This is a genomic window from Pseudomonas sp. GNP013, from assembly GCF_054343995.1.
Genome location: NZ_JBTGUT010000001.1, coordinates 914,633 through 972,303, shown reverse-complemented (window position 1 = coordinate 972,303; position 57,671 = coordinate 914,633). Strand labels below are relative to the sequence as shown.

The following is a 57,671-nucleotide window of genomic DNA, read 5'->3' as shown; positions in this document are numbered from 1 at the left end:
GCCTAAGGCAACAGGTCCTCGAGACGGCCGTGCAGGCGTTGCGGCAGGTTTTCCTGGATCTCGATCACGGCCCGCGCAATCGCACTCTGAAAGCCCTGCACACCCGCTGAACCGTGGCTTTTGATCACAATGCCCTGCAAACCCAGAAAGCTTGCACCGTTATGCCGGGCCGGTGCCAGGTCAGCCTGCAAGCGACGCATCAAGGGCAACGCCAGCGCACCGACCATGCGCGACAGCAGGTTCTGCCTGAACAACGCTTCGATCCGCGCGGCAATCATGGTCGCCAGGCCTTCGCTGGACTTGAGCAGTATATTGCCGACAAACCCGTCGCACACCACCACATCGGCTTCGCCCCGGTACAAGCCGTCGCCCTCGACAAAGCCGATGTAATTCAAGCCCCGCGCACCTTGCAACAAGCCAGCGGCAAGCTTGACCTGCTGATTGCCCTTGATGTCTTCGGTGCCGATATTCAGCAGGGCTACCCGCGGCCGGGAAACGCCCAGCGCCTCGGCGGCCACCGAGCCCATTACCGCGAACTGGAACAGGTGCTCGGCACTGCAATCGACGTTGGCCCCCAGGTCCAGCAGTTGGCAATAGCCTTTCTGCGTCGGGATTGCCGCCACCATTGCCGGCCGATCAATCCCCGGCAGCGTCTTCAGCACATGCCGCGACAATGCCATCAACGCCCCCGTGTTGCCGGCGCTGACACAGGCCTGCACCTTGCCATCGCGCAACAACTCAAGGGCCACCCGCATGGAAGAATCGGGCTTGCCGCGCAGGGCCATCGATGGCTTTTCATCCATACCGATGGTTTCGCTGGCCGGCGTAATCGTCAGGCGCGCGCGATCCACCGCCGGATGGCTGGCAATCAATTCTTCAAGTAGGGAGAGTTGACCGACGAGGGTCAGGTGCAGCGAGGGCGTGGCAGACAGGCTGGCAATGCAGGCCTGAACAATGCTGCGGGGACCGAAGTCCCCGCCCATTGCGTCAATCGCGATGACTTGAGCAGACAAGTGATTACTCGTCAGCGCCCTTGTCGATCACTTTACGGCCACGGTATACGCCTTCTGGCGATACGTGGTGACGCAGGTGAACTTCACCGGTGGTTTTTTCTACAGACAGGGTGCTAGCCTCGAGAGCATCGTGGGAACGACGCATGTCACGGGCGGAGCGGGATTTTTTGTTCTGCTGAACAGCCATAATTGATTAACTCCTAAACGTTTGGGTCACGCTTTAACTGCGCCAATACACTGAACGGGTTGGACCGCGTTACCTCGTCCTCGCTCGGTTCGGGCTCGTCATCGAGCCCCTCCGGCTGCTGGCATTCTTCCGGATGATGAGCAGGCACAATGGGCAAGGCGAGCAGAAGCTCTTCCTCGATCAGTGCATGCAGATCCAAAGGATCTTCGCCCAGTTCCAGCACGTCATAACCTTTCGGCAACGACTGGGTATTCGCACCCTCCTTCACCACGGCATAACTGCACTCGCTGTGGATTGGCAGGGTGACCAGCTCAAGACAACGCTGGCAAACCATTTTGACTTCGGTGTCGATAACGCTGTGAATGACCACAGCTTTACGTTCATCTCGTTCAAAAACGAATTTAGCCTGGACCGTACCGACAGTGTCGGAAAGCGGGTCGCAGAGTCTCTCCAAATCGGCCAGCAGTACTTCACCTTGAAGGGAAGTGCCACGATCAGCCAATTTGCGCGGGTCAACGTGAGGTGGAATCGGGTCATTCAACATAGGCGCAGCATTATAGGGATGCACCCGGCCATGTCAAAGGAAATTCAGCCCTGTGCGTCAGCCGGTCACGCCGCTAGAATCGGCCGCTGCCTTGAGGAGACGCCCATGCTGCCTTTATTACTCGCATCCAGCTCGATTTACCGCCGGCAATTGCTCAGCCGCCTGCACCTGCCGTTCACGTGCAGCTCGCCGGATATCGACGAAAGCCATCGCCAGAATGAGTCTACGGTCGAACTGGTCAAGCGCCTGGCCGAAGGCAAGGCTCGCGCCCTGGCCGGCAGCCATCCCGGACACTTGATTATCGGCTCCGATCAGGTTGCCGCGCTGGAAGGCCGGATTATCGGCAAGCCGCACACCTTCGAAAACGCCCGCGAACAGTTACTGGCGGCGAGCGGCAAGCGTGTGAATTTCCTGACCGGGCTGGCACTGCTGAACAGCCAGACCGGGCGCTGCCAGGTGGACTGCGTGACGTTTACCGTGCAGATGCGTGAATTGAATGCCGAACGTATCGAGCGCTACCTGCATACCGAGCAACCTTATGATTGCGCGGGCAGCTTCAAGGCTGAAGGACTGGGTGTGAGCTTGTTCCAGAGTACCGAAGGGCCAGACGCCACGAGCCTGGTGGGCCTGCCGCTGATTCGACTGGTGGACATGTTGCTGGCCGAAGGCGTGCAAATCCCCTGAAGCCACACACAACCAAATGTGGGAGGGGGCTTGCTCCCGATTGCGGCGGGCCAGCTTGTAGATAAACTGGCTGATGCACCGCTATCGGGAGTAAGCCCCCTCACCCCTATGAATCACATCGGCCTTGAGAGATCAGCGCAGCGCCGGCCCCTGGAAGCCCATGTACAAGGCCAGCTTCTCCGCCACGCTGGCACCGAGCTTCTTGGAGAAGCGGTCAAACGGCGATTCCTCTACCGTAAAGTCAACCAACTCCTTCTCGCCGATCACATCCCGTGCCACCGAACTGGCACTGCCCAGGCCGTCGATCAAGCCCAACGGCAGGGCTTGCTCGCCCGACCACACCAGCCCGGAAAACAGCTCTGGATGGTCCTTGTCCTTCAGCCGATCACCACGACCCTGCTTCACACTGGCGATGAACTGGCGATGGGTGGTGTCCAGCACGCTCTGCCAGAACTGGGTTTCATCGGCCTTCTGCGGCTGGAACGGGTCCAGGAACGCCTTGTGCTCACCCGACGTGTAGGTGCGCCGCTCCACACCGAGCTTTTCCATGGTGCCGACAAAACCGTAACCGGCCGCCGTCACACCAATGGAGCCCACCAGGCTGGCCTTGTCGGCATAGATCTGGTCGGCGGCGCTGGCAATATAGTAGGCCCCTGAAGCACCCAGATCGGAAATCACCGCGTACAGCTTGGTCTCCGGGTGCAGGGCACGCAGGCGGCGAATCTCGTCGTAGACATAGCCCGACTGCACCGGGCTACCGCCCGGGCTGTTGATGCGCAGGATCACGCCCTTGACCTTGCTGTCTTCAAACGCTGCACGCAGGCTGCCGACAATATTGTCGGCACTGGCGGGTTCCTTGTCGGCAATCACCCCGCGCACTTCGATCAAGGCAGTGTAGTGGGCGCCACGGGTGGCGCTTTTTTCCATGTCCATCAGCGGGCTGAACAGTGCCAGCATCAGCAACAGGTAAGTGAAGGTCAGCAGTTTGAAGAAAATCCCCCAACGCCGCGCACGCCGCTGCTCCTGGACACTGGCCAGGAGAGTCTTCTCCAGCAGCTTCCAGCTTTTGTCATCACCGCTTTCGGCCTTTTCAGGCGCTTTCCACTCGTCACTCATACGCTTAACCCCGGCAAAAACTTATTGGGCCTGGCCAAGCCAGGCCTGCAATTGCGAAAAATGATCAATGGTCAGCCTGGGCTCGTATTGCTGCAGGGCCTGGGCGGATTGGGCGCCGTAGCTGACCGCCACACTGTCCATGCCGGCGTTGCGCGCCATGATCAGGTCGAAGGAGGCATCGCCCACCATCAAGGCCTGACGCGGCGACACGCCACAATGAGCGAGTATCTGCTCCAGCATCAGCGGATGGGGCTTGCTGGCAGTCTCGTCGGCGGCGCGGGTGATGTCGAAGTAATCTTCCCAGCCATGGGCCTTGAGTACGCGGTCAAGGCCGCGACGCGCCTTGCCGGTGGCAACCGCCAAGTGATAACCCTCGGCGCGAAACGCATCCAGCGACTGCACCACGCCCTCGAACAGCGGCGAAGGCTCGGCTTCCAGCGCGATGTAGTGGTCGGCGTAATGGTTGCGGAACGCGATCAACTCGGCGTCGCCGATCTCGGGGTACAAAGCGCGGATCGCTTCAGGCAGGCCCAGACCGATGATGCCCTTGATCGCAAAATCCGAACACAGCTCAAAGCCCGAGCGGGTCGACGCCATGTGCATCGACTCGACGATCCGGCCAATGGAGTTGGCCAGCGTACCGTCCCAATCAAAAATCAGCAGTTTGTAGTCAAGGTGCGACACTCAGGCGCTCCACGGTCTTGGCCCACATCTCGTCGACCGGCGCCTGCAACTTCAACTCACCGCCATCGGGCAGCGGCACCGTGAGCATGTAGGCGTGCAGGAACAGGCGCTTGCCACCCAGATCGCGAATCTCCTTGGAGAACCCCTCATCGCCATACTTGGTATCGCCGGCAATGCAGTGGCCCGCATGCAGGGTGTGCACGCGAATCTGATGAGTACGTCCGGTGACCGGCTTGGCTTCGACCATGGTCGCAAAATCGCCGAAACGCCGCAGCACCTTGAACAGGGTCAGGGCTTCTTTGCCCTCCTCGTCCACTTCGACCATGCGCTCGCCGGAGCGCAGGTTGCTCTTCTGCAACGGTGCACGCACGCTCTTGATCGAGCTGGCCCAGTTGCCACGCACCAGCGCCATGTAGCGTTTATCCACGCCGTCGCCACGCAGGGCGGTGTGCAGGTGGCGCAGCATGCTGCGCTTTTTGGCGATCATCAGCAGGCCGGACGTGTCCCGGTCCAGGCGATGCACCAGCTCCAGTTCCTTGGCGTCCGGGCGCAACTGACGAAAGGCCTCGATCACGCCGTAATTCAGGCCGCTGCCGCCGTGCACCGCAATGCCGCAGGGCTTGTTGATTACGATCAGTTTGTTATCTTCGAACACGATGGAGGCTTCGAGGCGCTGCAGCAGGCCTTGTGCCAACGGCACCGGCTCGTCACGCTCAGGCACACGTACCGGCGGCACCCGCACGATATCGCCGGCCTGCAGCTTGTATTCGGGCTTGATCCGGCCCTTGTTCACGCGCACTTCGCCTTTACGCAAAATGCGGTAGATCAAGGTCTTGGGCACGCCCTTGAGCCTGGCCAGGAGAAAATTGTCGATGCGTTGGCCGGCATATTCCGGCGAGACCTCAAGCAGCTGGACGCTGGGGGTCGGGGGGGCGGTAGTCGTCATGGCGGCGATGATAACAATTTTTTATGGAATTGAAGCACTTAATCATTGCTGCTATAGTCGCGAACGCCGCCAAAAGCGGCCTGGACAGAGGACTTGCGGCAAACTGCCGGCCCTGACCATCGCAATTCATCAGGACGCGAGGCCGTCCTACGGGGCGTTTGCCACCCTGGAAGGCTCAGGATTGTAACAAGCGCAGGTGACATGAGGCCTGAAGCGAGTGCAGAAAGCAGAGTGAATACTCGCGTTTTGCGCCGATATTTACGGCCAGTTCACAAAGTGCAGTCAGTCTTGTGCCGGACCACGGCGAATGCTTCGGAAACAACGCCTGTTAAGAGCTGGATGTGAGCGCAGTCGCCCACATTGAGTCTTGTTTAGCCATGAGCGTGGACTCCCCATTGGAGCCCACGGTAAATGCCAACCCGCTGCGGATTCTGCGCGCGGCAGCACCCGAATTATCAGGGATACGTGTAGGGTGGAGATGCACAACCGTCGGACCGTGTAGCACTAGGCTTATATTTAGACGCTTCATCTCGTCCACAGTCGCCGGTTGATTCCTCCTCCTGACCTTAGCTTTTGTTGAAGTGGTGCCTTTGTCACCACCGCTAACAAGCAGGACGCGTCCGTCGCGATGCCCGCCCAATTGGCAGGTATTGCTGGACACTGGAGTGGCCAACCACTCTTGACGCACCTGACACCGACCGTGAGAAGTCGTGTGTGCCGAACGCCGTTTCCGGCAGCCCGGAAACCGACGGTACAACATGAAAAGAATGCTGATTAACGCAACTCAACCCGAAGAGTTGCGTGTTGCACTGGTAGATGGCCAGCGCCTCTACGACCTGGACATCGAATCCGGTGCGCGCGAGCAAAAGAAGGCCAACATCTATAAAGGCCGTATTACTCGCATCGAACCCAGCCTTGAGGCTGCCTTTGTCGATTTCGGCTCCGAGCGCCACGGCTTCCTGCCCCTCAAAGAAATCTCCCGCGAATACTTCAAGAAAGCCCCCGAAGGCCGCGTGAACATCAAGGACGTCCTGAGCGAAGGCCAGGAAGTTATCGTTCAGGTCGAGAAAGAAGAACGTGGCAACAAGGGCGCCGCCCTGACCACCTTCATCTCCCTGGCCGGCCGTTACCTCGTGCTGATGCCGAACAACCCGCGTGCCGGCGGCATCTCCCGTCGCATCGAAGGCGAAGAACGCAACGAACTGCGTGAAGCGCTCAACGGCCTCATCGCTCCGGCCGACATGGGCCTGATCGTGCGCACTGCCGGCCTTGGCCGCAGCAGCGAAGAAATGCAGTGGGACCTCGACTACCTGCTGCAACTGTGGACCGCCATCAAAGAAGCTTCGCTGGATCGCTCCGCGCCGTTCCTGATCTACCAGGAAAGCAACGTGATCATCCGCGCCATCCGCGACTACCTGCGCCAGGACATCGGCGAAGTGCTGATCGACAGCGTTGAAGCCCAGGACGAAGCCCTGACCTTCATCCGCCAGGTAATGCCGCAGTACGCCAGCAAGATCAAGCTGTACGAAGACAGCGTGCCGCTGTTCAACCGTTTCCAGATCGAAAGCCAGATCGAGACCGCCTTCCAGCGTGTGGTTGAACTGCCTTCCGGCGGCTCCATCGTGATCGACCCGACCGAAGCCCTGGTGTCCATCGACATCAACTCGGCGCGCGCCACCAAAGGCAGCGACATCGAAGAAACCGCCCTGCAGACCAACCTGGAAGCGGCTGAAGAAATCGCCCGCCAGCTGCGCCTGCGTGACATCGGCGGCCTGATCGTGATCGACTTCATCGACATGACCCCGGCCAAGAACCAGCGCGCCGTGGAAGAAAAAGTCCGCGAGTGCCTGGAAGCCGACCGCGCCCGCGTACAAGTGGGCCGCATCTCGCGCTTCGGCCTGCTGGAGATGTCCCGTCAGCGCCTGCGTCCATCCCTGGGCGAAAGCAGCGGCATCGTCTGCCCGCGCTGCAACGGCACCGGCATCATCCGTGACGTCGAATCGCTGTCCCTGGCGATCCTGCGCCTGATCGAAGAAGAAGCCCTGAAAGACCGCACCGCCGAAGTCCGCGCACAAGTGCCGATCCCGGTGGCCGCGTTCCTGCTCAACGAAAAACGCAACTCGATCACCAAGATCGAACTGCGTACCCGTGCCCGCATCGTCATCCTGCCGAACGATCACCTCGAGACGCCGCACTTCGAAGTGCAACGCCTGCGTGATGACAGCCCGGAAGCCCACAGCGGCCAATCCAGCTACGAAATCGCCGCGGCCGCTGCCGAAGTGGAAGAAGTCCAGCCAGCCGCCGCGACCCGCACCCTGGTTCGCCAGGAAGCCGCCGTCAAGACCGCGCCGGCACGTGCCAATGCGCCGGTTCCGGTTGAAGCCGCCGCACCGGTTGCCGCACCGGCCGCCCTGCCTGAGCCTAGCCTGTTCAAGGGCCTGGTGAAGTCGCTGGTCAGCCTGTTCGCCACCAAGGAAGAGCCGGCTGCGCCGGTTGTGGCTGAAAAGCCTGCTGCCGAGCGCCCTGCGCGCAATGAAGAACGCCGTAACGGCCGCCAGCAGAGCCGTAACCGCAATGGTCGTCGCGACGAAGAGCGCAAGCCTCGCGAAGAACGTGCACCGCGTGAAGAGCGTGCCCCCCGCGAAGCCCGCGAGGACACCCCGACCGTAGCCCGTGAAGAGCGCGCACCACGCGAAGAGCGCGCCCCTCGTACCGCACGTGCACCGCGCGAAGATCGCAAGCCGCGCGGCGAGCGTGAAGAGCGTGTGCGTGAACTGCGCGAGCCACTGGACGCTTCGCCAGCCGTTGCGGCCGTCGCTGCCGCCAGCACCGAAGAACGCCCGGCTCGCCAGCCGCGTGAAGAACGCGCGCCACGTGAAGAGCGCCAACCGCGCCAGCCGCGTGAAGAGCGTCAGCCACGTGCCGAGCAAGCTCAAGACAGCAGCGAAGAAGAAGTGCTGACCGGCGAAGAGCAACTGCAGGAAGATGGCCAGGACAACGCCGAAGGCGATCGTCCACGCCGCCGCTCCCGTGGTCAGCGTCGTCGCAGCAACCGCCGTGAGCGTCAGCGTGATGCCAACGGCAATGTGATCGAAGGCTCGGAAGAGACCGGCGAAAACGCTGAAGGCTCCAATAACGAAGCGACAGGCACCGAAGTAACAGGCAACGAACTGGCCGCCGGCCTGGCCGTTACCGCTGCCGTTGCCAGCTCGGTCATCAGTGCCCCGGCTGAAGCCCAGGCTCACGAGCAGGCTGAACGCGCCACCGCTGCTGTCGAAGAAACCCCTGCTGCAGAAGCGCCTGTCGCCGAAACCGCAGTGGTTGAAGCGCCAGTCGTCGAGGCGACTACCCCGATCGAAACCCCCGAGGTTCCGGAAGTGGAAGTTGCACTGGAGCGTGACGCCCAGCCGCAAACCGAAGTGGTTGCCGTAGAGCCTGCGCCAGTGGTCGAACCTCAGCCCGTGGTTGAAGCAGCTGTTGAGGCGCCGGCTGTCGAAACACCAGTTGTCGAAGAAGCCGCCCCGGCAATGCGTGAAGTTCGTGAAGTTCGTGAAGAACAGACCGCCTTCCAGTGGACTGCCGAACCGGCCGCTGCGGTTGAGGCACCTGCCCCTGTGGTGGAAGAAGCGCCAGCCGCGGTTGCCGAGGTCACCGTCGTCGAGCCTGCCCCGGTGGTTGAGCCGACTCCGGTCGTCGAGCCCGCGCCAGTAGTTGAAGCGCCGGTGGCAGCTGAAGTGGCGGCCCCTGTGGTTGAAGCCGCACCTGCCAGCGCCCTGACTGAAAACGGCCGTGCGCCGAACGACCCACGTGAAGTGCGTCGCCGCCGCAAGGAAGCCGAGGCAGCCGCCGCTGCCCAGGCTTCAAAGGCCCAGGAAGAAGAGCACGAGCCTAAACCTCTCGCCTGATTCCATCAGCCACTAAAAAGCCCCGCCTGAGTGATCAGGCGGGGCTTTTTTTGTCTGTCTGTCCCGTCCTGAATAAGGTTTACACCTTCTGACCTTTCTTCAGGAGGACTCAATGGATACGGGAAAAAGGCGCAGCCAACGCGATTACACGCTAGCTTTTAAATTGTCGGTCGTAGACCAAGTCGAAAAAGGCGAGTTGAGTTATAAAGAGGCTCAACGGCGCTTTGGCATTCAGGGCCGGTCCACGGTACTGGTTTGGCTACGCAAGCATGGCCGACAGGACTGGAGCCAAGGCGCCTCAATCCGAGCGCCGCGGAGCAGGCCGATGACCGACCCCAACCTCCCGCTGACACCCGAGCAGCGGATTAAAGAGCTTGAAGAACAGTTGGCGCTGAGCAATCAAAAGGCCCAGTTCTTTGAAGCTGTCGTGAACGTCTTGAAAAATGATTACGGTGTGTCCATCGTAAAAAAGCGACCCGGCAAGTCCTCTCGCAAGGGCAAATCCAAGACCTGAGCATTACCAGGGCTTGCCTGTTCATGGGAATTTCGCGCCAAGCGTATTACAAACGTAACCGAGCCGTTGATGCGAGAGCTCACCAAGACCAGCAAGTAGTGGACTTTGTTCTGGAAAAGCGGCGTCGCCAGCCGAGGTTAGGCACGCGCAAGCTGCATTATCTGATGAGCACTGAGGCTCAAGTGCAGGTAATTGTTGGTCGAGACCGTCTTTTTTCCATCTTGCGCGAAGCGCGAGAGCTGGTTCCTCGAAAGCGTGCTTATCATAAAACTACGCATAGCCATCATCGGTTCCGCCGCCATCCCAACCTGCTCAAAGCAGGCCCGGAACAAGTTGTCGCTGGCAGGCCCGAGCAGGTTTGGGTTGCAGATATTACCTATCTGCCCACGCGGGAAAGTGTTGTTTACGTCAGCCTGATAACAGACGCGTACTCACGCAAGATCGTGGGTCATCATGTGCATGACAGCTTGCATACGGAGTCGGTGGTCAAAGCATTGCAGAAAGCTGTTAGCCAGCGAAAATCCAAGCAATCGCTGATCCATCACTCGCATCGCGGGGCCCAATACTGCTCCGACCTGTACCAGCAAATGCACGCCAAGCATGGGATCAAGTGCTCAATGACGGACGGCTACGATTGCTATCAGAACGCGATGGCAGAGCGGGTAAACGGGATTTTGAAAACTGAGTTTTTGCTGCACCGGCCCAAAGATTTGGCGGATGCCGTAAAAATGGTGGATGAGTCGGTGCTGATCTACAACGGGGAGCGGCCGCACTTATCCCTGAAATACAAAACGCCCGATGCGGTGCATCAGGCGTTTTGAGACTGAAACAGGTGTAAACCTATTTCAGGACTAGACAGTCCAAAAGCCTTAACCAGCAAACGCTTATCAAATACCAAATAACGTGTTGATTTTTAAAGGTCGAAACTTCAGGCAGCCACATCCCTGTGGCGAGCGGGCTTGCCCCGCGTTGGGGTGCGAAGCGCCCCCCATCAAGCAAAATGCGGTGTACCTGATACGGCTCAGCGCCTGGCTTTGGGGCTGCTGCGCAGCCCAACGCAGGACAAGCCTGCTCGCCACAGGGAATCTGCGCTTGACTGAACGGCATTAGGGCTTGCCCGCTCGCCAAAGAGGTAATGGAGCCTCCCTCATTTTAGTCTGCGTTGAAACTCAGCCCTTGCGGCACATCCACATCCCAGAGTACGCCGGCATCATTCACTGGCACTTGCTTCACGGCAGCCTGAGCAAACAGAGGCTTTGCGCCGCGATCCCCCGTCAGCGCCATTAACGAAGGGCCAAATGCCCGACCGAAAGCAACCGGATGCCCACGCTGCCCGGCATGCACTGGCACATTGATGCTTTGCAGATCATCGATCACACGCTCGATAGTCGCGGGCAGGACAAACGGCATATCCCCCAGCACCACCAACCAACCGTCAGCAGACGCACTGGCCGCAATCGCCGCCGCGATGCTGTCGCCCATCCCCGCCGATTGCAGCAGCAGGACCTCGCAGCCATATGCCCTGGCCAACCGAATGACGTCCGAACGTTCCGGCGACGTCACCAACAGCCGCGAGACGAGCTGCTCAGGCAAGTTCAGCAAAACATGCTCGATCACCGGCCGCGTTACGCCGTCCCGGCCGCTACATTGAGCCAGCAACTTATCCTCGCCCGTTTCGGCGCGAAAGCGACTGCCCTGCCCCGCCGCCAGCACAATCGCGGTCAGCGTCACTCAGCCACCGCCGCCAGCGGCTTTTTCTGCATCGGCGCCACGCCATTCTTGATCGCGACAATTTCCGCCATCAGCGACAGCGCAATTTCCGCCGGGGTGTGGCTGCCGATGTGCAAACCGATCGGCCCATGCAAACGTGCAATGGCCTCATTCGACAGGCCCAGTTCTACGAGGTTTTCCCGGCGCTTCTGGCTGTTGACCCGCGAGCCCAGCGCGCCGATATAGAACGCGCTGGAATTCAACGCGGTCAGCAACGCCATGTCGTCCAACCGAGGGTCATGGGTCAGGCAGACGATGGCCGTGCGTTCGTCGGTCTGGATATTCAGCACCGCTTCGTCCGGCATGCCCGGCACAAAGCGACCGTGCTGCTCTTCCCAGCCGTAGACAAATTCCTCGCGCGGGTCGCAGATCAGCACTTCGAAATCCAGCAGCCGCGCCATTTCCGCCACGTACCGCGACAGTTGCCCGGCGCCGATCAGCAACAACCGCCAGCGCGGACCATAGATGGCCCGCAGACGCTGACCGTCAAAGCTCACCACATCGGTCTTGCTGGCATCGCTGAGGGTCACCTCTCCCGTGGCCAGGTTCAGCTCGCGGGCAACGATCTGGTGATCCTCACAGCGTGCCAGCAGTTGCGCGACCCACTCCCACTCCACCACCCGCTCCTCGGTCAGGCGCAGGGTGCCGCCGCACGGCAGGCCAAAGCGCGCCGCCTCGTCGCGGGTAACGCCATAGGTCACCATCTGCACCGGCGGGCCGTCAGCGGCCAGGCGGCCATCCTGCAGGCGCGCGATCAGGTCATCCTCGATGCAGCCGCCGGAAACCGAGCCAATCACCACGCCATCGCCGCGCAGGGCCAGCATCGCCCCAGGCGGACGCGGCGCACTGCCCCAGGTCTGCACCACGCTGTACAGCACCACGCGATGCCCGGCCTGGCGCCACGCCAATACGCTACGCAGGACGTTCAGATCCACACTGTCCATCTACCCTCCTGTGAGCGTTTGTTGATGAGGTATCGATTGACTCTAAAGCAAAAAATTCCAAAAGGGCGTGCGTACAAACGCAAACGCCCCGAACAGGTCGGGGCGTTTGCGGGTTGCCTTGGCGTCAGTTCACGCCATCAGCGGTTTACTTGACCACCGGAGTCGGGCCTTCGGCCACGCCCAGGTCGTCGACTTCGCGGGTTTCCGAGATACCGGTGCCGCCGGAAGCCAACTCGCTTTGCAGCTTGTCGGTGTCCAGCTCCTTGACCCACTTGGCCACAACGATGGTGGCAACGGCGTTACCCACCAGGTTGGTCAGCGCACGGGCTTCAGACATGAAGCGGTCGATACCCAGGATCAGCGCCAGGCCGGCAACCGGCAGGTGGCCGACAGCCGACAGGGTCGCGGCCAGCACGATAAAGCCGCTACCGGTCACGCCTGCAGCGCCTTTGGAGGACAGCAGCAGCACCAGCAGCAGGGTGATCTGGTGGGTGATGTCCATGTGGGTGTCAGTCGCCTGGGCGATGAACACGGCAGCCATGGTCAGGTAGATGGATGTACCGTCGAGGTTGAACGAGTAGCCGGTCGGGATCACCAGACCCACCACGGATTTCTTCGCGCCCAGACGCTCCATCTTGATCAGCATGCGTGGCAGGGCCGACTCGGAAGAAGACGTGCCCAGCACGATCAGCAGCTCTTCACGGATGTAGCGGATCAGCTTGATCACACTGAAACCGTGGGCGCGGCAGATACCGCCCAGCACCACCAGCACGAACAGCAGGCAGGTGATGTAGAAGCAGATCATCAACTGGCCCAGTTGCACCAGCGAACCCACACCGTAGGCACCGATGGTGAACGCCATGGCGCCCAGGGCACCGAGTGGCGCGAGCTTCATGATCATGTTGATGATATTGAACATCACGTGGGCGAAGCGATCGATGAAGTCCAGCACCGGCTTGCCGTAGGCACCCAGGCGATGCAGGGCAAAACCGAAGATCACCGAGAACATCAGCACTTGCAGGATATCGCCGTTGGCGAACGCGCCGACGATGGTGTTCGGGATCACATTGAGGATAAAGCCGACGATGCTCTGGTCTTTACCGGCGGTGACGTACGCTGCGACTTTGGAGGCATCCAGGGTCGCGACATCGATGTGCATGCCGGCGCCCGGCTGCACGACGTTCACCACGATCAGGCCGATCAGCAGGGCGATGGTGGAAACGACTTCGAAGTACAGCAGCGCGTAGCCGCCGGTTTTTCCCACCGATTTCATGCTTTGCATGCCAGCGATGCCGCTGACAACGGTGCAGAAGATGATCGGGGCAATGACCATTTTGATCAGCTTGATAAAGCCGTCACCCAGTGGCTTGAGGGCCACGCCGGTCTCCGGGTAGAAGTGGCCGAGCAAAATACCGATAACGATTGCGACGATCACCTGGAAATACAGGGATTTGTAGAGTGGCTGACGAGTCGTCATTGCAAAGTTCCTCAATCGTCCCGTGTGGCAAATATCCGCCATTGCCCACGACACTTGAATTGCGAACCCTCCTGCACTGGAGGGATTTGTTGTTTGCGAGGCCTGTAGAAACACACCTGCGCTGTAATCTTGATCGCAAACGCCGTGCCACTTTACGGAAATTTCCGTCAGGCCTTTAGACGCCAGGGATAGCGATGGACGGGCATGGCCGGCCGGGTCAGACAATGTGGCGGATTTCCGCCGGACCGACCTCTATCGTCCTACAATGTGGCGGATATCCGCCTTGGTGAGATAAGTTTGCGGGATGTGGCGCCTGGACGCACGCTCTCGCAGGCAAGCCAGCGCCCACAGTTGCCTGGATTCACCAATCAAAGTGTGGGCGCTGGCTTGCCTGCAACAGGGCGAGTGTAGCCAATGAAGATCAAACAGCCGGGAAATGAATCTTGAACGCCGCGCCACCCAATGGCGAATCGCCCAGGGTCAAGCGTGCGCCGTAGCTTTCAATAATGTCCTTGACCACCGCCAGGCCAATCCCCTGCCCCGGGTGCTGACGGTCCAGCCGTTCGCCGCGCTGCAGAATCCGCGCGCGCTGGTCGGGAGGTACGCCGGGGCCGTCGTCCTCGATGCACAGCTCGGCGCCTTCGAGGTTTTCCAGCAGGCTGATACGCACCTCCCTCACACACAGGCGGTAGGCGTTTTCCAGCAGATTGCCGAGCAGTTCGAGCAAGGCACCCTTCTCGATCGGCACATAGCATTCATCCGGCAAGTCGAAGGACACAGCCACGCGCTTGTCGCGGTACACCTTGTCCAGCGTGTCGCACAGGCTTTGCAGCACCGGCTCAAGCCGCACCTGATGGCGCACCAGGCCGCTTTTGCGCAAGCTGGCGCGCTGCAACTGGTAGCCGATCTGCTGGCTCATGCGCTCGATCTGCGATTGCAGCACCCAGGCCTGATCGCGGTCTGCCGGGCGCAGCGCCATGTCTTCGCTCACGCCCTGCAACACCGCCAGCGGGGTTTTCAGGCTGTGGGCCAGATCGTCGAGGGAATCGCGATAGCGTGCGCGTTGCTCGCGCTCACCGTGCAGCAGGCGGTTGAGAGAGCCGGTCAGGCGCAGCAATTCGCGCGGGTGTTGCTCGCTGAGGCTTTCGCGGGTGCCGCCCTCGATCTGGTCGAGTTCCTGACTCAACCGTCGCAGGGCTTGCAGACCCCAGGTCAGGCCCAGCCACAGCAGGGTGAGCAGCACCAGCAACGCGGCGCCGAAGCCCAGGTAGAGATTTTCGCGCAGGCCTTCGAGGGTCAGCAGGTATTCGCGCACCGGTTGCAGGGCGACAATACTGAACGCGGCGCTCTTGCCACCGAGCAGCTTGACCTCCACGTCGTACACGAAGAATTCCTGGCCGTTGGCCTCGCGAATCCGCGCAAACTCATTGCCGCGCCCGTCATAGCGCGGCTTGTAGTTGATGTTTTCTTCCTGGGTCGCCCGCGAGCGCCACACCAGATGGCCCTCACGGTCGTAGATATAGCCGAGCAGGCGGCTGTCGGTGAGGTTGAAGCGCTCGTCCGGCAACTGCGCTGGCATCAGCAGGCGGTTGTTTTCAACCCGCGCCGCCGAGATCAGGGTCGTCACGTCCGACGCCAGCCGCTGCTCGATGGAATCCTGCAACGCCAGGCTGAACGCGCCCTGCATGGCCGGCAACAAACCCAGCATGAACAGCACGGCGAGGGTGGCGGCCGCCAGCATCAGGCGTACGCGAAGCGAGCGAATCAAAGGCAGCGCTCATTGAACAGGTAGCCCAGGCCACGCACGGTGTCGATCGGCTTGAACCCGGCCGGGCCTTCCAGCTTGCGGCGCAGACGCCCGACCAGCACTTCGATGACGTTCGGGTCGCGCTCGTCGTCGTCAGGGTAGAGCTGTTCCATCAAGCGATCCTTGGCGACCACCTGCTGATGGTGGCGCATCAGGTACTCGAGGATCCGGTATTCGTAGGCGGTCAGCGCCAGCGGCTGTTCATCGAGCGAAGCTTGCTTGCGATTGAGGTCGAGCAGCAAGGGACCTGCGACGATGGTCGACTGGGTGAACCCGCTGGAGCGGCGCAGCAAGGCGTTCATGCGCGCTTCCAGCTCTTCAAACTGGAACGGCTTGACCACATAGTCGTCGGCGCCGGAGGCCAGGCCTTCGACCTTGTCCTGCCAGTTGCCACGGGCAGTGAGGATCAGGATCGGGAACGTCTTGGCGTCGCTGCGCAGTTTACGGATCAGGTCCAGGCCGCCCATGCCGGGCAGGCCCAGGTCGATGATGGCCAGGTCGTGATTGAACTGCCCGGTCTGGTACAGGGCTTCTTCGGCATTGGCCACGGCTTCGACCACGTGCCCGCTGTCGGTCAGGCGGGTCAACAGGTGATGACGCAGCAGCGCCTCATCTTCCACCACCAGCAATTTCATAAGGCTCTCCAAGGCAATTCAACTGTCCGACAGAGGGATATCATAGCGGCCCTGCAAGTCTTGCTGGCGTATTTTAATCCCGTTGCACTGGCCGCTGAGGCGGTAACCCGCCTGCACAGCCCAGAACCCCGACGGCTGGTCCCATGCAGACTACGCACGTGCCCCTGAACTCCCCCTGAACAAGCTCTGAACCTGGCCTGAACCACTGCGGGGTATCCACTGGCGCGCCAACTCGGCAAAATACCGCGCATGACGCCCCTACCCACATGCTGCACCCCACTCGACAGCCACTGGCCCCTGCCCGCGCCCCTGCCCGGCACGGTGTTCTTCAGCACCCGCTTTGATCCGGCGCGGTTGGACAACGGCGATTTTCAGCGTTGCGCAGTGCCGCCGCCAGCGAGCATCCAGCGCTCGGTGGCCAAGCGCCAGGCGGAGTTCCTCGCCGGCCGCGTGTGTGCCCGCGCCGCCCTGCAATGCCTTGATCATTTGGACTACACCCCGGCGATTGGCGACGATCGCGCGCCGGTGTGGCCGGGGCATATCAGCGGCTCCATCACCCACAGCACCGGGCATGCGGCGGCGATTGTCGGCCACAAGGCGCAGTGGCGCGGGCTGGGGATGGATGTGGAGAACATGCTCACGCTGGAGCGGGCGCAGCGTCTGGCCGCAGAGATTCTGACGGCCGATGAGTTGCAGCGCCTGGCCCTGTTGCCGCAGGCACAGATTGCACAGGTGGTGACGCTGACGTTTTCGGTGAAAGAAAGCCTGTTCAAGGCCTTGTATCCGATTGTGCAAAAGCGCTTCTACTTTGAGCATGCCGAGGTGCTGGACTGGTCGGACACAGGTCACGTGCGGCTGCGGTTGCTGACGGACCTTTCCAGTGAGTGGTGCGATGGCAAGGAGCTGGAGGGGCAGTTTGTGGTGAATGACGGGCAATTGTTGAGTCTGGTGGCTGTCAGCGGCTGATACACCGCTATCGGGAGCAAGCCCCCTCCCACAGGGGAACGCATTCCAAACATGGAAGGGGGCTTGCTCCCGATAGCGGTCTCAGGGCTTACCTTGCACCCTCGGCCAGCTCAGGCTGAAACACGCCCCGCCCAGGTTATGGCTCTTGGCGATCAATGCCCGTCCGCCATGCCAGTAAATAATCCGCCGCACGATCGACAGGCCCAGGCCATGCCCACCGGAGGCACGGGTGCGGCTGTCGTCCAGACGCAGGAACGGCGTGAAGATGCGTTCCCAGGCGCTTTGCGGCACGCCCGGTCCGTCGTCCTCAACGTCGATACGGCACTGCGACGCGCCCACCTGATAGCTGATCAACACATGTGCCTGGGCGTGGCGCATGGCATTGCTTACCAGGTTTTGCAGGGCGCGGTGCAGGTAGCGCGGTTCGGCATCGACCCAGGCGTCATCCCCTTGCGCTGATGACAGGCAGTCACCTCGACTGACGGTGACTTCGCGACGCAGTGGCGATAACTCGCCGATGACCTGATCGAGCAGTGCATCGAGGTCGACCCGCTGAAAATTCAGCGCCGGTGCGCCCTGCTCCAGCCGGGCGTAGGTGAGCATTTCGTCGACCAGGCCATCAAGGTCCTGGATATCGCCGTCCATCCCGTCCAGGTATTTGCGTCGCGCTTCGGGCGTGGCCGCGTCGCCAAGCATTTCCAGGCCGAAACGCAGACGTGCCACCGGCGTGCGCAATTCGTGGGACACCGCACGCACCAGCTCGCGCTGAATCGCCAGCAATTGCTGCAGGTGCTCGGCCATGCCATTAAAGGCAGCGGCCAGGCGACCCACCGAATCGGCACCGCGTGCCGGCACACGCACTTGCAGATCACCCTCGGCGATCCGCGTGGCGGCAGCTTCCAGGCCTTTGAGGCGCCGCTCCAGCTGGCGCACCAGGAAATAAACGATCAAGCCGATCAGGGTCAGGCCTGCCAGCGCAATCAGCACCAGCCATTGCACCGGATACGGATTCATTTGATACAGCGGACCGATTTCCAGCACCCAGGGCGTGCCCGCCATGCCGGCAAACACGCGGATCGAGTCACCGCCCTTGCCCAGCGCCATCACCGTATCGCCTTCCGTCACGCGGCGGCGCTGGTCGTCGTCCATATCCGCCTGGTCGAGGGCCAACAGGTGCATATCAAAGCCAAAACCCTTGGCCTCTTTCAGAGCGGCCAGGCGCTGCGGCTGCTCGGCCACGGGGAAACGCACCAATTCGTCGGCCAGCAGGTAAATCGTCGCACGGGCCAGTTGCTCGCTGATCTGCTGCACGTCGCCCGTCAGTAGCAGTTGCTCCCGTTCGCTGACCAGGCGCAGCACCCGTGCGGCATGGGGCCCGGTCTGCTCCACCAGTACCTGGCCGCGCTGCAGGCGACTGCGCTGGCCGAGGTCCAACCGGGCGTCGGCCAGTGGGCGCAGTTGCAGGGGGATGCCCAGCAGACGTTCCCACATGGCCAAGGCCCGTTGACGCTCGATGGTGTTCATGGTTTGCAGGTTGTCGCCCATCAGCGCAAATGTGCCGTGGGCCAGGCGCTCGCGGTACTGGTCGCTGCGCACTTCGTTGAGCAGGTGCAGGGCCAGCACGCCGAGCAGCGCCACCAGGACCAGGGCGGCGCACATGCCGCCGTAGATGCGCAGGAAGATCGAGTTCACAGCGACGTATCCGCAGCGGCTTGGGCGACGAACAGATAGCCTTTGCTGCGGATGGTCTTGATCAGGCGCGGGTGGATCGGGTCGTCGCCGATCTTGGGGCGAATGCGTGAGATGCGCACATCGATGGAGCGGTCCTGGCCGTCATAGCCGATGCCGCGCAGAGCGATGAAGATTTCCTCGCGGGACAGAATGCGCCCGGCGTTCGCCACCAGCAGCCAGAGCAGGTCGAATTCGGCGCTGGTCAGTTCGATAGCGCCAGCGTGCAGCCAGGCTTCGCGCAGCGCACTGTCGACCACCAGCGGGCCGAACTGCAGGCGGCGCTGGTGAGGGGCGCTGGTCGGTTCTGCCGGTTCGCTGCGCCGCAACAATGCCTGGATGCGCGCCAATAAAAGGCGCGGGCGCACCGGCTTGCACACATAGTCGTCGGCGCCCAGGTCCAGGCCCTGTATCTGGTCCATGTCGTCAGTGCGCGCGGTGAGCATCAGGATCACGCCGTCATACCGCGCGCGCACCTTGCGGCAGATACTCAGGCCGTCCTCGCCGGGCAGCATCAGATCGAGGATCACCAGGTCCGGCTGCTCGGCAATGATGCGCGCCGCGGCCAGCGCACCGTTACTTTCCACCGACACCCGCAGGCCGTTGCTCTGCAGGTACTCACGGGTCAGCTCGGCCAATCGCTCGTCGTCCTCGACGATCAACAGGTGCCAGGGTGCTTGCTCCACGGGTGATCCTCGTTGTTATGAAATGCCCTCCGGCGGACACCACCCCCTTCCCACATTTGAATGTGCGCAGACCATAGCGTCTTTGTCATATTTGGGGGGCATAAGTGAGGCCGATTGTAGCCATGGGCCAGCCCTCTGACACAAGACAGGAAGTGCATTCGGTGATCGCCTTTTTTTATGGTAGGGTTCGCGCCCTTCGAAATTGCACGGCCTGCATTGCGAGCTGAATGTTCAACGACAAACGGTCAGATGCAGCAGTAATGCGGCCTACACCGGCACTGAACCTTTCTTACACATTTTACCCACGAGTTATCCACAGGTTACTGCGTTGCTAACCCCTCCAAAACGCATTATCTTGTAGCTCGGCGGCAAGGTAGACCCTACATGTGGGGTTTTCGCCCAATTTGCCCAACCACAGAAGCAGTCCCTGATTCAAGTTTTTTATGGCGTGTGCAGCGTAGAACCAACGATTTTTTTCAGTAGACCAAATCGCTTAAGCGGATGGCAGCTGTTCTCCATCCCGATATGGAAAACGGTACGGGTGTTGCAGGCAAAAGCCTGGCACTCGCAATCAAATATAGAACGTGGAGACAACCCCCCCATGCAAACCGACACAACTCGCGAGAACCCGCAGGGCTCCGTGCCGCAGGCCGCTGATTCGAACCTGGATCTGTCCGCCACCGCACCTGGCCAACTGCGCGTGATCAAGCGTAATGGCACTGTCGTTCCTTACACCGATGACAAGATCACCGTCGCCATCACCAAAGCGTTTCTTGCAGTTGAAGGCGGCAATGCTGCCGCCTCGTCGCGCATCCACGACACCGTTGCCCGCCTGACCGAACAGGTCACCGCGACTTTCAAGCGTCGCATGCCGTCGGGCGGCACCATCCACATCGAAGAAATCCAGGACCAGGTTGAACTGGCCCTGATGCGTGCCGGCGAGCAGAAAGTCGCCCGCGACTACGTGATCTATCGCGATTCGCGCGCCAAGGAGCGTGCCGTGCGCGCCCCGGCCGAAGACGCCGCGGTACAGGCTCACCCGTCGATCCGCATCACCCTGGCCGACGGTTCGTTTGCACCACTGGACCTGGGCCGCCTGAACACCATCATCACCGAGGCCTGCGAAGGCCTGGAAGAAGTCGATGGTGAGCTGATCCAGCGCGAAACCCTGAAAAACCTGTACGACGGCGTGGCCCTGACCGACGTCAACACCGCCCTGGTGATGACCGCCCGTACCCTGGTTGAACGCGAGCCGAACTACTCGTTCGTGACCGCGCGCCTGCTGATGGACACCCTGCGTGCCGAAGGCCTGGGCTTCCTGGGCGTGGCCGACAGCGCCACTCACCATGAGATGGCCGACCTGTACGCCAAGGCCCTGCCGGCCTACATCGCCAAGGGTATCGAATACGAATTGCTGAACCCGATCCTGGCCACCTTCGACCTGGAAAAACTCGGCAAGGCGATCAACCACGAGCGCGACCAGCAGTTCACCTACCTGGGCCTGCAAACCCTGTACGACCGTTACTTCATCCACAAGGACGGTATCCGCTTCGAACTGCCACAGGTGTTCTTCATGCGCGTGGCCATGGGCCTGGCGATTGAAGAGAAGCATAAAGAAGACCGCGCCATCGAGTTCTACAACCTGTTGTCGTCCTTTGACTACATGTCGTCGACCCCGACGCTGTTCAACGCCGGCACCCTGCGTCCACAGCTGTCGAGCTGCTACCTGACCACCGTGCCGGATGACCTGTCGGGCATCTACCACGCGATCCATGACAACGCCATGCTGTCCAAATTCGCTGGCGGCCTGGGCAACGACTGGACTCCGGTGCGCGCACTGGGTTCGTACATCAAGGGCACCAACGGCAAGTCCCAGGGCGTGGTGCCGTTCCTGAAAGTCGTGAACGATACCGCCGTAGCGGTCAACCAGGGTGGCAAGCGCAAAGGCGCGGTGTGTGCCTACCTGGAAACCTGGCACATGGACATTGAAGAGTTCATCGAGCTGCGCAAGAACACCGGTGATGATCGCCGTCGTACCCACGACATGAACACCGCCAACTGGATCCCGGACCTGTTCATGAAGCGCGTCTTCGATGACGGCCAGTGGACCCTGTTCTCGCCGTCCGAAGTGCCGGACCTGCACGACCTGACCGGCAAGGCCTTCGAAGAGCGCTACGAGTACTACGAAGCCCTGTCCCAGTACCCAGGCAAGATCAAGCTGTTCAAGACCATCCAGGCCAAAGACCTGTGGCGCAAGATGCTGTCGATGCTGTTCGAAACCGGCCACCCATGGCTGACCTTCAAGGACCCGTGCAACCTGCGCAGCCCGCAGCAGCACGTGGGCGTGGTCCACAGCTCGAACCTGTGCACCGAGATCACCTTGAACACCAACAAGGACGAGATCGCCGTCTGCAACCTGGGCTCGATCAACCTGCCGAACCACATCGTCAACGGCAAGCTGGACACCGCCAAGCTGGAACGCACCGTCAACACCGCAGTGCGCATGCTCGATAACGTGATCGACATCAACTACTACTCGGTGCCACAGGCGCAGAACTCCAACTTCAAGCACCGTCCGGTCGGTCTGGGCATCATGGGCTTCCAGGACGCGCTGTACCTGCAGCACATTCCTTACGGTTCGGATGCTGCGGTCGAGTTCGCCGACAAGTCCATGGAAGCGGTCAGCTACTACGCGATCCAGGCTTCCTGCGACCTGGCCGACGAGCGCGGCGCCTACGAGACGTTCCAGGGTTCGCTGTGGTCCAAGGGCATCCTGCCGCTGGATTCGCAACAGATCCTGATCGAGCAACGTGGCCAGAAGTACATCGACGTTGACCTGAACGAATCCCTGGACTGGGCGCCGGTACGTGCCCGTGTGCAAAAAGGCATTCGTAACTCCAACATCATGGCCATCGCACCGACCGCAACCATCGCCAATATCACTGGCGTGTCGCAGTCGATCGAACCGACCTACCAGAACCTGTATGTGAAATCGAACCTGTCGGGCGAATTCACCGTGATCAACCCGTACCTGGTGCGCGACCTGAAAGCCCGCGGCCTGTGGGACTCGGTCATGATCAACGACCTGAAGTACTACGACGGTTCGGTGCAGCAGATCGAGCGCATCCCGCAGGAGCTCAAAGAGCTCTACGCGACCGCCTTCGAAGTGGACACCAAGTGGATCGTTGACGCCGCCAGCCGTCGTCAGAAGTGGATCGACCAGGCGCAGTCGCTGAACCTGTACATCGCCGGCGCTTCGGGCAAGAAGCTCGACGTGACCTACCGTATGGCCTGGTACCGTGGCCTGAAAACCACCTACTACCTCCGTGCCCTCGCTGCGACCAGCACCGAGAAGTCGACCATCAACACCGGCAAGCTGAACGCGGTTTCCAGCGGCAACCACGGTGATGATTCGGTGCTGGCTGCTCCAGCCGGTCCGGCGCCAGTGCCAAAGGCTTGCGCCATTGATGAGCCGGATTGCGAAGCTTGCCAATAAGCTGAGCGCGTCACTCGAAGCCCGTCAACCGAAAGGTTGACGGGCTTTTTTCATGCCTCGCCCACTCTACACAAAGGCGTACGCTTCACCGCGCTGCTCCTGTTGTGGGCGCCCACCTCGTCCCCCCCATAACTCCACCTGCCCGCCAATGACCGCCATCGAATGGCCGCCGTAGTTCACGACGCCCAACGAGCCACTGGCGAGCTCATCACGCGACGATTGCCGGTAAAGCCCCTTGAGCCCCAAACGATCCAGGCCTTCGCTGGCATGTTCACCGTCGTTCAGGCTTACCAGGGCATCCAGGTAGCTTCTGCGGGCATTGTGATCATTGCCCTCGCCAAAGCCATTGTTGCCTTCCATCTGCGCCCGTTTGGCACTCGCGGCATACAGAAAGTTGGCGTCGGTCATCATCGCCGGGTCATCGCCCAGGAAGCGGGCCTGCTGGGCGGCCTGCTGCAATTCGCCCTTGCTCAAGTGGAGCTGGAAACCATCTCGCATCTGAACATCCCAACCATCACCAGCCGCTTTCACGTCGCGGAAAATATCGGTGGGCTTCTGACCGAACTTCATCATCGCGCTTTTTATGGCTGAAACCGTTACGCAGTTCCCATCCGGCCCTTGCCTGAACCCGGACCAGATATTGCCAGGCTCTCTGCCCATCCCAGGCTTTTTACCCGGATTGCTTTTGTCGGGTGTGTAATGGGTAAAACGCGCCCCTTGGGTGAAGGGCTTGTTGCTCATGGATTCTACGGAACCGAAATTTTCAGGCCTGACGCGCGGGCCCGAGCCGCCGCCTCCCGGCAACGGCAGTGAAGGCAAGGCCGCATCGTCCTCAGGAAACCATCCGCTCAGTAACTGCTTGAGAAATTGAAGAAACTTGCGATCCGCGTCCTCAATCAATTTTTTGAGGAGGTTCTTGAACGGCTCATCGCCTATCTTCTCGCGCAACGCATTGAGCTTGTCGCGCGTCTCCCTGACCGTCTGGCTTTTGCCGTCCTGCTGTGCATCGAAGAGTTCATTCAGCAACTGCTTGAGCGCCGCCACCTCGGCCACCGGCACCACCGCAGGCGTCTCGCCACGCGCCCCCCCGGGGTAACGCCCGCACGTGCGCCAGCAAACCCTGATACCCCTGAATTCCACATAACCCGCCCCTTTGATTGGTTAGCCTCGTGGGCCCTGGCCCATCAGTGGCAAAGCGGGCATGGCGCGTTCCTCCCGCCGGCATTTCAAGGCATAACCTGATAGTCCGCTGGCGTTTTCCTACGCCCAGAAAAAAGCCCCTCAAAAAGAGGGGCTTTCTGTGGAGCGCTACCCCATCAGGTCATCTGGATGATGGTCTGCATGATGGTGCTCTGGGTGGAGATGGTCTTGGCGTTCGCCTGGTAGTTGCTCTGGGCCTTGATCAGGTCCACCAGCTCGTTGGTCAGGTTGACGTTGGAGTTCTCCAGGGAGTTGGACACGATTGAACCCAGGGTGCCGGATTGCGGGGTGTCGTAGCCCGGCTGGCCCGAGGCGAAGGTTTCTCTCCAGGTGGTGCTGCCCGCCGGCTGCAAACCTTGTTCGTTGTTGAAGCTGGCCAGGGAGAGCTGGCCGATGGCCTTGCTCTGCTGGTTGCTGAAGGTCGCGAACAGCACACCGTTGCCGTCGATCTTCAGACCCGTGATCTGGCCGGTCGCGTAACCGTCGGTGACCGGCGGGTTGCGGTAGCTGGCCGAGTTGTACTGCGTGATCGTGGCCATGTTGACGGCCACACCCGCGGCGTTGGCGGCAGCGCCGTTAGCCTTCCACACGCCATTGGTCACAGTGCCCGGCACCCAGTTGGAGATGGTCAACGTGGTGTTGGACGCCGTGCTCGGCGGGGTCACGATACCGGTGAGCTTGCCGGCGGTATCAAACGACAGCGTCGAGGCCACCGGGGCGACAGCACCGGTGCCCGTCGGCGCGCTGCCATCAGGGTTGCGACCATCGATCAAGGTGTAGGACTTCCACTGGTTGGAGTCCGACTTGACCATGTATTGCACCATGGCGTGGGAATTGCCCTGGGTGTCATACAAGGTGGTGCTGTATTGGGTGGTGAAGGTGCTGGTGTCGCTCGGGTTGAACGGCTTGGCCACCTGGTTGATCACAACCTCCGAGGAGTTCAGGTTACTGGCCGAATCGACTTTGCTGGAGGCTTTGGGCGGCAGGTTCGACAGGTTCAGTTGCAGGTCGGTCAGGCCGCCCTTGATGATCTTGCCGTTGTCATCCGCGGCATAACCTTGCAGGCGCGAGGTGCCGGTGTTGTTGGTGATGTAGCCGTCCTTGTCGGCACGGAAGGCGCCACTGCGGGTGTATTGCAAGGCACCGTCGCTGCCCTTCTGGATGAAGAAGCCGCCGCCCTGGATCGCCATGTCCAGGATGCCACCGCTGCCGTTCACGTCACCCTGGGTGAACTGCTGGGATACCGCCGCCAGGTTCACGCCGTTGCCGATGCTGTTCTGGCCGGTGCCCAGTTTGGACGCCGCGTAGATGTCGGCGAACTCCGCACGGGACGACTTGAAGCCCGTGGTCGCAACGTTGGCGATGTTGTTGCCGGTCACGTCCAGTTGTTTGTTGGCCGCATAGAGGCCGCTAAGGCCGATGTTAAAAGACATGTATTTCTCCTTGCACCGTAGTTAGCGGGCTCTATAAACCGATGGTCTGGATTTGCGACTGCTTGATACTGCTTCCGCCTGCCAGGTTGAGCAGCATTTCGCCGCCGGTCTGGCTCAGGGTCACGCTGGTCACCGTTGCCGGCAGCGAGGTGGCCAGGGCGACGGAATCACCCGCGTCATTCTTGGTGGTGGCCGTGAACGTGTAAGTCCCCGCAGCCGCAACCTCACCCTTGTCGTTCTTGCCGTCCCAGATAAAGCTCTGGGAACCGGCGCTTTGGGCGCCCATGTCGAGGGTGCGCACGGTGTTGCCGTCCTTGTCGGTGATCTTGACCGCGACATTGCCCACCGACGCCAGCACATTCACGGAGCCGGTCATGCTCTTGCTGGTGTCGACCAGCGTCTTGTCGGTCTGGGTGATCACCGAACGGCCCACCAGCGAAGACGCTTGCAGCGCCTGCGACGAGGTCACGTTGGTGGAAATCGCCTTGACCGAGTCGTTCAGGTTGTTGATGCCTTCAAGGCTGCTGAACTGTGCCAGTTGGGCCACAAACGCACCGTTGTCCTGCGGCGACAAGGGGTCCTGGTTTTTCAACTGGGTTACCAGCAGTTTCAGGAAAGCATCCTTGCCCATTGCCTGGCTGCCCGTCGCGCCTGCGGCGGCGTCAGTGAGGCTGGTGTTGTCCTGGGCGGTCTTGACCTTGGAATTGAAAAGGTCCTGGACTGCCGAGTTGTTTGACGTATCAACGATGGCCATTAGTTGGCGCCCCTTATCACTGACCCAGGGTCAGGACCTTCTGCATCATGGTTTTGGCGGTGTTCATCATTTCCGCGTTGGTCTGGAACGAGCGACTGGCCGAGATCATGTCCGCCATTTCCTCGACCACGTTGACGTTGGGGTAGTAGACATAACCCTTTTCGTTCGCAGCAGGATGGTTGGGCTCGTAACGCGCCTCGAGGTTGCTCTGGTCCTCGACCACACCCAGCACTTGCACGCCGGAGCCTGCATTGCCCTGATCCTGGAACAACGAATCGCTGCCGCCGCTCTGCCCACCCTGGAACATGGTGGCGAACACCGGGTGGCGAGCGCGGTAGGTCTGGTCAATGCTCGAAGACACGGTCTCGGCGTTGGCGATGTTACTGGCCACGGTGTTGAGGCGCGTGGTCTGGGCGCTCATGCCGCTACCGGCAATATTGAAAACACTGGACAGGGACATGGCTTACTCTCCACGCAGGGCTGACATCAGCCCTTTGAATTTGCTGTTGAGCAGGGTGAAGCTGGCCTGGAAGTTCACCGAGTTCTCGGCGTAGTTCGACTGTTCCAACTGAGCATCGACGGTGTTCTGGTCGATCGACGGCTGCATCGGCGTGCGATACAGCAACGACTCATCACCACTGCTCAGGCCTTGCGCTTCAATATGACGGCTGTTGGTCATGTTCAAAGCGAAGGTGCCGTTCTGGGTCTTGTCCTGCTGTGCGGCGAGCACGGCGGAGAAGTCCAGGTCCCGAGCCTTGTAGTTCGGGGTATCGGCGTTGGCAATGTTGTTGGCCAGGACTTCGGCACGCTTTGCGCGAAAGCCCAGGGCTTGTTCGTGAATACCGAGCGCTTTATCGAAGCTGATGCTCATGGCGGAAACCTTTAGGCTGACCTGCTGTTCGTAACAAGGTCATAGCAAGGCGCATGCCAATGTGCGCAAGGCCCGTAATTCAAGGGTTTGCGGGAACAGGTCTGGTAGCAATGCCAGAAAAGCGGCAACCGGCTTCCGCGTGGCGCCAGTAAAGCGGCAACGGTGCTTGCCGCTTTTACGCAGGGACGGCCACCCGTCAATACCCTCACTGAGTGGGCAAGAAGACACCACCGTTGGTCTTGACTGTCATTTCTGACAGTTGCGGTATCTGTCGCCTGGAGGCCTTATTCGGCGACCCCCTTAATGTGTGCCGCAGAGGTTTGAAATGTTGATTATCCCGCTGCCAAGATTCAACGAACAAAACTCAGCACCCACCCCTGCGGAGCTGAACACCCAACTTATTACCGGTCACTCCGCTGGACTGACTGCCGATTTCCCGGTTGAAAAGGACGACAGGGTCTTTCTGACCCTGAGCAGTACTGTGCGTGGTGGCGAGTTCAACCAGAGCTTTCAGATTGCCCAAAGCGCGCCCAAACTCGAATTTCTGATCCCTAAAAGTTTTGTAGAAGTCAGCGCAGGCACCCTCGTGCATCTGCTGCTGTCCATCAACCGCGCAAGGCTGCTCTCCGCTGCGCCAACCGCGCGAGTATTTATCAATCCCCTGCCCATCATCGTGCCGCCTCCTGCCACCGTATGGGATTTCAGCGATAACACGCTTCAAGGCTGGGTACCCCAGGGGCCCTACGTGGGCGGATTACTGCACGTTATTAACAGCAGCGTGGTGGTGGACCTGCTCATCAGCCAGCCGGTCAGCGCTCACATCATCACGCGTGCAGTACCGGTGACTGCGGGGCGCACTTACGATTTCAGCTTCGAGGTCATTGGCGGCTCTGCTGTCAGCGATGGCTCGGCCTTGTGCATGACGATGAACGGCAGCCGGATTGGCGCTGACGTAAAAAACATTACCCAGGCCCAACCACAGACCGGAACCGGGTCATTCACCGCCACCGCGACGACCAGCGTGCGGCTGGGCATTTTCAACCAGACGGTGCCCAGGGGGGCTCATCGCCTGTCCCTGAGCAATATCCGCATGACGCTCAGGCCCTGAGTACGGTTGGCTGAAGGGTCTCGTTTGCTGCGCGCATAAAAAACGGGAGGCCTTTGCAGAGCCTCCCGTTTTTTCAAGTGAACATCACTTGGCCTGGTAAATAATCCCGGGACTGCATTGCACCATCTGGTAATGATCCGGCAGACCGTTGAGTGCCTCCGAAGCACCGAGGAACAGATAGCCGCCGCGCTTGAGGGTGCCGTGGATGCGCAACAGAATGTCTTTCTTTACCTCGGCCGAGAAGTAGATCAGCACGTTGCGGCAAAACACCATGTCGAACTTGCCCAGGCTGGCGTAGCTGTCGAGCAGGTTGAACGAGCGAAACTCCACTCGGCTCTTGATCGGCGCCTTGACCGCCCAGCGTCCCGCGCCCTTGGGGTCGAAGAAACGCTGCAGCCGCTCCGGCGACAGGCCCCGGCCCAGGGCCAGACTGTCGTACTCACCGGTCTTGCAGTTGTTGAGCATGGTGCCGGACAGGTCGGTGGCGACGATCTGCGCACCGGCTTTCAACTGGCCGATATTGGTTCTTTCGAACTCATCGATGGCCATCGAGATCGAGTAGGGCTCCTGCCCCGACGAGCAGGCGGCCGACCAGATACGCAGACGCTGACCCGGGCTGGCCTTGATGGCTTCCGGCAGTACTTTGTTCTTGAGTACCTCGAACGGGTAGGTGTCGCGAAACCACAGGGTTTCGTTGGTGGTCATGGCATCGACCACCATTTCCTTGAGCCCGCTGCGCGGTTGGCCCTGGATGCGCTGCACCAACTCGCCCAGCGACTTGATACCCTGCAGCTCCATCAACTTGTTGAGGCGGCTGGATACCAGATATTGCTTGTTTTCACCGAGCAATATGCCACAGGCCTTTTCCAGGAAGACCCGGAACTGTTCGAAATCCAAATTACCCGTAGACAAAGATACCGCCTCTTAAATCGTGTGACCGCCAGGGGAAATCCCCTAGCCGTGATCTGCTGCCTTGATCCGGTCGACTACCCGGGATGCGAGGTCATCAGGGCGGAATTTGGCGAGGAAGTCATCGGCACCGACTTTCTTGACCATGGCCTGATTGAAAACACCCGACAACGAAGTATGCAGGATGATATGCAGTTTTTGCATGCGTGGATCGTTGCGTATCTCGGCCGTCAGGGTATAGCCGTCCATTTCCGGCATCTCGATGTCGGAAATCATCATCAGAAACTCTTCTTCCGGCTTCTTGCCCTCGTCCACCAGCTTGCGCAGGTAGTCCAGGGCCTGGCGACCATCATTGAGGGCCACCACTTCCACGCCGACAGTCTGCAGGCAACGGGTCACCTGCTTGCGCGCCACGGAAGAGTCATCCACGGTCAGCACGCGCAACGAAATCGCCTTGTGCGCCGTGTCGGCATCCACCACGCCCACCGAGATGGTTTCCGAGGTCGGTGCCACTTCGGCGAGGATCTTCTCCACGTCGATGATTTCCACCAACTGGTTATCGACCCGCGTCACTGCCGTGAGGTAGTGATCGCGACCGGTGCCCTTGGGCGGCGGATGGATCTCCTCCCAGTTCATGTTGACGATGCGCTCCACCGAGCGCACCAGGAAACCCTGGGTCTTGGTGTTGTACTCGGTGATGATCACGAACGGGTTCTGGCGGTCCTGCAACCCGGCGGCGCTGGTGGCCAATGCCAGGTCAAGAATCGGAATGGTCGCGCCCCGGATGTTGGCCACGCCACACACCACCGGGCTGGACTTGGGCATGATCGTCAGCTTGGGGCACTGCAGCACTTCTCGCACTTTAAACACGTTGATGCCATACAGCTGCTTGCCGTCCAGACGAAACAGCAGCAACTCGAGGCGATTCTGCCCTACCAGCTGTGTGCGCTGGTTTACTGAATCCATTACACCTGCCATGCCCAGACTCCTACGCTAAAACCTTTGGGGGTGCGACGCGCACTCCACTCTAAACGGCACGAGCTTTGCTATTTATTGGTCATGGACCTTAAAACGACAGTTTCCCGACGCCTTCCAACGTACCGCAGATTGCTTTGCGTCACGCTGGCATTGCTTGCCTTGGGCTCAGGCGCAGCGGCTCGCGCCGACAACGTCACCCTGCCTGATCTCCTTATCGGCGTCACTCAGGGCTTTCTTGAGTTCACTGTAGAAGATTATCTGGCGAGCACACAGACGCCCGGCCGTTATGAGATCGAAGTCAAGCAGCTCGACCCGCGTCTGCGTATGCCGATGTGCGACAAGGAATTGACAGCCAGCCTGGAAAGTCCGGCCCAGCCAATCGGGCGTGTAACGGTAAAAGTACGTTGCGAAGGCGCGTCGCCCTGGACCGTGTTTGTGCCGGCGCAGGTCAAATTGTTCCGCGAAGTGGTAGTCGTGGCGCGGCCGCTGAAACGCACCGGCATTATTGGTTTCGAGGATGTGGTGATGCGTGAACGCGACATCAGTCAGATCAGCCAGGGCTATCTGACCTCGGTCGACCAGGCCATCGGGCAGAAACTTACCCGACCGGTGGTCACCGACCAGGTGATAACCCTGGTGCATCTGGAGCAGGCCGAGGTCATCCGCAAGGGCGATCAGGTAGTGATCTCCGCCAGCAGCGGCGGGCTGAACGTAAGAATGCCGGGGGAAGCGCTGTCCAACGGCGGTATGAGTGAACAGATTCGGGTGAAGAACCTCAACTCCAACCGTGTGATCAAGGCGCGCGTAACGGCGCCCGGGCAAGTGGAGGTGGCTTTATAGAACACTGGTACAGGACGCCGGGTTTTCCTACACTGTGGGCCAGACGCCTGCGCGCGCAGTTTTATTGTCAATCGAGCCTAAAGTTTGTTTGGGTATGGCCGAAAACATGGCAAGCGTCCAAATACCCAGAGGTTTTTTATCATGGTCATCGATTTCAGCCGTTTAAATAACTCCCCGGCGTTGCCAGGTACTACGCGCACCAGCGGCACCAAGGAAAGCGCAGAAGCCAAGGCCCAGCCAGCGCCTGCCGCGAAGACGGAACAGGCCAGCGCCAGCCAGAGCGGGGAATCCGTACACTTGAGCAATGAGGCTCAGCAGTTGCAGAAGGTCACTGACTCGCTGCGCGACCAACCGGTTGTCAACAAGGCCCGCGTGGCCGAATTGAAACAGGCGATCGCCGATGGCAGCTATAAAGTCGACAGCAACCGCGTAGCCAGCAAGCTGCTTAATTTCGAAGCCGAGCGCTAGGCACTGGCCTGCGCCGGGCTTTTGGACGCTTAAACCCCAAGGCCTGCCATGCACCACGACGAAACCTTGCTTGAACTGATCATCGATGATCTGGCGCCGACGCAACAATTGCTCGAGCTGCTCAAAGAAGAATCCCTGGCCCTCTACGGTCGGGACATGCCCTTGCTCGAAGAAATCCTGGCGCGCAAACAATCGTTGATTGTCCTGCTCGAACAGCACGGCAAGAAGCGCAGCCAGATTCTCACCAGCCTCGGCCTGCCGGCCGACCACGACGGTCTCGCCCAGTTGGCCAGCCATTCCTCGGTCGGTGATCAACTGCTGGAGCAGAGCAAAGTGCTCAATCAATTGCTCACCCAGTGCCAGGAAGCCAACCTCCTCAACGGCCAGTCGATCCAGCTGCAGCAAGCTACGACCGCCAACCAGTTGCGCATACTTCATGGCGGTGAGCCACCTGCGCTGTACAACGCTCAGGGTTCCACCTCCCGCCTGGTCAAACCCAGTACCCGTAGCCAAGCCTGACGCTGGTTTGCAGCGCGGCCTATCCAAGGCGCGCCACATACTGGCAAAATGCCGGTTCTTGCGAGTAGTCGTATATTGTCTGGAGATGGAAGAACCGTGTTCAACGCCCTTAATGCGGAAGATGCCCCGCAGCCACCCAAGGTGCTCACCACGCCTCTGGAAATCGCCAGCACGTTGCGGATGCTGCAAGAAAGTCATGACCCGCTGATCATCACCTTCCACGAACGCAGCCAGCGCTTCCAGAGCTACCTGGTGGACGTGGACCGCGACGGCAAAATTCTGGTCATGGACGAAATGATCCCGCGTGACGGCGAGCGCCACCTTGAAAGCGGCGAACCCTTTCGCATCGAGGGCTTCCACGATGGCGTGCGTGTCGCTTGGGAAAGCAAGGGCACCCTCACAATCAGCGAGAAAGACGGCCACCGTATCTATACTGGCAGCATGCCGGACGAGGTGGTTTATCATCAGCGCCGCAACGCCTTCCGCGCCGCGCTGAAGCTGGCGCAACTGGTGAACATCGAGCTGGGTGGCGAAAGGCTCAAATTTCCGGTCAACGGAAAACTGCTGGATATCTCCGCTACCGGCTGCAAACTGCGCTTTGAAGGCGACATCTCCGAGCGTTTGCAACTGGGCCAGGTGTACGACCGGTTTATCGCCGCCCTGCCCTTTGGCAGCATGACTACCTCCGTCGAGTTGCGTCACCTGCATTTCGAAGATCGTATCAATACCACCTTCGCCGGCGTGCGCTTTCATAACATGAGCGGGCTGGTGCAGCGTCAGGTCGAACGGTTTGTGTACCAGCTGCAACGTGAAGCACGTCGGTTCGACAAGGACGACGATTTCTGACAAGCGAATCACGACAAAAAACGGGCAGATCCTGATGGGATCTGCCCGTTTTTGTTTTCAGGGGCGCGCCCTGCTCAGGTCATGAGGGTGTTCGTCCGGGTCCACTGGTTCCGCGGGTTCCTCAGCGCCTGGCTCGTCAACCGGTGACGGCGACTCGGGCTCAGGCTCAGTATCTGCAACCGGCGTCTGCATCTGTTCCTGCACCACCGCCTCGTCCACGCGCGGATCCAGCGCAGCCACCAGTGGCGAGCTGGACATGCTGTCGGGCATCGCTACGTGGTGCAGCGGCGCATCGTCCACCTGATGCAGGTTGGTCACCGCCTTCGGCCGGATACGCCATACGAGGACCAGGGCACACAGGCTGAAAAACGCATACAGCATGTGGCTGCCAAACATCTTCATGACCACACCGGCCAACAGCGGCCCGATGCTGGCACCGACGCCGTAGGTCACCAGTAGCATGGCCGTCAGCGACACACGACGATCACCCTCGACATGATCATTGGAAAACGCCACGGCCAGCGGATACAGGCAGAACTGCACCAGCGAACAGAAAAAGCCAGCAACGAACAACACTTCCAGAGGCACCCTGGTCATGATCGCCAGCGGCAATGCCGCCACCGCCAGGCACAAGGCGAAACAGCGGATCAGCAGCGCGCGGTCATAGCGATCCGACAACCAGCCCAACGGCCACTGCACCAACAACCCGGCGAAAATGCACGAGCCCATGAACAGGCCGACCTGTTCGGTGGTCAGCCCCTGCTGAGATGCATATAGCGGCGCCAAGCCGTAGAACGAACCGACGATCAACCCGGCCCCCAGCACTGTGCTCAGTGACTGTGGCACGCGCTTTATAAAGAAGCGCGGCTCCATCGGTGCCGGGTGCAGGGGTGCCGGGTGAATGCGGCGCGTCATGGCCACCGGCACCAGGCACAGGGCAAAGCACAAAGCCACCAGCATCAGCAGTTCCAGACCGAGCGCGGGATGCATCACTAGAATCAACTGACCCAGTACCAGCCCCAGGTAGGACGCGATCATATAACCACTGAACACCAAGCCACGCTGTTTGGCCTCGGCCTGTTCATTGAGCCAACTCTCGATGACCATGTATTGGCACATCATGCCCAGGCCCACAATGACCCGCAGCACGATCCAGGCCGGCAACCAGTTGATCAGGCCATGGCCCAGCACAGCCGCACCGACGATGCCGGCACAGGTGGCGTAGGCACGAATATGCCCGACGCGCGCAATCAGGCGGTGCCCGATCTTGCCACCCAGCACCAGGCCGAAATAGTTGGCCGCCATCAAGGCGCCCACCCACAGGCTGTCGACATGGTCGGCCGCGAGGCGCAGTGCCAGGTAAGTACTGAGCAGGCCTGAGCCGATCAGCATCATCAAAGAGGCGAAATAAAGGGCTCGAAAAGATTTCCAGATTTGGCGCATCGGCGTTCCGAGCGGCTCCTTGCAGTAGGGTCAGGGCTAGCGGAATGATAGTCCCGCATCGCCGAATCCGGACAGGCGATACGCGCTGTTTGCGGAGATTAATGTGTTCAACATGATTAACTACAGCTCAGACGCCGCGCGAGCGCATGGAAGGTACACCTTTAAGAGAAATACAGGATGCCCCTGCTGTGAACCCGGATCAGTGCCAAGGTTCGACTGGATCCGCGCCGAGCGCGCACAAAAAAGCCCCGCCAGCCAAATGAGCTGCGCGGGGCTTTGAATCTGGTGTCCCAGGGCCGGTTCGAACGGCCAACCTTCCCCTTAGGAGGGGCATATCAAGCCCAGCCATCACTGGGCAACCCCAGCTTTTATTTGGCATCAGCGTCCGGTTGTGTCCGTAAAAACGACCCCGTATAGTTCTTTTTGCACCCACCACGCACCCATGGAAGCAAATTGAAAGAGAAGCTAACAACCAAACTGCTGGGATCGCTGCAGGTCACTGGCAATGAATACGAAGTTCACGATACCACGGTCGGCGGTCTATTCGTGCGCGTTACCGCCGCCGGCGCAAAGTCTTACGTCGTCTCCTGGGCCCGTGGCCGCAAGAAGACTTTAGGCCGTGTAGGCATTCTCACGCTTGATCAAGCGCGCACAGAAGCCACTCAGTACCTCGCAGAAGCCCGATCACATGGAGAGCCTCTGGCTGTCACTCAAGGCAGACGGGGCGCCACCCTACCCTCCTTGCGCGACTTCATTGAAGACACATATATGCCGTGGTTCAAGACTCACCACAAAGGCCACGAGAAGACACAACACACCCTCAGCAATAACTTTGAAGCAATCATGTCCCAACGCCTGCACGCGATCACCGGGCGAGATCTGGAGCAAATCCGCACCGCCTGTATGCAAGCCGGCAACAAAGCATCGACGGTGAATCGAAAAATGGGCTCGATCAGTGGTGTTTTCAGTCGTGCCGTTGAGTGGGAGTACATCGACACACATCCCCTGGCAAAGCTGAAACAGCTCAAAGTCGACTCAAAGGGGGTAGTTCGCTACCTGGCTGTTGACGAGACAAAGCGCCTACGCGGCGCCCTGGACGCTAGACAGGATGAGATTAGGGCTGAGCGCGAGAGTGCAAACAATTGGCGCACGGACCGCCACAGAGAGCTGCTGCCAAGCCTACTGCAACTGACCTTCACCGATCACCTGAAGCCAATGGTGTTGGTATCGTTGAATACCGGCATGAGGCGCGGAGAGCTGTTCGACCTGAAATGGTCAGCGGTGAATTTCGACACCAAGACAATCACAGTCATTGGGGCCACCACCAAGACAAGCGATACGCGCCACATCCCGATGAACAAAGAGACTATTGGTGTGCTGGAAGCCTGGAAGAAGCAGGTGAAAAAATCGTCATATGTGTTCCCTGGCCAGGACGGCGGTCGCTTTGAAGACGTGAAAAGCGCTTGGCTCAAGTTACTTGAGCGGGCGCAGATCGAAGGGTTCCGCTGGCACGATATGCGTCACGACTTCGCTTCACGCCTCGTGATGGCCGGCGTACCGCTCAACACGGTAAGGGATCTGCTGGGGCACGCCGATATTAAGATGACACTACGATATGCCCATCTGGCGCCGGAAACAAAAGCCGCTGCGGTTGAACTCATTTAGCCAGAGAGTGAGCTCGCATACTTTTGTAATCGGCATAGCCCGGCTGAAGTGGCTTGTTGTTCGAGAGGAACCTCACGTATTCCTCAACAATCGGCCATTCCCTCTCCACTAACGCAAGGTTCACGCGAGGTTGCATTCGCGGTTCAAAGCCAAACGTATCTGTGGAACCGTTTAGATCCCCAAAAACATCGAATTCCCCGTCGAAATACTTATCGCCGTTGATAAACATAGCGACCATCGACAGCTCCTCGCCAGCAAAATCAGGCCCCAGAGTTCCAGCGCGTAATTTGTAAAGCGTTTCATTCTCCGACCAGATCGCCGCGAATGCGACCATGAAACTGACTTTCTCCATTTTTTTTTGCGGAGTTTTAAACGGATTAGGAATGACTCTGTCATTCATCCCATTCTCAAGGCATGACTCTAGGATCTTTACGATTTTCTCGTTTCGCGAGACTGCCAGCAACTCCAGCGCTGCTTTGAGGTAAGGGTCGACCCTAGCTGATAAAACCGCCTTCTTTGAACGATTAGCCATTTTCCCTCCTCGGAACGTCCACAATATTTTTGCTTGCAGATCGTGTTACTTACAAATAGGATGTTTACGTCCGGACTAGTATCGTACAGTCCGCTCCACCGATCAAGGACAGGCAAGCTAATGAACAATCCCGAACACATTTCCCCCCTTGCAGTTAGCGTTGAAGACGCAGCCCGCGTGGTTGGCTATTCAAGATCAGGCGTTTATGAGCTCATCGCTGCGGGCGACCTTAAAGCTTTCAAACTCGGACGGCGGCGTCTGATTCTGATGACCGAGCTCAAGGCGTGGATTGAACGCGCAGCAAAGGAAGGATCAAGGTGAGCGCGTCGTTATTCGAGGGAGCAAATCTGCAAACAACTCTCTCGCGTAGCGTAGCTCTATACCTGTCCCTCGAAGAAAAGGGTGTCGAGTCAGTGTTCGTACCACTGACTCGACTGTCACACAGCAAATCTGAGCAGACTGCAATGCAACCTTCTAAGCATATCACCATAAATCTGGTAGACCATATGGGGGTAATTCTTGATCAACGCAGAATGTCGAACACGACACGAGTAGTTGACCTTGAAGTCCTTCGTTGCTGTGGCGCCTATAAAATTCAAGTGCCGCTCAACCCCCTCAACAAGCAAGATTATAAATACGCCGAATGGGTGGACTCAAACGCCCTAACGACCAGATATGAAAATCTGAGAGTCTTTGGGGGTGCCCAATGAGCATGCTCCCAGGCTTTGCACTACCCGAGGATCTGCTCTGCGTCAGCCAAGACGCCGAAGCCGGTCTGCCTATCGACGCCATCACCTGTGCGCTCGACCGTGCCGATTCAGTTCTCATGCTGTTGGAAGATCACTTAGACGGCGATAAACCACTGCTGTCCAACCGCGTGTTGTCGTCTGTTATTTGGGACGTGCGCGGCACCTTGGGTTTGATCAAAACACTCACCATGTACGGTGATGCCTCTTCTGTGCCGATGGGCCAGAACGGCGGTGCGCTATGACCCACTCCAGCACTCGTGGACGCTCCGAGTTTTCTCCTGCCAACGGTAACGGCCAAAACCTGTTTCGGGTGAATGCCGGTATCCCGCTGGAAGACGCACTTGAAGCCGTCTCCCAAATTCTGCATCACGCCAATCAACTGATTCTTGACGCCGCCATCAGCGATGCGGGTGAGCGCTTTAGTTGGCCTGCGTTCTACCTCGGCGAGATGGCCAAGGCACTGATCGACGACGTGAACGAGGCATTGCTTGAGTCGAGGATCGCACCGTGACTCAGCGCACCGGCAACACCTCAAAACGTCCGAGCTTTGCCGACGTAAAAAGCACTGCCCTGAAGAACATAGACCGTGTGCTTGCTCACTGGCTGCCAAACGGCAAACGCGTCGACGGAGGCAAGGAATACACCGCACCAAACCCGACGCGCACGGACAAACGCGCAGGCTCACTCAAGGTCAATTTGAGCAAAGGCACCTGGGCAGATTTTGCCACCGGCGATAAGGGCGGTGACCTGATCGACCTTGTGCGTTACATCGACGGCGGCACGGACGTTGAGGCCTGTAAAAAACTGGCAGATCTGCTCAGCGTTTCCGCAGGATCTGCAATCACCAAAAGCCTACCGGCCAAGAGCGCTGCGCCGGAGTGGGTTGCGATTCGACCGATCCCGGCCGAGGCCATGAACAAGTGCCCAACCAAACACCGGCAGCATGGTGTTCCGTCCAAAGTGTGGATCTACCGCGATGCGCAGGGCCAACCGGTGATGGCACTGTATCGCTTCGACCTGGGCCTCGAGGATAACGGTAAGCCGCGAAAGGTCTTTGCGCCTTTGACCTGGTGCAAGCGCTCCGATGGGCAAACCACACAATGGCGCTGGCAAGGATTGCCCGAGCCTCGGCCACTGCTTCGTCTGGATGAGCTGACAGAGCACGCCGATGCGCCGGTCGTGCTGTGTGAAGGCGAGAAAGCGGCTGACGCCGCCGCCGAACTGATGCCCGACTACGTAGCCACCTGCTGGCCAAACGGCTCGAACTCCTGGCACAAGGCCGATCTGACGCCGCTCAAGGGGCGTACCGTAGTGCTGTGGCCGGATAACGACGCCAGCGGCAATAACTGCATGGAGGCCATCGAGCTCAGGTTGATTGAGCTGGGCGCCGCTTCAGTGCAACGAATCTCGCTCGACGTGTTCAATCGCAAGCCCAGCAGCAAAGGCGGCAGGCCGACGCTCATCAAGGGTGGAAAATGGGCGGACGGTGACGATGCAGCGGATGCGCTAGCCAAAGGTTGGACCCCAGGCCACGTCGCCGAGCTGGTGCGCAACGGCGAGTTTTTCGGCAGTGCTGCTGAGCCCACTGGGTCTCAAGAACAGAAGGCCAAGACGCCCGCTAAACGCCCTGCGAAATCGAAAAATGATCTGTTGCCGGGCGGCTTTCGCCTGACGCCTGAAGGAGTGTTTTATTCCGGCGATGATGGTGAGGCACGCCCCGTGTGTTCGCCTCTCGAAATCATCGCTCGCACTCGCGACGACAAGGGCCACAACTGGGGCTTGTTGGTTGAGTTCGATGACCCGGACGGCGCTAAAAAACGTTGGAACATTCCAGCCCGAACCATGACCGGCGACTTCGGCAAGGACGTTCTCGGTCCACTGGTAGACATGGGCCTACGCCTTGCCGGAAGCCGATCAGGGCGCAATGCCCGCAACGACCTACAAAGCTACCTCGGCGGCTTCGACAGCGCCCAGCGCGCACGTTTGGTGACGCGCCTGGGCTGGCACGACAATGCGTTTCTATTGCCCGAACAGCAAATTGGCTCACACGCCGAACACCTGCATTTTTATGAAGCCGGTGCGCAGTTGCCACCCATTAGCGAGGCAGGCTCTCTGGAGCAATGGCAGCAGCAAATCGGTGCGCTGTGCGTTGGCAACCACCGCTTGGCGTTTGTCGTCTCTGTGGCCTTCGCAGGGCCTTTGTTGAGCCTGCTCGGTCATGAGTCAGGCGGCTTCCATCTCTACGGCGACAGTTCCGGGGGCAAGACCACCCACCTGCAAGTTGCTGCTTCGGTTTATGGCGGGCCGCGCTTGGTGCGTTCGTGGCGCTCGACCGATAACGCCTTGGAGTCCATTGCTGCTGCACACTCAGACGGCCTCCTGGTGCTGGATGAAATCGGCATGTGCGACCCGCGCATTATTGGCGAGACGGTTTACATGCTCGGCAACGGCACCGGTAAGGCCCGGGCGAATGATCGAGGGCAAGCAGGCCGACAGGTGCAGGAGTGGCGTTTGCTGTTTCTCTCGACGGGCGAGAAGACGTTGGCGCAGCACATGGCGGATGCCAACAAGGAGCTGAAAGCCGGCATGGAGGTGCGCATGCTGGCCGTGCCAGCGGATGCCAGCAAAGGGCTAGGCATGTTCGATGTGCTGAACGGTTTTGAAGACGCCGCCGCCCTCTCCGATGCGCTCAAGGCCCGTGTAGCCAAATACTACGGCACGCCCCTCACAGCCTTCCTAAACGCACTGTGTGCGCCAGGGGAAATGTTCAGATGGTCGGTGATTGTGCGGCGCACGGTGGAACAGTTCATCACCCAAAACTTGCCCGCCTCGGCGAGTGGGCAAGCCCAACGAGCCGCCCTTCGCTTCGGTCTCGCAGCAGCGGCGGGAGAGTTGGCCACGGCCTTCGGCGTCACCGGCTGGCCCGACGGTACAGCGACGACCGCAGCACGGGTATGTCTTCATGCATGGCTGACCGAACGCGGCGGCGCCGGGAACTTGGAGGGCGACGCGATCTCGGCGCGCTTGCGTCAGGTTATAGAGCGCTTTGGCGAAAGCCGCTTCACCCGCTGGGAATCTACCGCTGCAAAGATCGATGAGCACGGGCCGCGCACGATTGATCGGTTGGGCTTTCGCAAGACCCTGGAACACGGCATGGGCGACGCCCTGCACACCACCAACACCTATTACGTTTTGCCTGAAGCCTGGCGTGCCGAAATCTTCAGAGGCATGAACATAAGCGCTGTGAATAAGGAGCTGCTGCAACGGGGAATGCTCGAACCGGGAAGCGATGGCAAGCCGTACAGCTTGATTCGTCTACCTGGGTTAGGGCCTCAGCGCTGCTATGTGGTGAAGACAGTTCCAGGAAAGGACGAACGCGAGGCAAAAGCCGCCTAGCTGTAAGCCTACTGATCGAGGTAGCGCCGGCTCACTCCCGGCCTCGCCAGCCGCTCAACAACCATGCCTATCAAACGTAGTGCCCAGAGATAATACAGATGAACACTATCCAAGAACTGAAAGACCGCCGCGACACACTGACCCTCGAAATGGAGAGCATTCAGCGCGACTTGGCACCGTTCGAAGAAGCGCTGGAAAGCCCGGAGGTCATCCAGCAGGGCCGTCAACGAGCCGTGCAGGATGAAATCAACGATCACAAAAGACGCATCGACTCGCGAAATCTGGAGATCCGCAACCTGAATCAAAAGATTCATCGCCTTGAGACATTGGCAAACCGTGAGAGCTTGGCTGCGGGCTATCTCAGCGATATGGCGAACTGGAAAGCAGACGAGATGGAACTCAACGAGAAGCGCAGCAGCATCGAGACCCGATTGCAGCAAGTCCGCCAGAGCGCACATGAAGACATGGCAAAGGCTCGACAAGCTGAAACGGATGCAGCCACCGCCTATGCGCAGGCTGTAGCCTGGGGCGATGTGGAAGGTGAGAAAGCTGCTAATGCTGAAGCTCAAAAAGCAGCAAAAAATCTCACGGCTGCGGTTGAGCATAACCGCCGCCAACAGTTACTGATTACCGCCCTGGAGCAGGAGCTGGTGACGATTGATCAGCACATCACGGAGGCACAAAAAGAACGCGCCAAGATCGAGAACAAAGCGGCTCACCTGGCGAATACTGTGCTGGAAGAACAATGGAACGAGGCAGCGAAAGCACTGCTAGAGACCGGCGGCAAGCTGTGGGCTGCACGGCAACTGATTAGTCGAGACCCGATTGCACTGATGAAGCTGGATATCCCTGAACAGGGCGAGCACTTCGGAAGCTGGACCTGGCGAGAACTCGTGGATCGCTCACATCAGCACAGCCTGCTTAACCTCCTGGCGGCGTAACCTAAAACCTCCCCGAAGCAACCAGCAAAGGCGGTTGCTTCGGGCCCACCACCGGTCTAACCATGGATAAACCACCACAGAACAATGCTCAGATGCCTGAATACCTAAAGGCACGCAAGCTTCACTTGAGAGGGATAATTGCCGTCATAGCTGGCATGAAAAAACTCAACGCAAGAGCAAACAAAGACACCAAGGTTGAAACGCTCACGATTGATGCAATCAAGGCAGAGCTTGATTTCATTGACCTTCAGCTCAAAAGAAAGGCTGGCTAAAGTAGAGGTGGAAGCACCGAAAGCTTCCACTTCACTGAATTACGACATCACAGAATGAGTTCAACACGGTACGCTTCAAGCCAATAACGGGCCGTCGAATAAGGAATGCCCCCCGGCTAAAGACAGTCGCTCAAGATTAAGAATATACCCTCCCTCTTGATTAACCGATTTTTGCTAAGTAGCAATCCATCTCGGTTGTGAGTCGAAGGACCGCTAGACTGAGTACTGCTAGAAATCTCCGGCCCGTCCAACATAGCATGCAAAAGAACAATGTCGATTGCATGCTGCCACTCACGGCCGCTCAGCAGCCTTCAACCAATCGACTACACCATTGACACCGAGTGAAAGTAACGTGTCCTGTACTCCCACAACGCGTTGCAGCATCATGCCACAGTCAGATTCCTCTCGTTCCTCTGCTTCGGCAAAGAGCCGAGTCATAAGTTGGGTAAGACTATTTTGGTGATCAAATAAATGTCTTTTTGCATGACGGACATAAGCCAAATATCGTTCGGCTGCACTCAGAGCTTGCTCTGGATCGATTTGAACTATGGCGTTAAGCCACTCATGAATTCCAAACATACGATGATGTCTATTCTCGCCATCTTCATCATTTTCAAACACAGAAAAACAGCTATCAATTAGCTCTATCGGAATAGAAACCGCATCGGCTTTGTCGTCAAAAATGTGAGCCATTTCCTCAGCAACGCCTAGAGCAAGGGGGCCGCCTGTGTTCAGGCCTGATTTTATACCGGCAAGACACTGCTCTCGGTTCTGTCGGATATTCTCATCATTAGTCCAGACGGTTGCTGCACCACGCCAAGCGTTTGAATCCCCCAAAGCGTTCAAGTCTACTAAGAGTTCAGCAAAACTGACGCGCTGAATCATGGCAGATAGAGCCGAAATACGCCCCCATGTTTCGAGGCCTTTACCGTACCCATTGCTGCGAAGACTTCCTAGCAGCGGCCCTACCACTTCGAAATGATTATAATAGGAATAATAAAGACATGGCTCAGCGACTTGCCAAAGCTCTTCTTTATCTTGCATAGCAAGATGAAACAACTCCCACCCCAGATCGAAACAATTACTTTGGAAATACGGCAGACGACGTAAAATCAAGGCTCGAATAGCAGGATGTTCGTCACTAGCAAAAAGACGCAAAGCTGGCACTAGCGATTCAGGAAATTCAATGCCTCGCTTTAGAAAATTATTAGCTAAGATCATCAAGGCATCAGAAATGTCTCCCTTTGCCATGTTGATTCCTAGATCTATTAAATCTACACCATCGCCCTCGATTGGATCAGTCTCATGAAGCCCCACAAAGCCGTTGGCTAAAGATATGAGTCGTGATGCCTCCTTCGCATCCTGAATGACGTTTGCACAAGCTTCAAGTGCTTTGGCAGCTGTGCGCTGGTGGTGCCATTCAGCTGGATGACGCTCCAGCTCATCATAAATCTGGGATACCAAAAGGGTGGCCTGAGGATCTTCGACCGATCGCCAAGAATCGCTTGCGCGTAAGTTCCCATAACTGTAAGCCAGATATCTAGCGACCCCATCCATAATATCATCACGAAAACTTTCTGGAATCACTGACCAATTGTTAGACAAAAACCCCAAGAACCGAGAGGGGCTGCGAGATGAAGCCTCTTGCAATTGCGAGCCAACCTGACGCTCACCGCCGGTAAGAAAATCAGCCCCATGCCAATTTGAATAACCGTTATAGTGCGCTAGTAACCTTAGTACCCCGGTATCGCTTACTTCTAAAAAAACTTCGAATGGAAATGGTGCGCTTACTATACCGCCAGACGAACGGATTTTTGGCTGGCGCACCAGTCCGCCTGCTTTTTCCTCATATGAATCTAAAACCGCTTGGATTTCTGGTGATCGGAGGTAGCAAGGAATAGGTAGGATAAACTCTGCCTGAGCTCTCAATACCCACAATTTCGAATCCTCGCCAACTTCTTCGTTCCAAACGGTTAAAATATTCCGCATCACTGCATCTTGAACCGATACGGCAAAAAAATTAAATGCTGCTTGTATCAATGAACCTAGCTCATAAGACAATTCAAACTCTAAAATTTTTCTATCACACAACATATCAGCTATCAGTTCAATGTTGGCCGCTGGCGAGGCTGTGCAGGCGAGTACACCGAAATATAACAACGCTCCTTCGTGATTAAAGCAAAGACGCCTGCGATTTTTTTGCCACCAAGCTGAGTTGTTCTTTGCTTGATGCAAAATAGCCCTCTCAACTGCACAAAGTAGAACATTCATGCTGCTAGTATGATTCGCATCTCTTTGGCTATGCAAATCTTCATATGAGGTCTCGTTTAGAAAACAACTTCTATAGCCTATACGAGTATTACCATAGCGTAAGCTGCGAGCACTGCTCCACTGTTCGATTGAATCTATTGCCAAATCCAGCAAGGCAATAGATTTCATCATACGTTTTTCGATGAACTTTTCGTTCTGCCCCCCTCCAAACTCATGCTTTTGGCAACGCAACTTATTACTAAGCCTAAATTTAAGTAAATCCTCGTCTTTGATTTCTCCTGCGACATACCGCCAGAGCAAGGCATCTTCAGCTACTCCAGCGTCAACACATTTAGCAACGACCCGGCCAAGAAAACTATGCTCAGATAGCGGCATATCGATAAGCTGCTCCAACAAGGGAGCAACCAAGGCCATATTTTCCGATTTAATTTCAGAAAGATGGATTCCAATTCGCTCAGCAATTTCACTCTTATCAATCCAACCTAGCGAGAGAGCATCCATCCAGAATGACAGCACACCCACACAATCTTCATTGCTCCATTGCGCAATACGATAAGCATGCCCCATTAGTCCGTCAGAATCCTGAGTAAACTTTAAAGCAGGAATCAAGTGCTTTAGCCAGTACCGATGCCATTCAATTGAATTCGCCAAGCCATAGATCACCTGAAAGATATCGCGATTTTTTTCGCGCAAATCACGAAGCAATGGCCAGTCTTCTTCCTGCGGGACCTGTTCGGCGAATGATTCCGCTACTAAACGTCTAATATGGAAGGCCGCACTACCCGTCAAGACGGACCTTAGCTGGCTTCTAAACTCACGGCGTTCGCCTATTGCCAACTGCGCGACAAAACTTCGAATACTAGGACGGACAAAGGGAACAGGCGGCAAACTATGTATGAATTTATTTAAAGTTATGCCAGTTCGCACAACCCCACTTATAACCAATACATCCAAGAGTGTCTGATGCCCGAATGTCAGCTTTCCATCCTGAGTCTCCCGCAGAACATTTAAACTGCAAAGTTTTCGCTGAATATCCTGAGATGCCGAAAACCGCTGATGTGGAATCGTCAAACTTCTTAACTTCAGCATTTCTGAGGCTGTGGCTTCAATTGCTCTTATTGCAACGTCCCCTAGAGAGTTGTCAGCTCGAACAATTTTATCGAGGTAACGTTGGGCAAGTGCCTGGCTAGTCACAACATTGAAACTACCGCCTCTTTGGGCCAGCTCGACAAACAATGCAAGCTCACGTGGATTTTTTATCAGTATGCGTGTTGCATCGTCAATGACTTCAGTAGCAATCCCCAGTGAATGAAGCAAAGGCGCAACGTCCGCATCCCAGTCCATTGGTTTGCACTTCAACTCACAATCCCATTGTCGCTCTGCAATTCTCCGATCGTACTGCCTATCGAAATCACGGCAAGCTGTAACGACAGAAATATTAGGAATCAACAGCAGCCGGTCTATTTGCGCAAGGAAATATTGAAGAACGCGATGATCCCGAGCGATGGATAGCACATCCAAAGAATCAATTACCACAATCACCTGGGCGTTTTCAGCCAACCGAGCTGCCTTTTCTACCCAGTGTACAGATAGGCCTTGAGCTAGACGATCTTCTGATGTGGCCAAGTCGGCGAACTCACGGGACTGGATAAAGAGTGACACAATGCCGGAATCAGTTTCTGCCCGTTTTTCCAGTGTTTCTTGTAACTCAAGCATCACGCAGGTTTTACCCGATCCCGGAAGGCCCGTGAGCAAAATTGATCTTTTTTTATCACTAATTGATACGAGTAGCTCGTCCAGAATGGTATTGGAGAAACGTTGCCCCGCTATATCTCGTCGCCACGACCTGCCAATAGCAGATGTATTGGTAAAGGAAAGACGCACCTCAGCAAGATCCATTGGAGGAACTATCGTCGCCCCTGCCTTTTTAAGAATGGTTTTGAGATCACTTTTAGTTAATCGATGCTGCGCAGCTGCGGTTACACCATCGCTACCTGTTCTCGCACCTAGTTGATCGAGACTAGCCCAAAGCGCTGTAAATGCAGAGTCAGTATTGCTCACCAAATTGCGTAACCGCTCGCGAAGCAGCTCTTCCATACGACTTAGCTCATCGCTGGCGACAAAATTAGTTCGGCTCAGAAATTCATATACGGAGATACTGGAGGATAGTTTTTGTAGCAAATCAGAAAAACTTTTATCTACTATTTTGTGCTCCTGACTTAAACTCGCCAAGTAACTTTCTTCGTTATGCTGGGTGGTACTATGCTCCCTTAGTTTTGCGAGAGATCCAAAATTGCTTCTTGAGTAGAAACGAACATTTACATTTGAATCATCTTCCAACAAACTGGCGGCTTTTTCCAACTCATCCGCAAGGTCGCTTATTGACCAAGCCTTAAAATCAGTCTGATTTTTTTTACACTGACAAGCAATCAACGTACCGTCAGCCTTGCCTACCACTATGTCATCTACTGAATAATTTATCGAATCTATTTCGAGCCATTGATAGTCCTCATCGGACATTACTGTCAATGCCCAATCAAATGCCACCAACGTCTGGTAAATGTCACCCCGATTGGAACGAATGCCGGCGATGCTCATATATTTCTCCTATCGGAGGACATCACCCCCGCAATTTAGTACCGATAACTTTATACAACAACTGACTGTCAGCTATTTAGTCAAAATCCAAACCCATCAATCAACAGCTTCAAACGCCGGAAAAGTGAAGGGTTTAGTATAGGCCTACCAATTGTCTGAGACCAACAACAGGATGTGGATACTGATCATTGATCGTGTAACAGCCATCTTGCTACGCCGCGAATTTCGCCTAATGTCCCTGATCCACTTCTAACCTATTAATCCATCAAGTCGCATACTTATGGCACGCAATTGAGCGGAGGAAAAAACGAAACTGTAAACAGGAGAATACGAAGCAGTTAGCGGAGTGCCCATGCCTGCCTAGGGTTTCTAACACGAGCAACAGCTTCCGGCCCCGCAGGAGTTTCCATAATTAAGGACCTGGTTAGGATCGAAGCGCTCACCACGAGACGGCTACAGATGTAACACAGATTTCCCATGTAACACACTCAATGGTCGCTTCTCATAGAAGTGTTACTAAAATAAAACCATTATATATCAATGACTTAACTTAAATCTCAAAACGCGTAACACTTGTAACACGCTTTTTAGGAGACAATCCCCTAGCCCCTCGTATGGCTCCCCTACAGCGACGAAAACAGGTCGCGTCGGTAACTTGAAAATGTGACGGGGCCCCTGGGCATTTCAGAAAGACACGGGGCATAGAACCCGCGGGATCGTGCTAGCGGCAGTCTTTCCTACGTCGGTTGACAGGTTGACGTGGTTGACATCGATCAACATGGTTGACGCCATGCAGGCGTTCATTATCTGCAACAAATACGGCCACCATTACCAAAGCTGTAACGATCGCCCTTTTTCTTCAAGATCCTTTCAATTTCAACGATTGAAATTTCAGTAACTTTCAACGCCACCCACTAACTCGATCCCGCGGGTTTCATGCCCCGTGTCGCTAGGATGTCGTCAGGGTCCCCGGCGACTTTTCGGTGCCCCATTCGAAACGTCGCACTCCGGACCACGTCTTACATGGACTCAGCGCATCAAGCGTGCCCAGTTCCTGAGGGCAGGACATCGCACATACCCAAACGCTTAGCGACAAAGCGCCGTACAGGCCGATAGCAACATCGGTGCCTAATCGGTTCCGGCTAACACAGTCAGGTATTCAATGCTGCAACCAAGAGGGAGGTTACTCTCGCTGTAGGAACCTCTGTAAGAGGGGCAAGGGGACGAGACTTGCAAGTCGTGTTACTGGTGATACAAACGTTACAAAATTCATAACTATTTGAATATAAAGAGATTTTTATTCGTTACACGATCTCTGCCGTGATGTAGAAGTGGGTGTTACAGAACCTCAGGTGTTACACCCGAGTATGCCTATCCACATACAGGATTATTTTTCCTTATCCGTGCTTTTCGCCTGATAAGTAACAGCCACAGTGCAACAGTATTTCGTAGAATGCCCTAACTGATACAGGCAATCTTAATGTTCATCCGCGCATACCTCCGAGCATCCACCGAAGAGCAAGACGCCGGCCGCGCCAAGACCGCGCTCGATCAATTCGACAGCACCATAATAAGGTCATTGCGAGCGTGTAACTGGAGAACGCTAGCGGCGCCGGCTCTGACCGGACGGAGTTGCTCCGCCTGCTGAAAGACGTGCATAAGGGCAACGTACTGCTAGTGGAGTCCATAGTCCAGCTATCCCGTCTCCCGGAGGACTGGCAAAAGCTCAAGGCCGGTGTCGACTCCAAGGCCCTGCGCATAGTCGCACTTGACCTTTCGTCGGGCCACCAAGGAATGGATATCAAGGACCACGAGCTCACCGGCCGTATGATGGGAGCGATCAACTCCATGCTAGTGGAGATGATGGCGGCCATTGCCCGCAAAGATTACGAGCAACGCAGGGAGCGCCAGCCCCAAGGAATCGAGAAAGCCAGGGCGCCCGGCAAGTATCAGGGCCGGCCAGTAAACGCAGACCTGCACAGACAAGTGCGTGAGTTGCTAGCGGTCGGCTTGGGCATCCGCGCCACCGCTCGGCACGCAGACTGTTCGACCACCACAGTTATCCGGATCAGGGGAGATGGCTAGCTACTTTTTGTCTCGCCGGGCGGAACGACTGGCGTAGCAGAATTAACGGCAGGCGTTTGTTTAGGAGATCTCGCCTTACTCAGTGAGTCGCTGGCAAAGGACGTCAGTTGAGCAGCAAAATTCGGAACGGCCCTCATGGCGTCTTTCATTACGTCAGATGAAAGCACCTCATGCCAAGGACTACCGAAACTATCCGTCTCCACCAACCGCAACGGCTGCTCGTCTAGCCTAGAAAGCGCAGATCCAAGCAATTGTCGCTCAAGCTCAGGGTCGATTCTCGAGGCTTCACGGCGGTAGCCTTCATACGCTCGCGAGATTGACGCCTTGAACGCGTAATCTTCTGAAAGCCGGAAGCGCTGACCAATTTGCTTTGTCGACAACCATGCAAACCAGATAGGACCGCCTACCGAGAGGATTGCTAGAACCAGATTAATCGCAATTGTAAAACCCTGCGTATTCGACTCGCCAACAACATCAGCTAGTCTTTTCAACTGAATAGAGCCGAAAAGACTCCCGGCTAATAGGGACGCGACTAGACCTACGATCCAGCCAATTGAAGAGCTATCCAGCTTTTGGGAACGCTCAGAAAACGCTGCGGCAAGACCTGTACTCGTAGCTGATGCGTAGGCAGTTTCGCACCGTTCAAGCACATCTCTAGCTGTTTCTGAATACTTCTGCAGCTCCGCATGAAGCTGCTCGGCCCCCTGCCGTGCGGTTGAAATATGATCGCGATCAATATCAGAAGCCCTAAGGATTGAATCAACCTTACTACGCGCTTCTTTCAATGAGTGCACGTCGGTGGGCAGTTCCTCCGCCGCTGTATGGGCTGACTCAATGCGGCTCACCATTTGATCGAGGTGCTGAGATCGATCCGTTAACTCAATGATCTTTGCTTCCATCGAACGAGCCTGGCGCGTTGATGCCTGGATCGACCGATCAATGTCCTGCTGTTGAGTGCTTTCTAGGGCTGCCTCAAGGGCAACCTCTAAAGCGTCTAACGTGCAGTAGTAAACCCAAGTGCCAGCTCCTGCGTTGTTCCAGATTTGAGGAATTGTTGAGGTTCGGACGAATTTGAGACGCAGGACATAGTGGGCCAGCAGATCCTCATTGGCCTTAACCACTTCGCCACCTCGCTCAGTAATCTTGTCGATGACTGCTAAAGCGCGAAGTTGGAGCTCAGGAACAGTAATCGCGGGGAACGCCCAGTTCTGATGAGCAAGGCTAAACGCTTCATTGCTCGGAATGGAGCCCTTAAGCGTGTCGCGTATCAGCTCGAGTTCGTCGACTAAATCCTCAAAAATCTTGTGCATCTTTCCTCCTTGTTCTAGACGCAAAAAAACCCCGCACTATTGATAGGGCGGGGTCCATATTCTGTTTCTGCACCCATCCTGCACCCACGAGATCAATGACGGATACTAAAAATAGGCTGCAGACGTTGAATTATATGGTGTCCCAGGGCCGGTTCGAACGGCCAACCTTCCCCTTAGGAGGGGGATGCTCTATCCAATTGAGCTACTGGGACAAATGACAGTCGCCCGGCCAAAGGCATGGCGACGGACGGCGAGCATGTTAACGGCCAAGGTCCGTTTTGTCATGTCGTCCGTTGGCTTTTTACGTGTAGGTCATTCCTCGCCCGGCAGATCGCTACTTGGCCCAGTAAAACCGGGACTTGCAGGGCATCGTGCAAAATGCACTCCCCCAAAATGCCAGCATTGCAAATTGCAATCAGAAAGCCCTGCTGTTCAATCCCAACCCATTGATTTTATTGAAAATAAACATTGGCACGGCATCTGCAATATCTTCTATAAGACAAGTCCTACACGGACAACCCATCACCAACCTGGCAGAGCAATCGGCGGAGAACATGAACATGAACAGTGCGCTTCTGTTAGCCCTCAATACCGTGGCACTCGCCGCTTTGGTGATGTTTCATTTCCAGTCCACCACAGGTGATGACGTTGCGCAGCTTCGCCAGCCCGTTCCACACCACCTGCAGCAGCGTCCGCAATTGGCGGTGATGACTGCAAATGCGCAAACGCCTGTGCGCGTCACACAGAATGCACAGTCAGCTCCCGCCGCTGAACACTGGGTTTTCTAAGGAAGCTGTCATGTCCAAATCCTCCTGGTTGTTTCTCTGCCTAACCCTGATCAGCGCCGCTTTTGGCCTTCAGGCCTCTGCGCAAGAGGGGCAAATCACAGCCTTTATCGCCAGTGCGGTGTTCGCTGTATTGTTGGTTCTCACGCTGATCGTAGGTCGCCGTATCAAGTTCGATCCTGTGCTGCGCTGAAAGCTGCTGTTGCGCCACCTCCCCCGCCTTCTCCTACCTTACGTCGTATAGACCTAGTAAATTGGCAGAATGCCACTAGTCTTAGCACTAGGGGCGAACAGCCATATTGCTTTACGATGTGCGCCCTCCAGACATTCGCTGCGGTGGTTGCCGTGTTGATCCGCGTTTAACGCACGTCACGCAAAAAATATTCAAACCAGTCCGCAAAAATGCAAATCAGTGCTGGCATAAAGCCTTTAGGCAGTTCAATATTTGTCACAGAATTGACGCCAAGGAAATGTCGAATCTGAGGCATGATGCGACCTCTTTGCAATTCGGGTTGAACTTTGGTCGTGAGTCTTGTCTTAACACTCATCCTTGCGGCCAATTCCAAAAACCGCTCCCCTGAACTAACCGGTTAAATATATGCGCCCATTGAAACAGGCAATTTATTCCAGCCGTACGGCTGACAAATTCGTCGTACGTCTGCCAGACGGTATGCGGGAACGCATTGCCGAGGTGGCTCGCAATCATCACCGCAGCATGAACTCTGAAATCATCGCGCGCCTGGAGCAGAGCCTTATTCAGGAAGGTGCGTTGGGCGAAGAGCTGAGCATGCGTCTGGACAGTCCGGAGTTGTCACTGCACGAACGCGAGCTGCTGCAGCGCTTTCGTCAGCTTTCCCACCGCCAGCAGAATGCCCTCGTTTCGCTTATCGCGCACGACGTTGAGGCGGCCGCAGAAGCCAATTGATTCAAGATTGCAAAATTGAAAGCCGAAGCCAGCTGAATGCTGGCTTTTTTTTGCCTGAAATTTGAGGGGCCACTCTTCATCAGGAGCGAGCTTGCTCGCTCCCACAGAGCACCTTACAACAGGAATATGGTCGCCAAGCCGAGGAAGATGAAGAAACCTCCGCTGTCCGTCATGGCTGTGATCATGACACTCGCCCCCATTGCGGGGTCGCGACCAAGGCGTGCCAGGGTCATCGGAATCAACACGCCCATGAACGCAGCCAACAGCAGGTTGAGCGTCATGGCGGCAGTCATCACCACGCCGAGCGACCAGCTGCCATACAGCAAGTAGGCCACCACACCGATCACCCCACCCCACACCAGACCGTTGATAAGCCCGACGGCCAGCTCCTTGCGCAGCAAGCGGGAAGAGTTGGCGGTACTCACCTGATCCAGCGCCATCGCGCGCACGATCATGGTGATGGTCTGGTTACCGGAGTTACCGCCGATGCCCGCCACAATCGGCATCAACGCCGCCAGTGCCACGAGCTTTTCAATGGAGCCTTCAAACAGCCCGATGACTCGCGAGGCGATGAACGCGGTAATCAGGTTAACCGCCAGCCATGCCCAGCGGTTATGCAGCGAGCGCCAGACCGAGGCAAAAATATCTTCCTCCTCACGCAAACCCGCCATGTTGAGGACTTCGGTTTCACTCTCTTCACGAATCAGATCGACGATTTCGTCGATGGTCAAACGGCCAATCAGCTTGCCGTTCTTGTCAACCACCGGCGCCGAGATCAAGTCATAACGCTCAAAGGCCTGGGCCGCGTCATACGCGTCCTCGTCCGGGTGAAAGCTCACGGTATCGCTGGCCATCAAGTCCGCAACTTTCTTCTCCGGATCGTTCACCAGCAGGCGCTTGATCGGCAGCACGCCCTTGAGGATGCCTTCATAGTCGACGACGAACAGCTTGTCGGTATGACCTGGCAGCTCCTTCAGACGGCGCAGGTAGCGCAAAACCACCTCGAGGCTGACGTCTTCGCGAATGGTGACCATCTCGAAGTCCATCAGGGCGCCGACCTGATCCTCGTCGTACGACAGCGCTGAACGCACGCGCTCACGCTGCTGGGTGTCCAGCGCCTCCATCAGCTCATGGACAACATCACGCGGCAATTCAGGCGCAAGGTCAGCCAGTTCGTCGGCGTCCATTTCCTTGGCGGCGGCCAGCAGCTCGTGATCGTCCATGTCGGCGATCAGGGTTTCACGTACGGAGTCGGATACTTCGAGCAGGATGTCGCCGTCGCGGTCAGCCTTGACCAACTGCCAGAGCGTCAGTCGATCATCCAGCGGCAAGGCTTCAAGAATATAGGCGACGTCGGCGGAGTGCAGGTCATCGAGCTTGCGCTGCAGCTCGACGAGGTTTTGCCGATGGACCAGATTTTCAACGCGGTCGTGATTCGGGCCTTCCTGGCGATGCGTGAGGTCTTCGACCACGCGCTGGCGCTGCAGCAGCTCGATGACTTGAGCCAGGCGATCCTGCAGGCTGTCTTGTGTTTTCTTAACTTCTACTTCGGTCATAGGCGAACTCCACTCCCAGCAGCGGGGCACGCCGGAAGGATCAATCAGTCAATTCATGATTGGTAAAGCGGGGTACTGAGTTACTACTGGGTAAGTCCATGGAGGTATTCCACAAGCCCCGGCGGGGCTGACGGGCGCAATGATACACCGCTCGGTGGCTTTTAATCTTAAAAAACTGGAGAGAACAAGCGCTTGCGAGGCAAAGTTGAGCCTGAGCTGCACCCGGGAACTGCGACGTCGCAACCCGGGCGGAAAACACATCAGGGTGATGGATCAGGAGAAATCCTGCACAAACGCCAGACGGCAAAAAGCCCGCACTTGGCGGGCTTTTTGTTTGTATGGTGCACTCGACAGGATTCGAACCTGTGACCGCTCGGTTCGTAGCCGAGTACTCTATCCAGCTGAGCTACGAGTGCAGATTGTGTTTTTAGACCAGATCACAACTGGTTGAAGCCGAGTCACCGCATTGCTGCAGTTGACTCTTAAATGGTGCACTCGACAGGATTCGAACCTGTGACCGCTCGGTTCGTAGCCGAGTACTCTATCCAGCTGAGCTACGAGTGCATTTGTTGCCGCGCATTATAGGCCGTTCAATCTCTATGTAAAGCGATTTTTTCGAGTAATTTCAACAACTTACCGATAAATCCAGACTGCAACGTACTAAGCAAATAATGGCGGAGAACGGGGGATTCGAACCCCCGACACCCTTTTGAGGTGTACTCCCTTAGCAGGGGAGCGCCTTCGGCCACTCGGCCAGCTCTCCGCAACACGGGGCGTATATTAACCACGTTCATCCCCGTTTGCAAACACAAAAAGCGATAAAAATTAATGGCTTGGTTCTTCGTCGTTTTCCTCGTCCTCGTCCTGCTGCTGACGTCCCTGCTGCTCTTTCTCCTTTTCCTTTTCCTTACTGATCCGCTGGAAGATTTCCTCCCGGTGGACCGCTACCTCTTTCGGAGCGTTAACCCCGATACGCACTTGATTGCCTTTGACGCCGAGCACGGTCACGGTGATTTCGCCATCACCGATAATCAGGCTTTCTGCGCAACGACGAGTCAGAATCAACATAACCTTTCACCTCACGCACTTCAGTTCTGGAACAACAGTCTGCAAAAAAAACGCTCAGCCTACGCTGCAGGAGCGGGTAGACCTTGCATCTGAGTATTGTCGAGCCGACGCAAAAGACCACGCGCCCCACAAAAAAGGAAAGGCGCGGTATACCGCGCCCTTCCGGCACTGCCTTACTCGCCCTGTCGGGCCGGCGCATCGAGCTCAAAAGCGGTGTGCAACGCGCGCACCGCAAGCTCCAGGTACTTCTCTTCAATCACCACCGAGACTTTGATTTCCGAGGTGGAGATCATCTGGATATTGATGCTTTCCTTGGCCAGGGCCTCGAACATGCGGCTGGCAACACCGGCATGGGAACGCATGCCCACCCCCACGATCGACACCTTGGCAATTTTGGTATCGCCAACCACTTCACGGGCGCCAATCCCGCTCGCGGTGTTCTGCAGGATACGCTCGGCCGCATCGTACTCGTTGCGGTGCACGGTGAAGGTGAAATCGGTGGTGTTATCGTGCGAAACATTCTGCACGATCATGTCGACTTCAATATTTGCGCCACTGATCGGACCGAGGATCTTGAACGCCACGCCCGGAGTATCCGGCACGCCACGGATCGTCAGCTTGGCTTCATCGCGGTTGAAAGCGATGCCGGAAATGATCGGCTGTTCCATGGATTCCTCTTCATCAATAGTAATGAGGGTGCCCGGACCCTCCTTGAAGCTGTGCAATACGCGCAGCGGAACGTTGTACTTGCCGGCAAACTCCACCGCACGAATCTGCAACACCTTGGAACCGAGACTGGCCATCTCCAGCATCTCTTCGAAGGTGATCTTGTCCAGGCGCTGAGCCACGGACACGACACGCGGATCGGTGGTGTAGACGCCGTCCACATCGGTGTAGATCTGGCATTCATCCGCCTTGAGAGCCGCTGCCAGCGCAACGCCCGTGGTGTCCGAACCGCCACGTCCGAGGGTGGTGATGTTGCCGTGCTCATCCACACCCTGGAACCCTGCTACCACTACCACGCGACCGGCTTTCAGATCAGTACGAATTTTCTGATCATCAATCTGCAGGATGCGCGCCTTGGTATGCGCGCTGTCGGTCAGGATGCGCACCTGGCTGCCCGTGTAGGACACCGCCGGCACGCCGCGCCTGTTCAGCGCCATGGCCAGCAAGCCAATGGTCACCTGCTCGCCGGTGGACACGATCACATCCAGCTCACGCGGCAACGGTTGCTGATCGCCACTGATGGCCTTGGCCAGTTCGATCAGGCGATTGGTTTCACCGCTCATGGCCGACAGCACCACCACCAGATCATCGCCGGCGTCGCGGAACTTCTTAACCTTGTCGGCGACCTGCTCGATTCTTTCGACAGAGCCGACCGAGGTGCCTCCAAATTTCTGTACGATCAAAGCCATTTCTAAGCCGCCTCAGCCCGTAAAGGGGCGCCTGATTTCCAATTCAACCAGCACTCAACCGCCCGCGACCGGGTCGCGGGCCGTTTAACAGCGCCTTAAATACCTGCTTCGACAAATGGCACGGTCAGGGCGAGGGCCGCATCCAGGGCACCGGCGTCCACACCACCGCCTTGCGCCATGTCCGGGCGACCACCGCCCTTCCCGCCCACTGCCGCAGCGGCCTGTTTCATCAAATCACCGGCTTTGAGTTGGCCAGTCAGGTCCTTGGTTACACCCGCAACCAGCACGACCTTATCCTCATGCACACCGCCGAGCAGGATCACTGCGCGGCCGAGCTTGTTCTTCAACTGATCGACCAGGGCCAGCAACGCCTTGCCGTCCTGACCGTCCAGACGTGCCGCCAGTACTTTCACACCTTTGACCTCCACTGCAGCGGCCGACAGATCGTCACCCGCTGCACTGGCCGCCTTGGCCTGCAACTGTTCCAGCTGCTTCTCCAGCGCACGGTTGCGCTCGAGCACGGCGGACAGTTTGTCGATCAGGTTGTCTCGGCTGCCCTTGACCAGGCTGGCCGCTTCCTTGAGTTGTTCTTCGGCCGCATTCAGGTAGGCCAGAGCCGCAGCACCGGTGACCGCCTCGATACGCCGCACACCAGACGCCACACCGCCTTCGCTGACAATTTTCAGCAGCGCGATGTCGCCGGTGCGGTTGGCGTGGATACCGCCACACAGCTCCACCGAGAATGCGCCGCCCATGCTCAGCACGCGCACGCTGTCGCCATACTTCTCGCCGAACAGCGCCATCGCGCCCTTGGCCTTGGCGGTGTCGATATCGGTTTCTTCGGTCTCGACCGGGGTGTTGCGACGAATCTCGGCGTTGACGATGTCTTCAAGGGCCTTGATCTGCGCAGGCTTGATCGCTTCAAAGTGGCTGAAGTCGAAGCGCAGGCGCTGGCTGTCGACCAGCGAACCCTTCTGCTGGACATGCTCGCCCAGCACCTGGCGCAAGGCCGCGTGCAGCAAGTGGGTGGCCGAGTGGTTCAGCGCGGTGGCATGGCGCACGTCCGCATCCACCTGGGTGTCGACCGGCGCACCGACCGTCAGATTGCCCAGCACCAGCACACCGTGATGCAGGAACGCACCGCCGGTCTTGGTGGTGTCACGCACATCAAAACGCCCGGACGTGGAGCTGAGGAAACCACAGTCACCGATCTGGCCACCGGATTCGGCGTAGAACGGCGTCTGGTCAAGCACCACGACGGCTTCTTCGCCTTCGCTCAACACGTCGACGGATTTGCCGTCCTTATAGATCGCAACGATTTTGGCCGCGCCGGCGGTCGCCTTGTAGCCGATGAATTCGGTCGGCACGTCGACCTTGACCAGGGTGTTGTAATCCAGGCCAAAAGAGCTGGCGGACCGGGCGCGCACGCGCTGGGCCTCCATCTCACGCTCAAAGCCGGCCTCATCGATGGTCAGCTCGCGCTCACGGGCGATGTCGGCGGTCAGGTCCATCGGGAAGCCGTAGGTGTCGTACAGTTTGAACACCACGTCGCCCGGCACGACCGTGCCTTTAAGCTCGGCCAGATCCTGTTCGAGAATTTTCAGGCCGTGTTCCAGGGTCTTGGAGAACTGC

Annotated in this window: 48 protein-coding genes, 4 tRNA genes and 1 pseudogene (1 of these 53 cut by a window edge); 21 read left to right on the top strand and 32 right to left on the bottom strand. The window is 57.7% G+C overall.

Annotated elements, in window-relative coordinates:
• Nucleotides 1–2 precede the first annotated feature (2 nt).
• Genes plsX through ACXX81_RS04470 form a run of 3 tightly spaced genes read right to left on the bottom strand, consistent with a single transcriptional unit; the run spans nucleotide 3 to nucleotide 1,744 of the window.
• A complete protein-coding gene (gene plsX / locus ACXX81_RS04480; RefSeq protein WP_209983949.1) occupies nucleotides 3–1,013 on the bottom strand; it encodes a phosphate acyltransferase PlsX in 1,011 nt (336 codons plus the stop codon).
• Between the two features lie 4 nt (nucleotides 1,014–1,017).
• Nucleotides 1,018–1,200, bottom strand: a complete 183-nt coding sequence (gene rpmF / locus ACXX81_RS04475) for a 50S ribosomal protein L32 (RefSeq protein WP_003179396.1) — start codon at nucleotides 1,198–1,200, stop codon at nucleotides 1,018–1,020.
• 13 nt (nucleotides 1,201–1,213) lie between these two features.
• Nucleotides 1,214–1,744 (bottom strand): YceD family protein, encoded by a 531-nt coding sequence (locus ACXX81_RS04470; protein ID WP_003233480.1) that lies wholly within the window; start codon nucleotides 1,742–1,744, stop codon nucleotides 1,214–1,216.
• Between the two features lie 105 nt (nucleotides 1,745–1,849).
• Between ACXX81_RS04470 and ACXX81_RS04465 the strand changes: the two genes are divergently transcribed.
• On the top strand, nucleotides 1,850–2,428 hold the full coding sequence (locus tag ACXX81_RS04465) for a Maf family protein (protein WP_458571276.1): 579 nt from the start codon (nucleotides 1,850–1,852) through the stop codon (nucleotides 2,426–2,428).
• A 132-nt stretch (nucleotides 2,429–2,560) separates the two neighbouring features.
• Here ACXX81_RS04465 and ACXX81_RS04460 read toward each other — a convergent pair whose 3' ends face one another.
• The 3 genes from ACXX81_RS04460 to rluC are packed head-to-tail and all read right to left on the bottom strand — an operon-like array spanning nucleotide 2,561 to nucleotide 5,174.
• Nucleotides 2,561–3,544, bottom strand: a complete 984-nt coding sequence (locus tag ACXX81_RS04460) for a S49 family peptidase (protein WP_209983953.1) — start codon at nucleotides 3,542–3,544, stop codon at nucleotides 2,561–2,563.
• A gap of 21 nt (nucleotides 3,545–3,565) precedes the next feature.
• The gene (locus ACXX81_RS04455) at nucleotides 3,566–4,228 is read right to left on the bottom strand and encodes an HAD-IA family hydrolase (RefSeq protein WP_322214286.1); all 663 of its coding nucleotides are present in this window, start codon (nucleotides 4,226–4,228) and stop codon (nucleotides 3,566–3,568) included.
• Nucleotides 4,215–5,174 (bottom strand): 23S rRNA pseudouridine(955/2504/2580) synthase RluC, encoded by a 960-nt coding sequence (rluC, locus tag ACXX81_RS04450; RefSeq protein WP_003233485.1) that lies wholly within the window; start codon nucleotides 5,172–5,174, stop codon nucleotides 4,215–4,217. The genes ACXX81_RS04455 and rluC overlap by 14 nt, the downstream gene beginning before the upstream one ends.
• A 758-nt stretch (nucleotides 5,175–5,932) precedes the next feature.
• Here rluC and rne point away from each other — a divergent pair.
• Together rne and ACXX81_RS04440 are read left to right on the top strand one after the other, a co-directional pair.
• The gene (gene rne / locus ACXX81_RS04445; protein ID WP_458571275.1) at nucleotides 5,933–9,079 is read left to right on the top strand and encodes a ribonuclease E; all 3,147 of its coding nucleotides are present in this window, start codon (nucleotides 5,933–5,935) and stop codon (nucleotides 9,077–9,079) included.
• A gap of 112 nt (nucleotides 9,080–9,191) precedes the next feature.
• Nucleotides 9,192–10,414, top strand: a protein-coding gene (locus ACXX81_RS04440) for an IS3 family transposase (protein ID WP_458571274.1) whose coding sequence is annotated in 2 segments (ribosomal slippage) — nucleotides 9,192–9,543 and nucleotides 9,543–10,414 — 1,224 coding nt in all. Because the reading frame shifts where the segments join, the coding sequence is not laid out codon by codon here.
• Between the two features lie 331 nt (nucleotides 10,415–10,745).
• Here the strand turns inward: ACXX81_RS04440 and ACXX81_RS04435 are convergent.
• The 5 genes from ACXX81_RS04435 to ACXX81_RS04415 form a co-directional block, all read right to left on the bottom strand.
• Nucleotides 10,746–11,324, bottom strand: coding sequence for a nucleotidyltransferase family protein (locus tag ACXX81_RS04435; RefSeq protein ID WP_209983961.1), 579 nt, complete (start codon nucleotides 11,322–11,324; stop codon nucleotides 10,746–10,748).
• On the bottom strand, nucleotides 11,321–12,307 hold the full coding sequence (locus tag ACXX81_RS04430) for an XdhC family protein (protein WP_458571273.1): 987 nt from the start codon (nucleotides 12,305–12,307) through the stop codon (nucleotides 11,321–11,323). Before ACXX81_RS04430 ends, ACXX81_RS04435 begins: the two co-directional genes overlap by 4 nt.
• Nucleotides 12,308–12,452: 145 nt before the next feature.
• Nucleotides 12,453–13,784, bottom strand: coding sequence for a dicarboxylate/amino acid:cation symporter (locus tag ACXX81_RS04425; protein WP_209983965.1), 1,332 nt, complete (start codon nucleotides 13,782–13,784; stop codon nucleotides 12,453–12,455).
• A gap of 421 nt (nucleotides 13,785–14,205) precedes the next feature.
• A complete protein-coding gene (locus tag ACXX81_RS04420; RefSeq protein ID WP_209983967.1) occupies nucleotides 14,206–15,552 on the bottom strand; it encodes an ATP-binding protein in 1,347 nt (448 codons plus the stop codon).
• Nucleotides 15,549–16,226 (bottom strand): response regulator, encoded by a 678-nt coding sequence (locus ACXX81_RS04415; protein WP_003233491.1) that lies wholly within the window; start codon nucleotides 16,224–16,226, stop codon nucleotides 15,549–15,551. The genes ACXX81_RS04420 and ACXX81_RS04415 overlap by 4 nt, the downstream gene beginning before the upstream one ends.
• A 249-nt stretch (nucleotides 16,227–16,475) precedes the next feature.
• Here ACXX81_RS04415 and ACXX81_RS04410 point away from each other — a divergent pair, with 249 nt between their 5' ends.
• Entirely contained in the window at nucleotides 16,476–17,192 is a 717-nt protein-coding gene (locus tag ACXX81_RS04410) for a 4'-phosphopantetheinyl transferase family protein (RefSeq protein WP_231423781.1), read from the top strand.
• A gap of 81 nt (nucleotides 17,193–17,273) precedes the next feature.
• Here ACXX81_RS04410 and ACXX81_RS04405 read toward each other — a convergent pair whose 3' ends face one another.
• Nucleotides 17,274–18,884 (bottom strand): ATP-binding protein, encoded by a 1,611-nt coding sequence (locus ACXX81_RS04405; protein ID WP_322214292.1) that lies wholly within the window; start codon nucleotides 18,882–18,884, stop codon nucleotides 17,274–17,276.
• On the bottom strand, nucleotides 18,881–19,606 hold the full coding sequence (locus tag ACXX81_RS04400) for a response regulator (protein WP_231423783.1): 726 nt from the start codon (nucleotides 19,604–19,606) through the stop codon (nucleotides 18,881–18,883). Before ACXX81_RS04400 ends, ACXX81_RS04405 begins: the two co-directional genes overlap by 4 nt.
• A 601-nt stretch (nucleotides 19,607–20,207) precedes the next feature.
• On the opposite strand from ACXX81_RS04400, the gene ACXX81_RS04395 reads away from it, so the two are divergent.
• The gene (locus tag ACXX81_RS04395) at nucleotides 20,208–23,102 is read left to right on the top strand and encodes a ribonucleoside-diphosphate reductase subunit alpha (protein ID WP_209983977.1); all 2,895 of its coding nucleotides are present in this window, start codon (nucleotides 20,208–20,210) and stop codon (nucleotides 23,100–23,102) included.
• A 66-nt stretch (nucleotides 23,103–23,168) separates the two neighbouring features.
• Here ACXX81_RS04395 and ACXX81_RS04390 read toward each other — a convergent pair whose 3' ends face one another.
• The 5 genes from ACXX81_RS04390 to flgB form a co-directional block, all read right to left on the bottom strand.
• Nucleotides 23,169–24,155 (bottom strand): hypothetical protein, encoded by a 987-nt coding sequence (locus tag ACXX81_RS04390; protein ID WP_458571272.1) that lies wholly within the window; start codon nucleotides 24,153–24,155, stop codon nucleotides 23,169–23,171.
• A gap of 263 nt (nucleotides 24,156–24,418) precedes the next feature.
• Nucleotides 24,419–25,735 carry a flagellar hook protein FlgE gene (gene flgE, locus ACXX81_RS04385; protein ID WP_458571271.1) on the bottom strand — a complete coding sequence of 439 codons (1,317 nt, stop codon included), beginning with the start codon at nucleotides 25,733–25,735 and terminating at the stop codon, nucleotides 24,419–24,421.
• A gap of 31 nt (nucleotides 25,736–25,766) precedes the next feature.
• Entirely contained in the window at nucleotides 25,767–26,489 is a 723-nt protein-coding gene (locus tag ACXX81_RS04380; protein WP_209983982.1) for a flagellar hook assembly protein FlgD, read from the bottom strand.
• 16 nt (nucleotides 26,490–26,505) lie between these two features.
• Nucleotides 26,506–26,949, bottom strand: coding sequence for a flagellar basal body rod protein FlgC (gene flgC, locus ACXX81_RS04375; RefSeq protein ID WP_003233500.1), 444 nt, complete (start codon nucleotides 26,947–26,949; stop codon nucleotides 26,506–26,508).
• A gap of 3 nt (nucleotides 26,950–26,952) precedes the next feature.
• Nucleotides 26,953–27,360: a flagellar basal body rod protein FlgB gene (gene flgB, locus ACXX81_RS04370; RefSeq protein WP_003233501.1), complete on the bottom strand. Its 408-nt coding sequence runs from the start codon at nucleotides 27,358–27,360 to the stop codon at nucleotides 26,953–26,955.
• Nucleotides 27,361–27,685: 325 nt separating this feature from the next.
• On the opposite strand from flgB, the gene ACXX81_RS04365 reads away from it, so the two are divergent.
• A complete protein-coding gene (locus ACXX81_RS04365; protein ID WP_458571270.1) occupies nucleotides 27,686–28,468 on the top strand; it encodes a hypothetical protein in 783 nt (260 codons plus the stop codon).
• An 84-nt stretch (nucleotides 28,469–28,552) separates the two neighbouring features.
• On the opposite strand, the gene cheR is transcribed toward ACXX81_RS04365, so the two are convergent.
• The gene (gene cheR, locus ACXX81_RS04360; RefSeq protein ID WP_209983985.1) at nucleotides 28,553–29,380 is read right to left on the bottom strand and encodes a protein-glutamate O-methyltransferase CheR; all 828 of its coding nucleotides are present in this window, start codon (nucleotides 29,378–29,380) and stop codon (nucleotides 28,553–28,555) included.
• A 42-nt stretch (nucleotides 29,381–29,422) separates the two neighbouring features.
• Nucleotides 29,423–30,355: a chemotaxis protein CheV gene (locus ACXX81_RS04355; protein ID WP_057010069.1), complete on the bottom strand. Its 933-nt coding sequence runs from the start codon at nucleotides 30,353–30,355 to the stop codon at nucleotides 29,423–29,425.
• An 81-nt stretch (nucleotides 30,356–30,436) separates the two neighbouring features.
• On the opposite strand from ACXX81_RS04355, the gene flgA reads away from it, so the two are divergent.
• The 4 genes from flgA (at nucleotide 30,437) to ACXX81_RS04335 (ending at nucleotide 33,028) form a co-directional block, all read left to right on the top strand.
• Nucleotides 30,437–31,195, top strand: a complete 759-nt coding sequence (flgA, locus tag ACXX81_RS04350) for a flagellar basal body P-ring formation chaperone FlgA (RefSeq protein WP_209983988.1) — start codon at nucleotides 30,437–30,439, stop codon at nucleotides 31,193–31,195.
• A 141-nt stretch (nucleotides 31,196–31,336) separates the two neighbouring features.
• Nucleotides 31,337–31,663 carry a flagellar biosynthesis anti-sigma factor FlgM gene (gene flgM, locus ACXX81_RS04345; RefSeq protein WP_003233506.1) on the top strand — a complete coding sequence of 109 codons (327 nt, stop codon included), beginning with the start codon at nucleotides 31,337–31,339 and terminating at the stop codon, nucleotides 31,661–31,663.
• A 48-nt stretch (nucleotides 31,664–31,711) separates the two neighbouring features.
• Nucleotides 31,712–32,182 (top strand): flagella synthesis protein FlgN, encoded by a 471-nt coding sequence (locus ACXX81_RS04340; protein ID WP_458571269.1) that lies wholly within the window; start codon nucleotides 31,712–31,714, stop codon nucleotides 32,180–32,182.
• A gap of 96 nt (nucleotides 32,183–32,278) precedes the next feature.
• Nucleotides 32,279–33,028, top strand: a complete 750-nt coding sequence (locus tag ACXX81_RS04335; RefSeq protein WP_209983992.1) for a flagellar brake protein — start codon at nucleotides 32,279–32,281, stop codon at nucleotides 33,026–33,028.
• Between the two features lie 57 nt (nucleotides 33,029–33,085).
• Here ACXX81_RS04335 and ACXX81_RS04330 read toward each other — a convergent pair whose 3' ends face one another.
• Complete coding sequence (locus tag ACXX81_RS04330) at nucleotides 33,086–34,471, bottom strand: MFS transporter (RefSeq protein ID WP_322214295.1); 1,386 nt, start codon at nucleotides 34,469–34,471, stop codon at nucleotides 33,086–33,088.
• A gap of 453 nt (nucleotides 34,472–34,924) precedes the next feature.
• Between ACXX81_RS04330 and ACXX81_RS04325 the strand changes: the two genes are divergently transcribed.
• Nucleotides 34,925–36,136, top strand: a complete 1,212-nt coding sequence (locus tag ACXX81_RS04325; protein ID WP_458571268.1) for a site-specific integrase — start codon at nucleotides 34,925–34,927, stop codon at nucleotides 36,134–36,136.
• Here the strand turns inward: ACXX81_RS04325 and ACXX81_RS04320 are convergent.
• Entirely contained in the window at nucleotides 36,129–36,668 is a 540-nt protein-coding gene (locus ACXX81_RS04320) for a hypothetical protein (protein ID WP_458571267.1), read from the bottom strand. The two genes, ACXX81_RS04325 and ACXX81_RS04320, sit on opposite strands and share 8 nt — an antisense overlap.
• Nucleotides 36,669–36,788: 120 nt before the next feature.
• On the opposite strand from ACXX81_RS04320, the gene ACXX81_RS04315 reads away from it, so the two are divergent.
• The 6 genes from ACXX81_RS04315 (at nucleotide 36,789) to ACXX81_RS04290 (ending at nucleotide 42,026) form a co-directional block, all read left to right on the top strand.
• On the top strand, nucleotides 36,789–36,989 hold the full coding sequence (locus ACXX81_RS04315; RefSeq protein WP_048363505.1) for a helix-turn-helix domain-containing protein: 201 nt from the start codon (nucleotides 36,789–36,791) through the stop codon (nucleotides 36,987–36,989).
• 385 nt (nucleotides 36,990–37,374) lie between these two features.
• Complete coding sequence (locus ACXX81_RS04310) at nucleotides 37,375–37,659, top strand: hypothetical protein (RefSeq protein WP_458571266.1); 285 nt, start codon at nucleotides 37,375–37,377, stop codon at nucleotides 37,657–37,659.
• Nucleotides 37,656–37,928: a DUF3077 domain-containing protein gene (locus ACXX81_RS04305; RefSeq protein WP_003187533.1), complete on the top strand. Its 273-nt coding sequence runs from the start codon at nucleotides 37,656–37,658 to the stop codon at nucleotides 37,926–37,928. The genes ACXX81_RS04310 and ACXX81_RS04305 overlap by 4 nt, the downstream gene beginning before the upstream one ends.
• Entirely contained in the window at nucleotides 37,925–40,813 is a 2,889-nt protein-coding gene (locus tag ACXX81_RS04300; RefSeq protein ID WP_458571265.1) for a DUF927 domain-containing protein, read from the top strand. Before ACXX81_RS04305 ends, ACXX81_RS04300 begins: the two co-directional genes overlap by 4 nt.
• A 98-nt stretch (nucleotides 40,814–40,911) precedes the next feature.
• Nucleotides 40,912–41,754, top strand: a complete 843-nt coding sequence (locus ACXX81_RS04295) for a coiled-coil domain-containing protein (RefSeq protein ID WP_458571264.1) — start codon at nucleotides 40,912–40,914, stop codon at nucleotides 41,752–41,754.
• Between the two features lie 62 nt (nucleotides 41,755–41,816).
• Nucleotides 41,817–42,026 (top strand): hypothetical protein, encoded by a 210-nt coding sequence (locus tag ACXX81_RS04290; protein ID WP_458571263.1) that lies wholly within the window; start codon nucleotides 41,817–41,819, stop codon nucleotides 42,024–42,026.
• 291 nt (nucleotides 42,027–42,317) lie between these two features.
• Here the strand turns inward: ACXX81_RS04290 and ACXX81_RS04285 are convergent, their stop codons facing one another.
• Entirely contained in the window at nucleotides 42,318–46,895 is a 4,578-nt protein-coding gene (locus tag ACXX81_RS04285) for an AAA family ATPase (RefSeq protein ID WP_458571262.1), read from the bottom strand.
• Nucleotides 46,896–48,375: 1,480 nt separating this feature from the next.
• Here ACXX81_RS04285 and ACXX81_RS04280 point away from each other — a divergent pair.
• Nucleotides 48,376–48,980: pseudogene (locus ACXX81_RS04280) on the top strand (recombinase family protein).
• Here ACXX81_RS04280 and ACXX81_RS04275 read toward each other — a convergent pair.
• Both ACXX81_RS04275 and ACXX81_RS04270 read right to left on the bottom strand, forming a co-directional pair.
• Nucleotides 48,977–50,290 carry a hypothetical protein gene (locus ACXX81_RS04275; RefSeq protein ID WP_458571261.1) on the bottom strand — a complete coding sequence of 438 codons (1,314 nt, stop codon included), beginning with the start codon at nucleotides 50,288–50,290 and terminating at the stop codon, nucleotides 48,977–48,979. The pseudogene ACXX81_RS04280 and the gene ACXX81_RS04275 sit on opposite strands and share 4 nt — an antisense overlap.
• Before the next feature lie 135 nt (nucleotides 50,291–50,425).
• Nucleotides 50,426–50,502, bottom strand: a tRNA-Arg gene (locus ACXX81_RS04270).
• 348 nt (nucleotides 50,503–50,850) lie between these two features.
• Here ACXX81_RS04270 and ACXX81_RS04265 point away from each other — a divergent pair.
• The 3 genes from ACXX81_RS04265 (at nucleotide 50,851) to ACXX81_RS04255 (ending at nucleotide 52,000) form a co-directional block, all read left to right on the top strand.
• On the top strand, nucleotides 50,851–51,078 hold the full coding sequence (locus ACXX81_RS04265; RefSeq protein WP_209990479.1) for a hypothetical protein: 228 nt from the start codon (nucleotides 50,851–50,853) through the stop codon (nucleotides 51,076–51,078).
• Nucleotides 51,079–51,088: 10 nt separating this feature from the next.
• Nucleotides 51,089–51,268: a PA3371 family protein gene (locus ACXX81_RS04260; protein WP_322214312.1), complete on the top strand. Its 180-nt coding sequence runs from the start codon at nucleotides 51,089–51,091 to the stop codon at nucleotides 51,266–51,268.
• A gap of 405 nt (nucleotides 51,269–51,673) precedes the next feature.
• Nucleotides 51,674–52,000 carry an Arc family DNA-binding protein gene (locus ACXX81_RS04255; RefSeq protein ID WP_003193592.1) on the top strand — a complete coding sequence of 109 codons (327 nt, stop codon included), beginning with the start codon at nucleotides 51,674–51,676 and terminating at the stop codon, nucleotides 51,998–52,000.
• Between the two features lie 113 nt (nucleotides 52,001–52,113).
• Here the strand turns inward: ACXX81_RS04255 and mgtE are convergent, their stop codons facing one another.
• The 7 genes from mgtE to alaS form a co-directional block, all read right to left on the bottom strand.
• Nucleotides 52,114–53,556, bottom strand: a complete 1,443-nt coding sequence (mgtE, locus tag ACXX81_RS04250; RefSeq protein WP_003233511.1) for a magnesium transporter — start codon at nucleotides 53,554–53,556, stop codon at nucleotides 52,114–52,116.
• Between the two features lie 339 nt (nucleotides 53,557–53,895).
• Nucleotides 53,896–53,972, bottom strand: a tRNA-Arg gene (locus ACXX81_RS04245).
• A 71-nt stretch (nucleotides 53,973–54,043) separates the two neighbouring features.
• Nucleotides 54,044–54,120 (bottom strand) — tRNA-Arg (locus ACXX81_RS04240).
• Between the two features lie 108 nt (nucleotides 54,121–54,228).
• Nucleotides 54,229–54,319, bottom strand: a tRNA-Ser gene (locus tag ACXX81_RS04235).
• Between the two features lie 62 nt (nucleotides 54,320–54,381).
• Entirely contained in the window at nucleotides 54,382–54,624 is a 243-nt protein-coding gene (csrA, locus tag ACXX81_RS04230) for a carbon storage regulator CsrA (RefSeq protein ID WP_231422923.1), read from the bottom strand.
• Nucleotides 54,625–54,797: 173 nt separating this feature from the next.
• Complete coding sequence (locus ACXX81_RS04225; protein WP_209983998.1) at nucleotides 54,798–56,039, bottom strand: aspartate kinase; 1,242 nt, start codon at nucleotides 56,037–56,039, stop codon at nucleotides 54,798–54,800.
• Between the two features lie 95 nt (nucleotides 56,040–56,134).
• Nucleotides 56,135–57,671: the 3' portion of an alanine--tRNA ligase gene (gene alaS / locus ACXX81_RS04220; protein ID WP_458571260.1), read on the bottom strand. The gene runs 1,082 nt beyond the window's last position; only the last 1,537 of its 2,619 coding nucleotides appear in the window; its start codon lies off the right edge, out of view — the gene reads right to left on this strand; it ends in the stop codon at nucleotides 56,135–56,137.

What these genes read in the sequence shown, in the direction of transcription:
- flgC (WP_003233500.1), bottom strand. Translation starts at nt 26,949, where the DNA reads ATGTCCCTGTCCAGTGTTTTCAATATTGCCGGTAGCGGCATGAGCGCC.
- ACXX81_RS04285 (WP_458571262.1), bottom strand. Translation starts at nt 46,895, where the DNA reads ATGAGCATCGCCGGCATTCGTTCCAATCGGGGTGACATTTACCAGACG.
- ACXX81_RS04430 (WP_458571273.1), bottom strand. Translation starts at nt 12,307, where the DNA reads ATGGACAGTGTGGATCTGAACGTCCTGCGTAGCGTATTGGCGTGGCGC.
- ACXX81_RS04275 (WP_458571261.1), bottom strand. Translation starts at nt 50,290, where the DNA reads ATGCACAAGATTTTTGAGGATTTAGTCGACGAACTCGAGCTGATACGC.
- ACXX81_RS04425 (WP_209983965.1), bottom strand. Translation starts at nt 13,784, where the DNA reads ATGACGACTCGTCAGCCACTCTACAAATCCCTGTATTTCCAGGTGATC.
- ACXX81_RS04330 (WP_322214295.1), bottom strand. Translation starts at nt 34,471, where the DNA reads ATGCGCCAAATCTGGAAATCTTTTCGAGCCCTTTATTTCGCCTCTTTG.
- flgB (WP_003233501.1), bottom strand. Translation starts at nt 27,360, where the DNA reads ATGAGCATCAGCTTCGATAAAGCGCTCGGTATTCACGAACAAGCCCTG.
- ACXX81_RS04465 (WP_458571276.1), top strand. Translation starts at nt 1,850, where the DNA reads ATGCTGCCTTTATTACTCGCATCCAGCTCGATTTACCGCCGGCAATTG.
- ACXX81_RS04410 (WP_231423781.1), top strand. Translation starts at nt 16,476, where the DNA reads ATGACGCCCCTACCCACATGCTGCACCCCACTCGACAGCCACTGGCCC.
- csrA (WP_231422923.1), bottom strand. Translation starts at nt 54,624, where the DNA reads ATGTTGATTCTGACTCGTCGTTGCGCAGAAAGCCTGATTATCGGTGAT.
- rluC (WP_003233485.1), bottom strand. Translation starts at nt 5,174, where the DNA reads ATGACGACTACCGCCCCCCCGACCCCCAGCGTCCAGCTGCTTGAGGTC.
- flgE (WP_458571271.1), bottom strand. Translation starts at nt 25,735, where the DNA reads ATGTCTTTTAACATCGGCCTTAGCGGCCTCTATGCGGCCAACAAACAA.
- ACXX81_RS04305 (WP_003187533.1), top strand. Translation starts at nt 37,656, where the DNA reads ATGACCCACTCCAGCACTCGTGGACGCTCCGAGTTTTCTCCTGCCAAC.
- ACXX81_RS04355 (WP_057010069.1), bottom strand. Translation starts at nt 30,355, where the DNA reads ATGGCAGGTGTAATGGATTCAGTAAACCAGCGCACACAGCTGGTAGGG.
- ACXX81_RS04265 (WP_209990479.1), top strand. Translation starts at nt 50,851, where the DNA reads ATGAACAGTGCGCTTCTGTTAGCCCTCAATACCGTGGCACTCGCCGCT.
- ACXX81_RS04310 (WP_458571266.1), top strand. Translation starts at nt 37,375, where the DNA reads ATGAGCATGCTCCCAGGCTTTGCACTACCCGAGGATCTGCTCTGCGTC.
- ACXX81_RS04290 (WP_458571263.1), top strand. Translation starts at nt 41,817, where the DNA reads ATGGATAAACCACCACAGAACAATGCTCAGATGCCTGAATACCTAAAG.
- ACXX81_RS04380 (WP_209983982.1), bottom strand. Translation starts at nt 26,489, where the DNA reads ATGGCCATCGTTGATACGTCAAACAACTCGGCAGTCCAGGACCTTTTC.
- ACXX81_RS04470 (WP_003233480.1), bottom strand. Translation starts at nt 1,744, where the DNA reads ATGTTGAATGACCCGATTCCACCTCACGTTGACCCGCGCAAATTGGCT.
- mgtE (WP_003233511.1), bottom strand. Translation starts at nt 53,556, where the DNA reads ATGACCGAAGTAGAAGTTAAGAAAACACAAGACAGCCTGCAGGATCGC.
- ACXX81_RS04260 (WP_322214312.1), top strand. Translation starts at nt 51,089, where the DNA reads ATGTCCAAATCCTCCTGGTTGTTTCTCTGCCTAACCCTGATCAGCGCC.
- flgA (WP_209983988.1), top strand. Translation starts at nt 30,437, where the DNA reads ATGGACCTTAAAACGACAGTTTCCCGACGCCTTCCAACGTACCGCAGA.
- rne (WP_458571275.1), top strand. Translation starts at nt 5,933, where the DNA reads ATGAAAAGAATGCTGATTAACGCAACTCAACCCGAAGAGTTGCGTGTT.
- ACXX81_RS04295 (WP_458571264.1), top strand. Translation starts at nt 40,912, where the DNA reads ATGAACACTATCCAAGAACTGAAAGACCGCCGCGACACACTGACCCTC.
- ACXX81_RS04320 (WP_458571267.1), bottom strand. Translation starts at nt 36,668, where the DNA reads ATGGCTAATCGTTCAAAGAAGGCGGTTTTATCAGCTAGGGTCGACCCT.
- ACXX81_RS04255 (WP_003193592.1), top strand. Translation starts at nt 51,674, where the DNA reads ATGCGCCCATTGAAACAGGCAATTTATTCCAGCCGTACGGCTGACAAA.
- ACXX81_RS04315 (WP_048363505.1), top strand. Translation starts at nt 36,789, where the DNA reads ATGAACAATCCCGAACACATTTCCCCCCTTGCAGTTAGCGTTGAAGAC.
- ACXX81_RS04460 (WP_209983953.1), bottom strand. Translation starts at nt 3,544, where the DNA reads ATGAGTGACGAGTGGAAAGCGCCTGAAAAGGCCGAAAGCGGTGATGAC.
- ACXX81_RS04340 (WP_458571269.1), top strand. Translation starts at nt 31,712, where the DNA reads ATGCACCACGACGAAACCTTGCTTGAACTGATCATCGATGATCTGGCG.
- ACXX81_RS04415 (WP_003233491.1), bottom strand. Translation starts at nt 16,226, where the DNA reads ATGAAATTGCTGGTGGTGGAAGATGAGGCGCTGCTGCGTCATCACCTG.
- flgM (WP_003233506.1), top strand. Translation starts at nt 31,337, where the DNA reads ATGGTCATCGATTTCAGCCGTTTAAATAACTCCCCGGCGTTGCCAGGT.
- rpmF (WP_003179396.1), bottom strand. Translation starts at nt 1,200, where the DNA reads ATGGCTGTTCAGCAGAACAAAAAATCCCGCTCCGCCCGTGACATGCGT.
- ACXX81_RS04365 (WP_458571270.1), top strand. Translation starts at nt 27,686, where the DNA reads ATGTTGATTATCCCGCTGCCAAGATTCAACGAACAAAACTCAGCACCC.
- ACXX81_RS04395 (WP_209983977.1), top strand. Translation starts at nt 20,208, where the DNA reads ATGCAAACCGACACAACTCGCGAGAACCCGCAGGGCTCCGTGCCGCAG.
- ACXX81_RS04225 (WP_209983998.1), bottom strand. Translation starts at nt 56,039, where the DNA reads ATGGCTTTGATCGTACAGAAATTTGGAGGCACCTCGGTCGGCTCTGTC.